The organism is Acinetobacter sp. (assembly GCF_041919735.1).
In the GTDB taxonomy this organism is placed as follows: domain Bacteria; phylum Pseudomonadota; class Gammaproteobacteria; order Pseudomonadales; family Moraxellaceae; genus Acinetobacter.
Genome location: NZ_JAYRTF010000024.1, coordinates 1 through 51816 on the forward strand (window position 1 = coordinate 1; position 51816 = coordinate 51816).

General features: G+C 47.5%; 59 protein-coding genes and 4 tRNA genes. 19 read left to right on the forward strand and 44 right to left on the reverse strand.

Annotated elements, in window-relative coordinates:
- Window positions 1-301: 301 nt before the first annotated feature.
- From ACE3T3_RS12995 to ACE3T3_RS13005, 3 genes are all read right to left on the reverse strand, one after another.
- Complete coding sequence (locus ACE3T3_RS12995) at window positions 302-1378, reverse strand: DUF6670 family protein (RefSeq protein WP_374667599.1); 1077 nt, start codon at window positions 1376-1378, stop codon at window positions 302-304.
- Between the two features lie 15 nt (window positions 1379-1393).
- Entirely contained in the window at window positions 1394-2224 is an 831-nt protein-coding gene (pssA, locus tag ACE3T3_RS13000; RefSeq protein WP_374667601.1) for a CDP-diacylglycerol--serine O-phosphatidyltransferase, read from the reverse strand.
- Window positions 2225-2301: 77 nt separating this feature from the next.
- Window positions 2302-3159: a 23S rRNA (adenine(2030)-N(6))-methyltransferase RlmJ gene (locus tag ACE3T3_RS13005; protein WP_374667603.1), complete on the reverse strand. Its 858-nt coding sequence runs from the start codon at window positions 3157-3159 to the stop codon at window positions 2302-2304.
- 114 nt (window positions 3160-3273) lie between these two features.
- Between ACE3T3_RS13005 and ACE3T3_RS13010 the strand changes: the two genes are divergently transcribed.
- Together ACE3T3_RS13010 and ACE3T3_RS13015 are read left to right on the forward strand one after the other, a co-directional pair.
- Window positions 3274-3876 carry a 2OG-Fe(II) oxygenase gene (locus ACE3T3_RS13010; protein WP_374667605.1) on the forward strand — a complete coding sequence of 201 codons (603 nt, stop codon included), beginning with the start codon at window positions 3274-3276 and terminating at the stop codon, window positions 3874-3876.
- 58 nt (window positions 3877-3934) lie between these two features.
- Window positions 3935-4462 carry a hypothetical protein gene (locus ACE3T3_RS13015; RefSeq protein ID WP_374667607.1) on the forward strand — a complete coding sequence of 176 codons (528 nt, stop codon included), beginning with the start codon at window positions 3935-3937 and terminating at the stop codon, window positions 4460-4462.
- Between the two features lie 128 nt (window positions 4463-4590).
- Here ACE3T3_RS13015 and ACE3T3_RS13020 read toward each other — a convergent pair whose 3' ends face one another.
- The 5 genes from ACE3T3_RS13020 to ACE3T3_RS13040 form a co-directional block, all read right to left on the reverse strand.
- Complete coding sequence (locus tag ACE3T3_RS13020; protein WP_374667609.1) at window positions 4591-4848, reverse strand: DUF2789 family protein; 258 nt, start codon at window positions 4846-4848, stop codon at window positions 4591-4593.
- 106 nt (window positions 4849-4954) lie between these two features.
- Window positions 4955-5215, reverse strand: a complete 261-nt coding sequence (locus ACE3T3_RS13025; RefSeq protein WP_374667685.1) for a DUF2789 family protein — start codon at window positions 5213-5215, stop codon at window positions 4955-4957.
- 235 nt (window positions 5216-5450) lie between these two features.
- Window positions 5451-6437 (reverse strand): malate dehydrogenase, encoded by a 987-nt coding sequence (locus ACE3T3_RS13030; RefSeq protein ID WP_374667611.1) that lies wholly within the window; start codon window positions 6435-6437, stop codon window positions 5451-5453.
- A gap of 169 nt (window positions 6438-6606) precedes the next feature.
- The gene (locus tag ACE3T3_RS13035; RefSeq protein ID WP_374667613.1) at window positions 6607-7260 is read right to left on the reverse strand and encodes a ribonuclease I; all 654 of its coding nucleotides are present in this window, start codon (window positions 7258-7260) and stop codon (window positions 6607-6609) included.
- 59 nt (window positions 7261-7319) lie between these two features.
- Window positions 7320-9278 (reverse strand): transglycosylase SLT domain-containing protein, encoded by a 1959-nt coding sequence (locus ACE3T3_RS13040; protein ID WP_374667615.1) that lies wholly within the window; start codon window positions 9276-9278, stop codon window positions 7320-7322.
- Window positions 9279-9590: 312 nt separating this feature from the next.
- Between ACE3T3_RS13040 and miaB the strand changes: the two genes are divergently transcribed.
- The 5 genes from miaB (at window position 9591) to ACE3T3_RS13065 (ending at window position 13743) form a co-directional block, all read left to right on the forward strand.
- A complete protein-coding gene (miaB, locus tag ACE3T3_RS13045; RefSeq protein ID WP_374667617.1) occupies window positions 9591-11048 on the forward strand; it encodes a tRNA (N6-isopentenyl adenosine(37)-C2)-methylthiotransferase MiaB in 1458 nt (485 codons plus the stop codon).
- Window positions 11049-11085: 37 nt separating this feature from the next.
- Entirely contained in the window at window positions 11086-12171 is a 1086-nt protein-coding gene (locus ACE3T3_RS13050; RefSeq protein ID WP_374667619.1) for a PhoH family protein, read from the forward strand.
- A 9-nt stretch (window positions 12172-12180) separates the two neighbouring features.
- A complete protein-coding gene (ybeY, locus tag ACE3T3_RS13055) occupies window positions 12181-12666 on the forward strand; it encodes an rRNA maturation RNase YbeY (RefSeq protein WP_374667621.1) in 486 nt (161 codons plus the stop codon).
- Window positions 12667-12769: 103 nt separating this feature from the next.
- On the forward strand, window positions 12770-13072 hold the full coding sequence (locus ACE3T3_RS13060) for an antibiotic biosynthesis monooxygenase (protein ID WP_374667623.1): 303 nt from the start codon (window positions 12770-12772) through the stop codon (window positions 13070-13072).
- 254 nt (window positions 13073-13326) lie between these two features.
- Complete coding sequence (locus ACE3T3_RS13065; protein ID WP_374667687.1) at window positions 13327-13743, forward strand: hypothetical protein; 417 nt, start codon at window positions 13327-13329, stop codon at window positions 13741-13743.
- A 41-nt stretch (window positions 13744-13784) separates the two neighbouring features.
- On the opposite strand, the gene ACE3T3_RS13070 is transcribed toward ACE3T3_RS13065, so the two are convergent.
- On the reverse strand, window positions 13785-14663 hold the full coding sequence (locus ACE3T3_RS13070) for an energy transducer TonB (RefSeq protein WP_374667689.1): 879 nt from the start codon (window positions 14661-14663) through the stop codon (window positions 13785-13787).
- A 239-nt stretch (window positions 14664-14902) separates the two neighbouring features.
- On the opposite strand from ACE3T3_RS13070, the gene ACE3T3_RS13075 reads away from it, so the two are divergent.
- The 4 genes from ACE3T3_RS13075 (at window position 14903) to ACE3T3_RS13090 (ending at window position 17823) form a co-directional block, all read left to right on the forward strand.
- A complete protein-coding gene (locus tag ACE3T3_RS13075) occupies window positions 14903-15586 on the forward strand; it encodes a hypothetical protein (RefSeq protein ID WP_374667625.1) in 684 nt (227 codons plus the stop codon).
- A 189-nt stretch (window positions 15587-15775) separates the two neighbouring features.
- Complete coding sequence (locus ACE3T3_RS13080) at window positions 15776-16489, forward strand: DUF3108 domain-containing protein (protein WP_374667627.1); 714 nt, start codon at window positions 15776-15778, stop codon at window positions 16487-16489.
- A gap of 89 nt (window positions 16490-16578) precedes the next feature.
- Entirely contained in the window at window positions 16579-17154 is a 576-nt protein-coding gene (locus ACE3T3_RS13085) for a xanthine phosphoribosyltransferase (RefSeq protein ID WP_374667629.1), read from the forward strand.
- A 249-nt stretch (window positions 17155-17403) separates the two neighbouring features.
- Window positions 17404-17823 carry a hypothetical protein gene (locus tag ACE3T3_RS13090; RefSeq protein WP_374667631.1) on the forward strand — a complete coding sequence of 140 codons (420 nt, stop codon included), beginning with the start codon at window positions 17404-17406 and terminating at the stop codon, window positions 17821-17823.
- Window positions 17824-17896: 73 nt separating this feature from the next.
- Here the strand turns inward: ACE3T3_RS13090 and ACE3T3_RS13095 are convergent, their stop codons facing one another.
- Entirely contained in the window at window positions 17897-18037 is a 141-nt protein-coding gene (locus ACE3T3_RS13095; protein ID WP_374667633.1) for a hypothetical protein, read from the reverse strand.
- A 72-nt stretch (window positions 18038-18109) separates the two neighbouring features.
- Entirely contained in the window at window positions 18110-18700 is a 591-nt protein-coding gene (gene wrbA / locus ACE3T3_RS13100) for an NAD(P)H:quinone oxidoreductase (RefSeq protein ID WP_374667635.1), read from the reverse strand.
- A 114-nt stretch (window positions 18701-18814) separates the two neighbouring features.
- Here wrbA and ACE3T3_RS13105 point away from each other — a divergent pair, with 114 nt between their 5' ends.
- Complete coding sequence (locus ACE3T3_RS13105; RefSeq protein WP_374667637.1) at window positions 18815-20065, forward strand: YihY family inner membrane protein; 1251 nt, start codon at window positions 18815-18817, stop codon at window positions 20063-20065.
- Between the two features lie 91 nt (window positions 20066-20156).
- On the opposite strand, the gene ACE3T3_RS13110 is transcribed toward ACE3T3_RS13105, so the two are convergent.
- Window positions 20157-21044, reverse strand: coding sequence for a DMT family transporter (locus ACE3T3_RS13110; protein ID WP_374667639.1), 888 nt, complete (start codon window positions 21042-21044; stop codon window positions 20157-20159).
- A 124-nt stretch (window positions 21045-21168) separates the two neighbouring features.
- Window positions 21169-22116 (reverse strand): DMT family transporter, encoded by a 948-nt coding sequence (locus ACE3T3_RS13115; RefSeq protein ID WP_374667641.1) that lies wholly within the window; start codon window positions 22114-22116, stop codon window positions 21169-21171.
- A gap of 80 nt (window positions 22117-22196) precedes the next feature.
- Between ACE3T3_RS13115 and ACE3T3_RS13120 the strand changes: the two genes are divergently transcribed.
- Entirely contained in the window at window positions 22197-23012 is an 816-nt protein-coding gene (locus ACE3T3_RS13120; protein WP_374667643.1) for a helix-turn-helix domain-containing protein, read from the forward strand.
- Between the two features lie 139 nt (window positions 23013-23151).
- Here ACE3T3_RS13120 and ACE3T3_RS13125 read toward each other — a convergent pair whose 3' ends face one another.
- From ACE3T3_RS13125 to ACE3T3_RS13135, 3 genes are all read right to left on the reverse strand, one after another.
- Complete coding sequence (locus ACE3T3_RS13125) at window positions 23152-24513, reverse strand: NAD(P)-binding domain-containing protein (RefSeq protein ID WP_374667645.1); 1362 nt, start codon at window positions 24511-24513, stop codon at window positions 23152-23154.
- 439 nt (window positions 24514-24952) lie between these two features.
- Window positions 24953-25591 carry a fumarylacetoacetate hydrolase family protein gene (locus tag ACE3T3_RS13130; protein ID WP_374667647.1) on the reverse strand — a complete coding sequence of 213 codons (639 nt, stop codon included), beginning with the start codon at window positions 25589-25591 and terminating at the stop codon, window positions 24953-24955.
- 66 nt (window positions 25592-25657) lie between these two features.
- Window positions 25658-26158 carry a hypothetical protein gene (locus ACE3T3_RS13135; protein ID WP_374667649.1) on the reverse strand — a complete coding sequence of 167 codons (501 nt, stop codon included), beginning with the start codon at window positions 26156-26158 and terminating at the stop codon, window positions 25658-25660.
- Between the two features lie 163 nt (window positions 26159-26321).
- Here ACE3T3_RS13135 and ACE3T3_RS13140 point away from each other — a divergent pair, with 163 nt between their 5' ends.
- Entirely contained in the window at window positions 26322-26480 is a 159-nt protein-coding gene (locus tag ACE3T3_RS13140) for a hypothetical protein (RefSeq protein ID WP_374667650.1), read from the forward strand.
- A 156-nt stretch (window positions 26481-26636) separates the two neighbouring features.
- Here the strand turns inward: ACE3T3_RS13140 and ACE3T3_RS13145 are convergent.
- The 4 genes from ACE3T3_RS13145 to ACE3T3_RS13160 all read right to left on the reverse strand — a co-directional run bounded on the left by ACE3T3_RS13145 (window position 26637) and on the right by ACE3T3_RS13160 (window position 27486).
- Window positions 26637-26713: transfer RNA gene (locus ACE3T3_RS13145), tRNA-Arg, on the reverse strand.
- 464 nt (window positions 26714-27177) lie between these two features.
- Window positions 27178-27254: transfer RNA gene (locus ACE3T3_RS13150), tRNA-Arg, on the reverse strand.
- 49 nt (window positions 27255-27303) lie between these two features.
- Window positions 27304-27380: transfer RNA gene (locus ACE3T3_RS13155), tRNA-Arg, on the reverse strand.
- A 15-nt stretch (window positions 27381-27395) separates the two neighbouring features.
- A tRNA-Ser gene (locus ACE3T3_RS13160) sits at window positions 27396-27486 on the reverse strand.
- A gap of 265 nt (window positions 27487-27751) precedes the next feature.
- Here ACE3T3_RS13160 and rnr point away from each other — a divergent pair.
- The 4 genes from rnr (at window position 27752) to ACE3T3_RS13180 (ending at window position 33308) form a co-directional block, all read left to right on the forward strand.
- Entirely contained in the window at window positions 27752-30184 is a 2433-nt protein-coding gene (rnr, locus tag ACE3T3_RS13165; RefSeq protein ID WP_374667691.1) for a ribonuclease R, read from the forward strand.
- A gap of 393 nt (window positions 30185-30577) precedes the next feature.
- Window positions 30578-32608 (forward strand): M3 family metallopeptidase, encoded by a 2031-nt coding sequence (locus tag ACE3T3_RS13170; protein WP_374667652.1) that lies wholly within the window; start codon window positions 30578-30580, stop codon window positions 32606-32608.
- 49 nt (window positions 32609-32657) lie between these two features.
- Window positions 32658-32867, forward strand: a complete 210-nt coding sequence (locus tag ACE3T3_RS13175; RefSeq protein ID WP_374667693.1) for a YheV family putative zinc ribbon protein — start codon at window positions 32658-32660, stop codon at window positions 32865-32867.
- Window positions 32868-32882: 15 nt separating this feature from the next.
- The gene (locus ACE3T3_RS13180; protein WP_374667654.1) at window positions 32883-33308 is read left to right on the forward strand and encodes a hypothetical protein; all 426 of its coding nucleotides are present in this window, start codon (window positions 32883-32885) and stop codon (window positions 33306-33308) included.
- Window positions 33309-33918: 610 nt separating this feature from the next.
- Here ACE3T3_RS13180 and ACE3T3_RS13185 read toward each other — a convergent pair.
- The 5 genes from ACE3T3_RS13185 to ACE3T3_RS13205 form a co-directional block, all read right to left on the reverse strand.
- A complete protein-coding gene (locus tag ACE3T3_RS13185) occupies window positions 33919-36117 on the reverse strand; it encodes a TRAP transporter large permease subunit (RefSeq protein ID WP_374667656.1) in 2199 nt (732 codons plus the stop codon).
- Between the two features lie 236 nt (window positions 36118-36353).
- Entirely contained in the window at window positions 36354-36926 is a 573-nt protein-coding gene (gene rrtA / locus ACE3T3_RS13190) for a rhombosortase (RefSeq protein ID WP_374667658.1), read from the reverse strand.
- A gap of 62 nt (window positions 36927-36988) precedes the next feature.
- A complete protein-coding gene (locus ACE3T3_RS13195; RefSeq protein WP_374667660.1) occupies window positions 36989-38029 on the reverse strand; it encodes a hypothetical protein in 1041 nt (346 codons plus the stop codon).
- Window positions 38030-38547: 518 nt separating this feature from the next.
- On the reverse strand, window positions 38548-38931 hold the full coding sequence (locus tag ACE3T3_RS13200; protein WP_374667662.1) for a hypothetical protein: 384 nt from the start codon (window positions 38929-38931) through the stop codon (window positions 38548-38550).
- Window positions 38924-39181 (reverse strand): succinate dehydrogenase assembly factor 2, encoded by a 258-nt coding sequence (locus tag ACE3T3_RS13205; protein WP_374667664.1) that lies wholly within the window; start codon window positions 39179-39181, stop codon window positions 38924-38926. The genes ACE3T3_RS13200 and ACE3T3_RS13205 overlap by 8 nt, the downstream gene beginning before the upstream one ends.
- Window positions 39182-39366: 185 nt before the next feature.
- On the opposite strand from ACE3T3_RS13205, the gene ACE3T3_RS13210 reads away from it, so the two are divergent.
- The gene (locus tag ACE3T3_RS13210) at window positions 39367-40539 is read left to right on the forward strand and encodes an acyl-CoA dehydrogenase family protein (protein WP_374667667.1); all 1173 of its coding nucleotides are present in this window, start codon (window positions 39367-39369) and stop codon (window positions 40537-40539) included.
- Window positions 40540-40621: 82 nt separating this feature from the next.
- On the opposite strand, the gene ACE3T3_RS13215 is transcribed toward ACE3T3_RS13210, so the two are convergent.
- The 19 genes from ACE3T3_RS13215 to rplN form a co-directional block, all read right to left on the reverse strand.
- Window positions 40622-41416 (reverse strand): alpha/beta fold hydrolase, encoded by a 795-nt coding sequence (locus ACE3T3_RS13215; protein WP_374667669.1) that lies wholly within the window; start codon window positions 41414-41416, stop codon window positions 40622-40624.
- Window positions 41417-41550: 134 nt separating this feature from the next.
- Window positions 41551-43041 (reverse strand): flavin-containing monooxygenase, encoded by a 1491-nt coding sequence (locus ACE3T3_RS13220; RefSeq protein ID WP_374667671.1) that lies wholly within the window; start codon window positions 43039-43041, stop codon window positions 41551-41553.
- 199 nt (window positions 43042-43240) lie between these two features.
- Window positions 43241-43606: a 50S ribosomal protein L17 gene (gene rplQ / locus ACE3T3_RS13225; RefSeq protein WP_004281488.1), complete on the reverse strand. Its 366-nt coding sequence runs from the start codon at window positions 43604-43606 to the stop codon at window positions 43241-43243.
- 18 nt (window positions 43607-43624) lie between these two features.
- Entirely contained in the window at window positions 43625-44632 is a 1008-nt protein-coding gene (locus ACE3T3_RS13230; RefSeq protein ID WP_086213045.1) for a DNA-directed RNA polymerase subunit alpha, read from the reverse strand.
- A gap of 17 nt (window positions 44633-44649) precedes the next feature.
- On the reverse strand, window positions 44650-45276 hold the full coding sequence (rpsD, locus tag ACE3T3_RS13235) for a 30S ribosomal protein S4 (RefSeq protein ID WP_374667675.1): 627 nt from the start codon (window positions 45274-45276) through the stop codon (window positions 44650-44652).
- A 12-nt stretch (window positions 45277-45288) separates the two neighbouring features.
- A complete protein-coding gene (rpsK, locus tag ACE3T3_RS13240) occupies window positions 45289-45675 on the reverse strand; it encodes a 30S ribosomal protein S11 (RefSeq protein ID WP_001040166.1) in 387 nt (128 codons plus the stop codon).
- A gap of 19 nt (window positions 45676-45694) precedes the next feature.
- Complete coding sequence (gene rpsM, locus ACE3T3_RS13245; RefSeq protein WP_004691296.1) at window positions 45695-46051, reverse strand: 30S ribosomal protein S13; 357 nt, start codon at window positions 46049-46051, stop codon at window positions 45695-45697.
- Window positions 46052-46158: 107 nt separating this feature from the next.
- A complete protein-coding gene (gene rpmJ / locus ACE3T3_RS13250) occupies window positions 46159-46275 on the reverse strand; it encodes a 50S ribosomal protein L36 (RefSeq protein WP_000867907.1) in 117 nt (38 codons plus the stop codon).
- A 20-nt stretch (window positions 46276-46295) separates the two neighbouring features.
- Window positions 46296-47615 (reverse strand): preprotein translocase subunit SecY, encoded by a 1320-nt coding sequence (gene secY, locus ACE3T3_RS13255; RefSeq protein ID WP_374667695.1) that lies wholly within the window; start codon window positions 47613-47615, stop codon window positions 46296-46298.
- Window positions 47616-47660: 45 nt separating this feature from the next.
- Window positions 47661-48101 carry a 50S ribosomal protein L15 gene (gene rplO / locus ACE3T3_RS13260; protein ID WP_081406805.1) on the reverse strand — a complete coding sequence of 147 codons (441 nt, stop codon included), beginning with the start codon at window positions 48099-48101 and terminating at the stop codon, window positions 47661-47663.
- Between the two features lie 3 nt (window positions 48102-48104).
- Window positions 48105-48281, reverse strand: coding sequence for a 50S ribosomal protein L30 (gene rpmD / locus ACE3T3_RS13265; protein ID WP_004786899.1), 177 nt, complete (start codon window positions 48279-48281; stop codon window positions 48105-48107).
- Window positions 48282-48287: 6 nt separating this feature from the next.
- Window positions 48288-48785 carry a 30S ribosomal protein S5 gene (gene rpsE, locus ACE3T3_RS13270; protein ID WP_005012962.1) on the reverse strand — a complete coding sequence of 166 codons (498 nt, stop codon included), beginning with the start codon at window positions 48783-48785 and terminating at the stop codon, window positions 48288-48290.
- A gap of 2 nt (window positions 48786-48787) precedes the next feature.
- Window positions 48788-49138: a 50S ribosomal protein L18 gene (gene rplR, locus ACE3T3_RS13275; RefSeq protein WP_005012963.1), complete on the reverse strand. Its 351-nt coding sequence runs from the start codon at window positions 49136-49138 to the stop codon at window positions 48788-48790.
- 14 nt (window positions 49139-49152) lie between these two features.
- On the reverse strand, window positions 49153-49686 hold the full coding sequence (rplF, locus tag ACE3T3_RS13280) for a 50S ribosomal protein L6 (RefSeq protein ID WP_374667680.1): 534 nt from the start codon (window positions 49684-49686) through the stop codon (window positions 49153-49155).
- Between the two features lie 13 nt (window positions 49687-49699).
- On the reverse strand, window positions 49700-50095 hold the full coding sequence (gene rpsH / locus ACE3T3_RS13285; RefSeq protein ID WP_005012969.1) for a 30S ribosomal protein S8: 396 nt from the start codon (window positions 50093-50095) through the stop codon (window positions 49700-49702).
- A gap of 12 nt (window positions 50096-50107) precedes the next feature.
- Entirely contained in the window at window positions 50108-50413 is a 306-nt protein-coding gene (gene rpsN, locus ACE3T3_RS13290; protein ID WP_016654889.1) for a 30S ribosomal protein S14, read from the reverse strand.
- Window positions 50414-50422: 9 nt separating this feature from the next.
- Window positions 50423-50959, reverse strand: a complete 537-nt coding sequence (gene rplE, locus ACE3T3_RS13295) for a 50S ribosomal protein L5 (RefSeq protein ID WP_004691311.1) — start codon at window positions 50957-50959, stop codon at window positions 50423-50425.
- Window positions 50960-50974: 15 nt separating this feature from the next.
- Window positions 50975-51292: a 50S ribosomal protein L24 gene (rplX, locus tag ACE3T3_RS13300; RefSeq protein ID WP_374667683.1), complete on the reverse strand. Its 318-nt coding sequence runs from the start codon at window positions 51290-51292 to the stop codon at window positions 50975-50977.
- Between the two features lie 9 nt (window positions 51293-51301).
- Entirely contained in the window at window positions 51302-51670 is a 369-nt protein-coding gene (gene rplN, locus ACE3T3_RS13305; protein WP_004657680.1) for a 50S ribosomal protein L14, read from the reverse strand.
- Window positions 51671-51816 lie beyond the last annotated feature (146 nt).

Sequence of the window (51816 nt, forward strand, 5' to 3'; positions counted from 1 at the left end):
GTTGTTCTTCATAATCTCTTAATGATCTTCTTGCTGACTCGTCATCAGCAAGCTAGGTCGGCTATATTACGCTTTCTTTTCAGAAAGTCAACCAGTAATTTTAGATTATTTTTAAATTTTCTTTCTAAAACCAAACTCAATCAATCCAATCAAGTCTTTGTTTTATCAGAAGTTTTAATCTTCATCACCGCCGATGGATGTGCATTCTACAGCATTTCTCTTGCGTTGCAACACCCTTTTTCAGGTTTTTTCAAAATAATGCATTGTTTGTTTATTTATTCTGCAAAATCACTCTTTTTTTCTATTTTTTTAAGAAAATCGGCACCGAATCACGCAATTCATCTAGAAGTTTTTCTGTTTTATTTTTTTCCTGCCAGTTTAACGGCCGGCAATCAATGTATTCGCAATAGCCGCCCTCGCCTTCTTCTTGAATTCCATTAATGCTGATTTGATAGCTGAAACTGCCGGCATAACCCGCGCCCAAGCCAAATTTAAAATCCCCCCGGCTTTGCGCCTGAAGATGAATAGTGAAATGCCCACTCCGAATCGACCATTCAAATTCCCGCGGCAAGTACATCTTTCTTAAATTCGGCGCTGTAACCGCAGGGTAAAGCCGGTGTATTTGAAAATGCACGCCCTCATCGAACATTAAAACCTGATGCGCTTGCAAATCTTTCAAATAGGCGCGTGACTGCAAAATTCGATTGAGCCGGTCTCTGGTTTGCATAACTATAAGCTGGCGCTGCCCGCTTAAATTCACAATTTGCGCTGTATAAAATGCGATTGGAATAAAAGGAAAATTCATGATCCGGGCAAATTCCAGCGATCCTAATTGCTGGACGGCATAATCCTGCCCTTTGTAATTCAGCGTCCCTGAGCACTCAAACAGCTGCGACCAATATTCAGCCAGGCCCATACGCAGTTTGCTGTAATAGCAAAGACCGCCCGCGCTTTTGATATTCAGGTTAAAACTCAGCTCGCTGTCTATGCGCTGCAGCTGAAACGCGGGAAACTGCCCGCTGAAGCTTTCACGATCCAAAAACTGAAACGTCTGATTATGGAAACGGCAATCGCTATCGACCGCATAACGGCTGACTTGTCCAGCCATATGCATGCTGCTGCTGCACATCACTGTGGCTGTGTTTCGATTGAATCTGGTTTGATAATGCTTCTGATCAAAGATCGCCGCATTGGGGCAGCCGATGACACTGATAAAATTTAGATAGTGCAACGGCGCAGGCAGGTTGGGGATTTTCAATCCCAAGAGGATGCTTTTATATTGCGCTGTTTGCGCATGCAGAGGCAAACGGCGCGGAAGTTTTGCTGGAGTTTGATTCAGCTGTTTAGATTGATCAAGAAAACCTTTAAACAACTGCATAGCAAACTCCTTATATCATGAGGCTGCCGAATGTTTACGCGCAAGGAAAGTGGTTACAAAACCGGATAAAGCATAAATAAGCGAAATCACTAAAATGCCGACTGGAATGTTGTAGGTAACCGCCGCCAAAACAAAGACAATAATCGGTAAAACCGCAAAAGGAACGCGTCTGCGGTCCACAGTTTTAAAGGAATAATATTTAATATTGGAAATCATCAATAAGCCGACAGCAACAATCACCACCGCATTGACAATTTGGATGCCTGTTTCACGCAGATCAAAAACTTCTGGGAAATCCCGGGCAACCAGCACCAATGAAATAATAATCACGGCAGCCAGAGGACTGGCGACACCAATAAAGTAGCGCTTATCCACCACGCCAATCTGCACGTTGAAACGCGCTAAGCGGAAAGCGGCGCAAGCCGTATAGACAAAGCAGGCCGCCAATCCGATCCGGCCTAAATCATGCAGGCTCCAGCTATACATCAGGATAGCTGGCGCTACACCAAATGCCAGCAAATCTGACAGTGAATCAAACTGCTCACCGAATGGGCTTTGCGCGCCAATTGCGCGCGCAACGCGGCCATCCAAGCCATCAAACAGCGCTGCGATAAAGATCGCATACACCGCTTGCCCATATTCGCCATTCATACTGGCAATAATGGAATAAAAGCCGGACAGCAGCGCCAGCGTGGTGATCAGATTCGGCCACAGATAGATGCCGCGACGTTTGACCTTTTGCCCTTCGTGGGTATGCTCTTCTTCTTCCACTTCAAAAGTGATGCCGTCAAAAGCACTTTCTTCTTTGGACGAAATTTCCCGTTCAGGTTTATTTATATTTGTCATTCTTCGATCCTAACTGTCTTCGATCTCTATTGTGACCTTAAATCTTAATTCTCTTAAACTGGATGCTGGAATCCGGCTTATTCGCCGACCAGCCAGCGAACGGCAGCATGTCCGCCATTTTCCTGCATGCGCAGATGCGGGAACAGCCATTGCAGCGCTTCATCCGCATCTTCAGAAAACTTCCAAGGCGGATTAATCACCAATAAGCCGCAGCCATTCAAACCGACTGGCGTATCATCCGGCCAAACGCAGATTTCGCAAATCAGCTGACGGCGAATGCCGGTTTTAAACATTTTCTTCTCAAAACGTTCGATCATCGCGCGGTCTTTGATTGGATACCAAACTGCAAAAATGCCTGTCGGCCATTTTTTGTAAGCGGCAACCAACAATTCTACCAACTGCGGGAAATCTTTGCGTTCCAATTCGTAAGGCGGATCAATCATCACCAAGCCGCGCTTTTCTTTTGGCGGAATCACCCCGAGAAGGCCTTCATAAGCATCACGCTCATGCAGTCCCGCGCGCTTATCAAAAATATTGTGGCGCAGCTGCTGAAAAACGTCGCGCTGCATTTCAAAAATAGTGGCTTTATCGATTTCGCGCATGCCTTCCAAGGCAAACCACGGCGAACCGGGATAAGCGCCCTTGCCGAAATTCTCACGCATTTTTTCAACAATTTTCAGATATTGCTGAACGCCTTCCGGCGCATTGCGCTTGATAGAGTCATCCAATTTAACCAAACGATGAATACCGTGCAAAAACTCACCTGACTTTTGCGCTTCTGCAGTTGATAAATCATATTTGCCTGCACCGCCATGCGTATCTACATAGCGATATGGTTTATCTTTTGCATTGAGGCGAGCCAATAACTGAAGCAGCAGCACATGCTTCATGACGTCGGCAAAGTTGCCTGCATGGAAATGGTGACGGTAATTCATGTTTCTTTAATTCCTGATATCAACCGCTATTTTAGCATGAAAAATAGTTTCATTCCGATGCTTATCTTGCTCTAGAATAGCTGACCCTTTTTCTGTTCTTTTTACGGTTTGCTTATGGACGGTGTTCTACTCCCAAAGTCTTGGAATGTTGATCAAATCTTAGATGATTTAGATCAACACGGTTTCGCCATGATTGACGATGCCTATACGCCAGAATATGTGCAGGCGCTTTCGGAAGAATGCGTCTCGCATTTAAATCAATTCCGCAATGCCGCCATCCAAAATGGCGTGGTCAGCGACATCCGTAGCGACCGCATTCTTTGGCTCAATGAAGAGCTGGACATTGCTCAGCAGCATATTCAATATTTAAACGCCCTTTCAGCATATCTGAATCAGGCGTTTTTTTTGGGCATTCAAGAAGCTGAAGCGCATTTTGCCTGCTATAACGCAGGGGAATTTTATGCGCTGCACCGGGACAATCCGCAAGGCAAAAATGGCCGGATGATTTCCACGGTCTATTACCTGCACGAAAAATGGCAGAGTGATTGGGGCGGCCAGCTCAGGCTGCAGGATAAAAATAGCGAATGGCATATTATTGAACCGCAACCCAACCGCATTGCCATATTCCAAAGCGATCTGATGCATGAGGTACTCTTGGCCAAGCATCAGCGCTTATCCATTACCGCATGGCTGCGTAGCGGAAATTCAATGTGGTAAGCTTTAAATTTCCGTATTGATCCTCATATAAATGTCATTGCAAACGAGGAAGCCATCTATGTCTGACCATATCAAATCCATCATCCAGCGTATTGGTGAGACAGATCAATTGTATTTGCAAGGCAATCTGCCTGAGCTAGCGCTCGAACGCGCGGATCTGCGGCTGCAGCTGGTGATGCAAAGCCAATTGCGCCAAGAACAGATTTACTTCCTGCAAGAAGCCGTGGTGCTGCTGGAGCAAGGGCGCATTGAGTTTGAGGAAATGCCGCTGCGCCTCTATGCGGATTTATCGCTGCATTTAGCCAAAGCCTATATGATTTATTTTGAGATTACCCGTGAAGCGCGTTTTGCCACCATCACGCAGCAAATTTTAAAGCCCATAACGCATCATGATTTCGGTGATATTTATTTCTTCCTGGCCTATGCTTCAGCGGTGAAAAATGAACCGTCACTGACCCGCCATTGGCTGAAAAAATACAGCGCCACCCAAGCCTTTGACTTGGGGCTGCTGCGTGAACATTCTGCTTTTAAAGAATTCCATACGGCGCCTTGGTTCAGCCAGATGCTTCAAAGCAAACTGCACTAAAAGCATTGGCGCGGCAAATTAAATTCCATTTGCAAATAAGCACATAAAAAAATGCCTCCATGGAGGCATTTTTTTATGTTCAAAATTCAATTTATGCTGCGCTTCATCAGCAATAACAAACTGCGCTGTCAGGCTGTTTGCAATTTATAGGCATCCATATGCAGCTGTTGGTTCAGTTCATCAATCCAGATGGCCCAGTCATCATCCTGCACCAAATGGCTGATTAAAAAGTCACGCTGCGCTTTATTCCAAAACGGCGCATCGTGCAGGTTTTGCTGTGCAGAAAGCTGATGTGTACGCACATACAGTTCAATCGCTGCCGGACTGCTGGCCAACCCCAATTGGGAAAACAATAAAGCTAAGGATGGTGTGTTTTGATTGAGCATCTCGCCCTCCTTATCAACTAATTTGTCATTTATTATTCGATTAACTTATATGATATGGATAAAAAAACCTAGCGTTATTTGCTAGGTTTGTTGTTTCAATTTGTGTTTACAAATTGCATGACCCCAACAGCTTGTATTCCTTATGCAATTGCTCATTTAAAATATCCACCACCATGGCCCAGTCATCATCTTTTTTCCAGTGGCTGATAATGAAGTCATGCTGCGATCTGCTCCAAAACTCAGCTTCATGCAAGGGAATATCCATCGTCAGCTGATGAGTCTCAATAAACTGATCAATCGCCTCTGGGCTTGAGTCCAATCCCAGCTGATCAAAAAAGAGTTCTAAAGTCGGTTGCTGGTCAAACATAGCCTTTCTCCTCAAGCCGGTCATCGCCGGATAGCATTTTTCAATGCTGTCAGTATTGTTGGTGCTTTCTGTATCATCATTGCCTGAGCGGATAGCATCTGTCAGTTGCATCTCTATCTCAGCATGTTACTTTTTGTTTGTTTTTTAATCATATTGCTTTTTTAATATAAATCATTCAGGCATAAAAAAGCACCCCGAATGGGGCGCTTTTTTTAACTTAATCTAAAAGATTAAATTATTTAACCATGTCAGCTACTGCTGCACGCTCTTCTTCCAGCTCGTTTAGAGTGAAGTTGATGCGCTCACGGCTGAATTCGTCGATTTCAAGACCTTGAACGATTTTGTATTCGCCGTTTTCAGTAGTTACAGGGAAACCGAACATTACGCCTTCAGGGATACCGTAAGAACCGTCAGAAGGAATACCCATAGTTACCCATTTGCCGTTTGTGCCAAGAGCCCAATCGCGCATATGGTCGATTGCAGCGTTAGCAGCAGAAGCAGCAGAAGAAAGGCCGCGAGCTTCGATGATTGCAGCGCCGCGTTTACCAACTGTAGGAAGGAACACGTCTTTGTTCCAAGCTGCATCGTTGATTTTGTCTTTCAAGCTTTCGCCGTTTACAGTTGCAAAACGGTAGTCAGCATACATTGTTGGAGAGTGGTTGCCCCAAACAGTCATAGTTTCGATGTCAGAAACTGCAACGCCAGCTTTTTGAGCAAGCTGAGTCAACGCACGGTTGTGGTCAAGACGAAGCATTGCTGTGAAGTTTTTCGCTGGAAGATCTGGAGCAGATTTCATTGCGATGTAAGCGTTAGTGTTTGCAGGGTTGCCTACAACAAGAACTTTAACATTACGGCTAGCAACTTCGTTCAGCGCTTGGCCTTGGCCAATGAAGATTTCGCCGTTCACTTTAAGCAAGTCAGCACGTTCCATACCAGGACCGCGTGGACGTGAACCAACCAATAACGCATAGTCAGCATCTTTGAATGCAACTTTAGGATCATCAGTACCGATCATGCCTTCCAATAATGGGAATGCACAGTCGTCAAGTTCCATCATTACGCCTTTAAGCGCAGCTTGAGCTTTCTCAAAAGGAACTTCGAGCAATTGCAAAATAACCGGTTGGTCTTTACCTAGCATTTCACCGCTTGCGATGCGGAATAATAGGCTGTAACCAATTTGACCTGCGGCGCCAGTAACGGCAACACGAACTGCTTGCTTCATCTAATTATCTCCAATTGAGGATATTCAATGCGATTAAATAGTTAGTCCATTTAATCTAATAATCATAAACGCCAAAGATTGTACTCCAATCCTTAGGCACTTGCATGAAAAAGAAAATGCTTTTCAACAAAAGTATGATAGAAAATATAAATAAAATATCTTTAAAACGTCAGAAAGAACCTTTAATCGTGAAGGAAGGCGGACAGCTGCTCGACACGATTCCGGTACAGGATTTATATACTCCATTGCTTTTATAGCAAATTTTAATATCGGTCAGAATGCTGCCGGCATAAGACGGCTGACAGCTGAATTGCACGCCATTGGCCGGCAAGCTGCTGTTCAAGCGCATCATTTTATTGCGCAAAACCGCCGCCTGCATTTGGCGGGTTTCCTGGCTGGTCAGCTCTTCCGGGATTTTCAGCTTTTCCGCATAAGTAATAATGGTGCGGAAATACTGGCTGGCATTCATCGGCACACAGCCGCCAATGTCATGCCACAGCGCATTGCGCGCATTTTCATCCGGCATGACCCGCGCCACCACTTTGGCCTGAATCGGCGACAGCTTTACCGCACTGCTGCTGAAACAGTCCAGTGCATTGGTTTCAGGATACAGCCCGGTAATATTCAGGGAATAGCCTTCCATGCATTTGCGCTTTTTATTGCGCTGCGGATCGAGTGAACACACCGCCGGCACCAGCTGCACATTCATCATGTAGCCATGCACAACAGGCGCCGAAAAAACAGCAGATGACACCAAACTGCCGCCCGCCGCTAAAAGCGAAGCCTGCAATAGTGTTGTTGTTCTCCCGTTGATCAGCCGCATTCATCATCCCCCAATCATGCGCTTATTCTATTTTCGGATGCATCAATTGATCTGCATTTTTACTGCACGCCGCGCATTGGAATCACCTGCATGCGCTTGCGGATCGACTGCGCGCCCTGCCCCAGCAAAACGCCATAATGCGTTGCATTGGTCATGACATGTTTCACATAATCGCGTGTTTCAGTCAATGGAATTGTTTCCGCATATTGATCCGCTTCTATCCCCTGATTTTCCGGCTGCCAGCGGCGCGCGCGGTTTGGCCCCGCATTGTAGCCTGCGGTCGCCAGCACCGGGCTGTTGCTGAGCTGGCTTTGAATCATCGACAGGTAAAAGGTGCCGTAACGGATATTGGTATTCATATCGCTCAGCGCAGCGGGGTTATAGGTTTCACCCATTTGACGCGCCACCAGCTTCGCAGTATCCGGCATAATCTGCATCAGGCCACCAGCGCCGACATGCGAACGCGCGCTGGTCACAAAACGGCTTTCCTGACGCATCAATCCATACGCCCACGCAGGATCAATGCCCGCATTGCGGCTGTGGCTGACCACATAGGACTGATGCGGCATGGCATAGCGCAAGCTGTAATTATGCTGATTGACGGTGCGGTCTGCCGCGTAGATCGCGCGGTCATACCAGCCCATATTGGTTGCGCGCTTGGCCGCAGCCAGCAGCAGGCCGTCATCTTTTTTCAGATAGGCCTGACGCACCGCCCAGTTCCATTCACGGTTCACATAATTGTCGGGCGCATTGACATTGCGCAGCGCAAAGGCGCGGCGGAAATGAATGTCTTGGCTCAAGCGCTGCGCATCGGCACTGCTGGGCTGCACATTGCCCGGCACACTGCTGTAGCTCTGGCCAATATGGTCTTTGGCCAGCAAGTTATGGTAATCATCGCCCTGCGACAGCCGTTTAAAAATCTCTTGCGCCGTTCTTTTGGAAGCGGCATCGCCGCGCTGTTCCGAAGCACGCGCCAGCCAGTATTGCCAGCGGTCTTCCTGACGCTGCGTCACGCTCATGCTGTCAATGGCGCGGATCAGGCTTTCCCACGCGCTGAAGCGGATTGCCTGACGCGCATAAATTTCAGCTTCTTCCGGACTAAACGGCAAGCCATAGCTGGCATCCAAATAGCTCAGCACATCACGGCTGAAATTATTTTTCATCACCGTGGTGCCGCCAATATAGCCCACCGTGCGGTACAGCGCGCGCTGTACATCTTCCGGCACGCCTTCAGCCGCCCGTTTTACAGACGCCATCGCTGTATTTAAATCGCTGTCCGCCATACGGCCCAGCGCATAAATCAAGTAAGCCTGATCTTCTTTGGTATTTTTCGGCGCTGACCATAAATAGTTCATTGGATTGGCCTGAATACTGTTCAGCTGCGCCAAAGATAAATTCATATTGATGCTTTGCGCAGTGGCAATCGCTTGACCAGACTGTCCGGCGCGCAATTGGCCCCATAAGCGCTGCTGGCGGTCCTGCTCGGTCATCAGCGGACTGGACAGCATCATGCGGCCTAAGCCGGTGCAGGAATCCGGCTGTGAATTGGTGGTCAGCCAAACATCTTTAAATTCAGCATAAATCAGCGGATCGCCGGACTTAGCGCGCACTTGCGCCACGGCGCAGGTTTCCGCCTGATCCGGATTGCTGACATATTGCAGGATCGGCTGAGCGGAATTGAAATCCGCCATTTTGACTTTTTCTTCGACATAATCGGCTGCCAATTTTTCCGCCATAGCCGATTGCGGATAGCGCTGCGCAAAACCCGCGATTTGCGCGGCCGGCTGAGACGCTAAATTGCTGTTCAGCAGCCAATATTCAGGATAATAGCCCAGCGCATCATTTTGCATGGCATACTGGTATTGCTGCAGCATGGCGGTGTTGCCGGAATTGGCTGCGCGCAGCGCCTCGTTAAATTGCTCATCTGCCGCCTGCACGCTATAGGACATGCAGGCCGAAACCGCGCCCAAAGCAAGCAGCTGATAATATTTATTGAGTGTCCAGACTTTATTTAACATCCACTTGCCTTCTTTTATTCACTTTTAGCCTTAAATGCCGCACGCCAATCATTCTTCAGCTAGTTTAATAACTCTAAACCAGCCGTATTGTTGTGTTATGTAACCTTATGATTCAACAATATTAATTTTCAAACATTTTTACTTCACAAATCAATCTTTAATGCGTTTCATTTTAGGCTATAAGTTTATATCGAATTACTGCTAAAATACGCGCCTTTCGTAAATTATAGAGATGAATTGCCGCCAGCCGATGCTGCATTATGCTCAGCCAGCGCTGCAATCATATTTCCTGTTTATCCTTTAGGAGCCTACATGACGGTTCAAACCTTCATTCCGAATGGTGCCAAAGCTGCCTCAGAAAACACTGTTACCCAGCCACAGCACACCCCAGCCATCGACGGTTCAGTGAAAAAACTGTACATCGAAACGCAAGGGTGTCAGATGAATGAGTATGACAGTCACCGTATGGCAGACCTTTTAGGCGATTCCCACGGCTATGTGCTGACCACCGACCCGAAAGATGCCGATATTCTGCTGATGAACACCTGTTCTATCCGCGAAAAGGCGCAGGAAAAAGTCTTTTCTGAATTGGGCCGCTGGCGCAAGCTGAAAGAAAAAAATCCAGACCTGATTATTGGCGTCGGCGGCTGCGTGGCGTCACAGGAAGGCGACAACATTCAAAAACGCGCCAACTATGTGGATATGATTTTTGGCCCGCAAACCCTGCACCGCCTGCCGCAAATGCTGGATCAGCATTTTGAGCAAGTGGAAAAGCCGAAAAAAGAAAAAATCAAGCTGGTGGATATTTCCTTCCCGGATATCGAAAAATTTGACTATCTGCCGGAACCGCGTGTCGAAGGCTACAAAGCATTCGTATCGATTATGGAAGGCTGTTCTAAATACTGTTCATTCTGCGTGGTGCCCTATACCCGCGGTGAAGAAGTATCGCGTCCGCTGGATGATGTGCTGGCTGAAATCGCCACACTGGCGGAAAAAGGCGTGCGTGAAATTTCCCTGCTCGGCCAAAACGTCAATGGCTACCGCGGTGAAACCTTTGAAGGCGAAATCTGCACCTTTGCAGAGCTGCTGCGTTTGGTTGCAGAGATTCCGGGCATTGGCCGCTTGCGCTATACCACATCGCACCCGCTTGAATTCAATGATGATTTGATTCAATGCTACCGAGATCTGCCGCAAATGGTTTCGCATCTGCATCTGCCGGTGCAAAGCGGTTCCAACGATGTGCTGCAGGCGATGAAGCGCAACCACACCATTGATGTGTATATCGAGAAAATTGCCAAACTGCGCAAAGTGCGTCCAGACATGCATTTGTCTTCAGACTTCATCATCGGCTTCCCCGGCGAAACCGATGAACACTTCGAAGAAACCTATCAATTCATCAAAGATATGGACTTCGACCACTCTTACAGTTTTGTCTATTCAAAACGCCCAGGCACACCGGCTTCAGAGCTGGAAGACACCACACCTGAAGAGGTGAAAAAAGAGCGTTTGGCCAAAGTGCAAAAATGGATCAAGCAGTCCAGCATTGAAAAAACAGATGCGATGCTCGGCACCATTCAGCGCGTGCTGGTGGAAAATGTCTCTGAAAAAGATCCGAACCTCTTGGTCGGCACTGCAGACAACACCCGCTTAGTCACTTTTATCGGCGATGCAGACTGGGTTGGACGCTTTGCGGAAATTGAAATCACTGAAATAAAAACTTTGAATTTAGTTTACGGCGAGCTCTTGAATCTTGAACCTGACGTGGCGTAATGTAAGGGCTAAACTCAAGACAACTTAAGGAATTCTCTTGACTGCAGCGATTCGGCGTACAGTAACTTTTCCTGGCGTTTCCAATGACCGTTTGCAAAGCATGCTCGGTGCTTACAATGGTCATTTGAAACAAATCGAACAACGTTTAGATGTCAAAATTTCCCATCGGGGCGAAGCCTTTTTTATTGATGGCGAAATTGATGCTGTAGAGAGAGCGGAAGGTCTATTGCACCGCCTGCATGAAGAATCTGAAGTGTCCAGCCAAATTACGGCAGACACTCTTCATTTGATGATTCAAGGCAGCCAGACCGACCGTGAATTGCAGGAAAACTTTGAAGGCCAAGAACATACGGGGCTGGAAGATGTTTACCTGCAAACCCGCAAAGGCCGCATTAACCCGCGCGGCGCCAACCAAAAGCGCTATGTGCAGCGCATTTTGCAAAGTGATATTTCTTTCGGCATCGGCCCTGCCGGCACAGGTAAAACCTATCTGGCTGTGGCGGCGGCGGTCGATATGCTGGAACGCAATGAAATTCAGCGCATCCTGCTGGTCCGCCCTGCGGTAGAAGCCGGTGAAAAGCTGGGCTTCCTGCCGGGCGATTTAGCGCAAAAAATCGACCCTTACCTGCGTCCTTTATATGATGCGCTGTATGAAATGCTCGGTTTTGAAAAAGTCGCCAAACTGATTGAACGTCAAGTGATTGAAGTGGCGCCGCTCGCCTATATGCGCGGCCGTACGCTCAATCATTCTTTCGTGATTTTGGATGAAGCGCAGAACACCACGCCTGAACAGATGAAAATGTTCCTGACCCGTTTGGGCTTCGGCTCACGCGCCGTCATTACCGGCGACATTACGCAGGTCGATTTGCCGCGCGGCCAGCAATCCGGCTTGTCGCATGCCTTGCGCGTCATTGAGAAAATCAAAGAAATTCATATTACCCGTTTCCACTCCCGCGATGTGGTGCGTCACCAATTGGTACAAAAAATTGTTGAAGCCTACGAGGGATGGGACAGTGACCAGCAGCGTTTAAGCGCTGCAGCCCGTGCAGAACGCAAAGCGCTTCAAGAAGCATTAATTGCCGACAATGACGCCAAAGCCGATGCACAAGATGAACAGAATTAAGGATTCATTTTGAAACTTAGCCTCACCCTGCAGCAGGACTTTCAAGCGCCTGAGCTGGTATTGAAACGCGCCTATATCAAAAAAACGGTGGAAACCGCTTTACGCTATATCGGCACACAAAGCGACTGCGAAATCGGCATTGCCTGTGTCGGCAATGAAGACAGCCATAAATTGAATCTGGAATACCGCAAAAAAGACAAACCGACCAACGTACTGTCTTTTCCGAGCGATCTTCCGGACGAAATGGCGGCAATTTTAGAGGTGTTTCCTATTGGCGACTTGGTCATCTGCATCCCCGTGGTCTTGCAGGAAGCCATTGAACAGCAGAAAACCCCGATTGAGCATTTCACCCACATGCTGGTGCATGGCGCGCTGCATTTAATGGGCTATGACCATGAAACGTCTGAAGAAGATGCAGAAGAAATGGAAGCCCTAGAGATCGAGATTCTCAAGAAGCTCGGTTTCGACAATCCATACACGGTTAAAGAAGATTAAACAGCAAAAATTTAAAAGCGGGCTTCGGCCCGCTTTTTTATACTTTCAGGATCATTCAATATCCTTTTTCACCGCTCATAATAAGCATAAATGCAGGTTCACCATGAAATATGTGGTCATTTTCAAAGCTGAAATTAAAAATTTTGATAAACGATATGCAGAAACTGCGCAAAAATTGCGTGAAAAAGCACTGAATAAATTTCATTGCCAGCGCTTTGAGGCGATCTGCGAAGATGGCCAAGAAATTGCCCTCTCCTATTGGAATCAGCTGAGCGATATTCAAGCTTGGCATGCCGATGCAGAACATCTGGCGGCGCAGCAGCTGGGCAAAGCACAGTGGTATGCGCATTTCAGCGTAGAAGTTTGTGAAGTGCAGCGCCGCTACAGCAGTCCGCAGCCTGAATGATCCTCAGCGTTCAGCGGGACCTATCTGCAATAAAAACCTTATAGAACAGATATTCAGCTGAAAAGCTCCTGCCGGCTTGGTGCTGCCGGCGAAATACCTGAAAGATCCGCTTGCAATTTCATCGGGTGACGTCAGCCAAATCATCTTTCAGCGGCAGCGATCTATGCTAAAAATAAGCTGCACGGCCGAATATGCAAGGGAGGGTTTTCATGAATCAATTTTTATCGGCAAAATCATTGAGGCATCAAACAAACATGAAAGGCTTGCTGGCTCCGCTGCTGCTGAGCGCCATCAGTTTTTCCATGCCGCTGCAGGCGCAAACGGCCAAAGCATGTCCAGAAACGCCATTCCAGCAGGCGGATCAGGCTTGGGCCGGACATTATTATTTGCAAGGCGTGATGGAAGTCGGTTCGGAACTGCTGCTGGAGAAAAACGGCAAATTTAAATGGTATTTGGCGGTCGGCGCTTTAGACCAATATGCCGAAGGCACATGGTGGAAAAATGGCAGCTGCATCGGCTTAAACGCCGCGCCCAAGTTCCGCGCAAACTTGCAGATTTTTCCCGCCCAGCTGAACCTTTCAGAAAAAAATCTTGACGTGACGTGGATGGATGGCCGCCAGCAGGGACGCTATGTACTAGCCCAACGGGAAAACAGCACAAAGACAGAATAGCCACCACAGCCAGCACGAAGCATAACTGCAGTTAAGCCTTCTTAATGCACTTCAAATTCCGCTTCCGCCGGGTCAAAGCGCCAAGTCCGCACAATGCGCAGCTCAGAGATGTCTTTCATTTTTGCATCAAAGCTGCCAAAAGGCGCGGCTTTGCGGACAGAAGTCTTGGCCGCCTCATCCAGCATGGCATGTCCTGAGCTTTCAATTAAGCGGATTGCGCGGATGCCGCCGCTGCTGTTCAAGATCACCATCAAGCGCACTTCACCGGCTAAACGCTGCTGCTTGGCGGCATCTGGATAATAGCGGTTGCCGTAAAATTCGACCTTTTGACGGAATTTTTCCATATAGGCAGCGGTATCATCCTGTTTGGCCTGAATGCCGTCAACGGTTTTGATTTTCTGCTGGCGGCTGAAGTTTTGCTGGCGCTGCAAATACTGCGCTTCAATGCTGGCGATCATGGCGGCTTTGGCCTGGAACTGGCTCTGCATTTCATCCGCCGCTTTTTTACGCTGATTTTCTTCCGCCTGCTTTTGCCAGCTCAGCGTGGTCATCAGCACTTTTTCTTCAAAATTCAGCTCACGCTTCTGCTGCATTTTTTCCTGTGTTTCATGCTGCTGCTCACCGGTGCTCTGATCCACCATCGGCGCCGGCATATCGGCCGCCATGCGGTGCGCTTCGCGGAACTTGCCTGAGCCTTGCTGATCGGCCTGCGCTAAAAAGTCCGCATGCTCCACTTTGCTGTCGCTCGGACGCAGGGAAACGGCAATTTCTTTGGTCGAAACATCATTTTCCTGCGGCATGGCAAACTGCAGGGTCAAGACGGTTAAATGCAAAACCGCAGCCAAGCCTAACGCGCCGGTAAAAATCGGGTCTTTCCACCAGTCTTGAATTAAAGGCTTTAAGGTCATTTTTTTCAGCATCACATTTTTACGACAATTTGCCGAATTCCCCAAACACTCGAAATGAGTATAAAATACAACTTCGTTTTCATTTTTAAATAAAACTGCCCAATGCATCATTAAATGACTTGGACACATTTAAAATCCTAAAAATGCTGCAATTAATTTTGCTAAACTGCAAGCGCAGAACCTTGTATTTTTGCATAATTCGACAAGATACCTCAAAATTTTAAAAAAGCTCATTTGCTGGGATGCTATATATGCAAACGCTCATTTCCAATATTTCAAGACGAATCCGTCAAGCCTATCAAAAGGCGGAAGGATTTATTGAAGATGAACGTGAATTTCCACTGTCTCAAGTCTTTCTGAACGCGACCTTTCAGCGTTTTGTCACCGACAATGTGCGCATGCTGCAGGACCTGCACGCAGATCTGCATGAAGACTGGCTGCGCCTGTACGCCACGCTGAATTATAACGGCATGGACATTACTCTGTCTGTGGACTTGAAACTGGTGCAGATGGAGCTGAATAAAAATACCCAGCTGATTGTTTTTGAGCAGATCGGCGATACCCAAGTGATTGATGCCAAATACCCGAATATATTATATAAATGGGGCGTCAAGCTGGCGCTGTTTTTCTATCAGAAGATCCTGAATGATGATCCGCTGGGCATGATTTTAGAAAAGCTGAACGTGATTAAAGTCAAAGATGATCTGCTGCATTTGGACTTGAACCGCTGGCTCGGCAAAAAACGCTCCATCATTGATACCCTAAGCAAGGTGCATGTCAACCATGCCATCTTGCGTGAAGCTGAATTGGTGGTGATCGGCAACGTCAATTTAGCCGCGCTGTTCAGCAAAATGGCGCAGGAAAAATTAGATGCCTGGGATGACTCGGACTTGGCTGAAACCGAAGTCACGCCGATTAAGCAAAAAAGCAAATAAGTGCTGATAAGGCCCTGTTTTTAAAGCGCGCATATAAAAAAGCAGCAGTAAATATACATTTGCTGCCGCTTTTTCACTTCCATCTTCACAATCTGCGCGCATACTGAATACTCATCTCTGGATGAATGTGAAACGGCGGCCAGATCCGGCTGTTTCACAACACGACAACTTCATAGGAATAATTTACTTATGGCTAAGCTAGCTATTAAATCATTAGGTTTTGCTGCAGGGGTAAGCACTGCACTGCTGTTTACTGGATTCGCAAGCCAAGCGTTTGCCATGAGTCCATTCCAAGCCAGCTATCAGTTCAGCTACAATGGCAAAAATATGGGGTCGGCCACCCGTACCCTCAGCAAATCCGGCAATAACTGGTCTTATGTCTTTGCAGCCAAAGCCGGCGGCATCGCCTCTGCGACAGAAAGCAGCAGCTTCAGCTTCAATGGCTCCAGCATTACATCCGGCAGCTTCAAGCGCACCAGCAAAATTTTAGTGCATAACAACACCATGAGCATTAACTTCAATCCAGGCTCAAAAACCATCAGCACGCAAAAAGATGACAAAGCGCGTTCATTTGCATGGAAAGCCGGCGTACTGGATGAGCTGAATGCGGAATTGCAGATTCGTGAAGACCTGAAAGACGGCAGCTTAAAATCCAGCTACTGGATTGCCGATGCCAAAGAAGTTGAAGCGCGCAAATTCGTCAAACAAGGCGCAGAGAAAGTCAAAACCAGCTACGGCACCTTTGATACCGTCAAAGTGGTGATGAAACATGATAAGCCAGGCCGTGAAACAGTATTCTGGCTAGCGCCTAAATTAGACTATGCACCAGTCAAAGTTACACACCTTGACGGCAAAACATCTTACGGCTTGCTGTTAACGGGCTATAAAGGTGCAACAAATTAATTGATTTGATCAATTTCGCTTGCATTTTTCTCGGTGCTTTTTAAAATACGCCTTTGCTTTAAAAAGCACCTGCCCTTGAGGATTCTCCCGTGTACGCACTAGAACAGAAAATCTTAGCTGAAGGTATCGTTCTATCTGAAGAAGTTCTGAAAGTCGATTCTTTCTTAAACCACCAAATTGACCCCGTGATGATGCAGCAAATTGGTCAAGAATTTGCGCGCCTATTTAAAGATGCAGGCATCACTAAAATTATTACCATTGAAGCTTCAGGCATTGCGCCTGCAGTGATGGCTGGTTTAGAACTTGGCGTTCCGGTAATTTTTGCCCGCAAATATCAATCTTTAACCTTAAAAGATGATTTGTACCGTTCAAAAGTTTTCTCTTTCACTAAACAAGTGGAAAGCACGATTGCGATTTCTAAAAAGCACATCGATGCATCAGATAAAGTCTTGGTCATTGATGACTTCTTGGCCAACGGTCAAGCAGCGCTGGGCTTAGCTGACCTGATTCACCAAGCGGAAGCCAGCGTCATCGGCATTGGCATCGTGATTGAAAAATCATTCCAGCCGGGCCGCCAAATCCTGCTGGACAAAGGCTACCGTGTTGAGTCTTTGGCACGCGTGAAGTCTTTGGCAAACGCGACTGTTGAATTTGTCCGCGACTAAGGGCAAGGCTTCATCAAATTAAAGAGCGCCGATGCGCTCTTTTTTATTGCGTCATAGAACAGTAAAATCAGAGTGATCGCAAATGCCGCCAAAGATTACGGCGCTTTAAAAATCATTACAAAAATGCCATATTTCAGCACTTCTGCGTTTTGGGAAAAACGCTATGGTACAGATATTATTGGAAAACAAAGCTCTAGCTCTCTTAAAAGCAACAGCTTTATAAGATTAATCTCAAGGACAGCACCGTCTATGACTACAGAGACCACAGATTCATCAATTCCCCCTCACGCTATCGCCTGCCCTAAATGCGGATCGGCAGAGGTGGTAAAGCGCGATCATGAGCAAAGCCTGCAAAAAATTGGCGGCGTGCTGCTCAGCGGCGCCGGCACGGCGGCAGGCACAGTCGGCGGCGCGGCATCCGGCGCATCCATTGGCGCGATGATCGGTGCAGCCGCTGGCCCGCTGGGCGTCATTATGGGCGGCACGGTCGGCACTTTCGTCGGCGCAATCAGTGTCGGCATCACGGGCGGCTTCCTCGGCCACCGCTTCGGCAAAAAAGCCGGCGTGATTGTCGACCAAAATGTCTTTTTGGATTATCAATGCCAAAAATGCAAGCACCGTTTTAATGAACAGCATGGCGCTGAACGTAACGAAGAGCAGCAAAAATAAAGCTGTACATGGTCTGAGAATTATAAAAAAAAGAGCGCATATGCGCTCTTTTTTTATTTTAAGCCTCAGCAATTTACTGCGAAATATCTGCCAAATGCTTTGCTTGGCTTTTGACCGTCTCCTGCTGCACGGTAAAGTCCGGCTTTTCCTGCTCATTCCTTGCAAAGTTTTCAACGGCTGCCAGGCAATACAGTTTAAAAATTTTAATCGCCATCTGGGTTTATTTTCCGCTGGCCGCCGTTGCATTGATTTGTTAAACAACAAAACCCATGCAATCCGCGCCTGTTTAATGCAGCTTTTGCACCAGCTCCGCCAAGCGCTTGCCTTGCGCTTCACAGAGCGCTTTTTCATCCGGACTCAATGACCAATCATGGCGCGGGCCGCTGACATGGCTGGCGCCATACGGCGTACCGCCTGTTTTGGTATTCGACAAGGATGGATGCTGATTGCTCAGCCCCATCACCATCATGCCGTGATGGAACAGCGGCGGCAGCATGGTCAGCAGCGTGCTCTCCTGCCCGCCATGCATCGAGCCTGATGCTGTAAACACGCAGGCTGGCTTGCCATGCAAAGCGCCATTCAGCCAAAGGCTGGTGGTTTGATCTAAAAAGTATTTCATTTCAGAGGCCATGTTGCCGAAACGCGTTGGCGAGCCCAAAGCCAAGCCTGAACAGTTCGCCAGATCATCCAGCGTGCAGTAAATATCGCCGTCTTCTGGAATGCTGGGTGCCGCTTCAGTCACAACCGCGGCAATCTTCGGCACCGTTCTGATTTTCACAGCAGCGCCCGCCGCTTCCACGCCATTGGCAATCAAATGCGCCATTTCTTTGGTTGAACCATATTTGCTGTAATAAAGAACAAGGACGTAAGGCTGCATAATTTTGAATAAATAAGATGAAAAAAGAAAACTATACGGTATTTTTCTGTTTTTTTGGGTAAGCTACTTCATGAAAATTGAGAAAAGATGATTAAAAAATAGAGACTTGAAAGCATGATAGAAGCCTATTTAAGAAAACTTCCCTTTTATGACAAGAAATGGTTTCAGTTTATTTTATTTGTCATCCGCCGTTTTGAGGCCGACCGCTGCCGTGAACAGGCAGGATCTTTAACCTATACCACCCTGTTCGCAGTCGTGCCGATGCTGACGGTTTTCTTGGTTATCATCTCTTCGATTAAAGCGCTTGAACCCGCACGGCAGCAGCTGCAGCAGCTGATTTACAGCAATTTTTTACCCAAAACCACCATTGCCTTTGACAAGGCCCTGAATGCGTTTACCGATAAATCCAGCAATCTCACCATCATCGGCGTGCTGTTCTTATTCATCACCACGGTCATGATGCTGACCAGCATTGAAACCGTGTTTAACCGCATTTGGCGTGTACGCGACACCCGGGGCGGCATTCTGGGCTTTATGCGCTATTGGACCATTATTTCCTTAGGGCCAATTCTGCTGGGCAGCGCCTTTGTAATTTCCTCAACCGTCGCATCGATAAATGTGCTGAGCAATAATTTTGCCGGCTATGAACTTGATGGCGCGTTTATTTTATGGTGCATTTCTTTTTCACTCACCATCTTGGGATTTTTCATCCTGAACTGGACCATCCCGAACCGTGAAGTTCCAATCAAGGCAGCGTTGCTTGCCGGCATTTTCAGCGCGACGGTTTTTGAAATGCTAAAGCATCTGTTCAGCTTTGTCATGTCCAACTTCACCAGCTATGAAATTATATACGGCGCCTTTGCTGCGGTGCCAATTTTCCTGCTGTGGGTTTTTCTGTCCTGGAATATTGTCCTGATCGGTGTCGAAATCAGCTTTGCCCTGACCGCCTTTAATGCCGATACGCATATGCGCCGCAAGCGCCATCAAGTCATTATGCTGCTGGATGTGCTGGAACTGTTTTATAAAAAACAGCAGTACGGCCAAACCGTGACTGAGGCCGAGGCGCTGGATGTGCTGGGCCGGGAAGAAATTGGCCGCTGGCCGTCTTATGTGCAGATGCTGGAAAAGCAAAATCTGATCAAGCGTACCGATGACAATAATTTTGTGCTGCTGCGAAATTTGTCTCAGGTGGATTTCTGGAGCTTTTATGTGCAGCTGCCTTATCCGCTGCCGCGCCGTGAAGATATCAATCATGCCACTGAGGATAAATGGCTGGAGCGCATTGGCCCGGCGCTGATTGAGTCCGATAATTATCTAGCGGCGAAACTGGCCGTTCCGCTGTCCAGCATTTTTGAAGAAAAATGATGCGAAGCAGATGCCTTTCAATCCCTCATTTTTAAAAATCAGTTCAAGCTGATCCATAAAAAAGGCCATGCGATCATGGCCTTTTTAACTTTTATGCCCGTTCATCTTGGACGGCCGGCTTTTTCGCTAATCGTCCAGACAAACTGACAATCAGCACCCCAGCCATCACCATTACCGTGCCGGCCAAAAAATTGCGCTCCAGCGGCTCATTCAAAATCAGCACGCCAAAAAGAATGCCAAACAGCGGCGTTAAAAAAGAAAATACGCCTAAGCGCGACGCCAGATAGCGTTTCAGCAGCCAGAACCAAATCAGGTAACTGGCAAAAGAAATCAGCACGGCATGAAACAGCAGGCTGGCAAAAGTGACGGCCGTCCATTGAATATGGCCTTGTCCCAAAACAAACGCCATCGGAAAGAGCAGCGCAAAACCGCCCAGCAGCTGATAAAACAGTGTTTGCGTTGCCGGCGCCTCTGACAAGTTGCTCAGCCTGACGGCAACGGTGGTCGCCGCCCAGAGCACACCAGCCCCCAGCGCCAGCAGATCGCCCAGCAATATCGAGCTGAACTCCTGCATCGCCTGCCCACGGCCGGCAAAAGTCACCACAATGCCTAAAAAAGCGCTCAAAATGCCGCCCCACTGCTGCCATGTCAAACGCTCTGCCGGCAGTTTCCAATGCAGGCCCAATGCCACAAAAATCGGCGCGGTATACAGCAGCACCACCGTATGCGAGGCCGAAGTAAAACGCAGCGCTTCACCGATCAGACAGAACTCCGCGGCAAACAGCGCCGCGACGAGGCCGCCGGAAAACCAGTACTGACGGCTCCACAAGGATTGGCCTTGCGCCAGCTTGATCAGCGGAAAAACCAGCAAAGCCGACAGGCCCGAGCGCAATGCCATCTGCATGATCGGGGCAATATCCGCAGCAGCCCATTTGACCACAATCTGCTGCAACCCCCACAGGATGCAGAGGAAAAACATGATCGAAGATGCTTTGGCATCCAGCGCCTATCGAGCTTGCACAGGATTATCCTTAAATTTGTGTTGCCGTACATTAGCATTTGCCGCTGAAAACACCTAGCGTGCGCATGGTTTCCGCCCGAAGTTACACAGACGCTGCCCGATGCCAAGCGCGCTTGATCCAGGCATGCAGGCTGACAATCATCACCCCTGCCATCACCAGCGCCGTCCCTGCAATAAAGTTTGCTTCAATCTGTTCATGCAAGAACATTACGCCAAACACCATGCCGAAAATCGGCGTTAAAAATGAAAACACCCCTAAAGCATTGGCCAAGTATTTGCGCAGCAGCCAGAACCACAGCATCAGGCTGAAAAAAGACATCACCAGCACATGAAACACCATGCTGCCGATCGCCACCGCGCTCCAATGCACGTCAGCCTGCCCGCTCAGCAGCGCAACCGGCATTAAAAAAATAAAGCCGCCCGCCAGCTGATAAAACAGCGTTTGGGTCGGCGGGGCATCCGCCAGCTGGGTCAAACGCAGCGAGATGGTGGTTAAAGCCCACATCACGCCAGCCATCAACGCTAAAAAATCGCCCCATAAGGCCTGCGTGATCACCGCTCCGCCAGTATCCCGCCCCATAAAGGACAGCACAATCCCGCCAAAAGCCACGCAAATTCCTGCCCATTGAATGCCGTTGAGCTTTTCTGCCGGCAATTTCCAATGCAGGCCCAAAGCCACAAAAATTGGCGCGGTGTACAGCAGCACCACCGTATGCGAGGCTGTGGTATAGCGCAGCGCCTCCGCCACCAGCAAAAATTCGGCAGAGAACAGCGCCGCCAGCCAAATGCCGGGCAATAAATAAGCCTTCGAGTACAGATGCGTATTTTTCGGCAGCCGGATCAGCGGCCAGACCAGCAGCGCCGACAATCCAGAACGGATGGCGATCTGCATGACAGGCGCAATGTCCGGCGCAGCCAATTTCAGCACCACCTGCTGGATGCCCCAAATCATGCACAAAATGATCATCAAGCCAGATGCCTGAACATCCAGCGCCTTACGCAGTTCCACAATACTTACCCGGCCGCTCATCAAGCGCACACTATAAAACTGTCGTAAATAAAAGATATAATTCAAAACAGACAAGCCATCTTTTAATTCAGGCAAACGCTATGCCGCATAAGCTCCAGCATGATTCCAGCGCTTTCAAGCAGCTGCCGACCAATGATGAAATCGCGCGCCCGCTCTGGCTGAGCTTCCGCGATGATCCGGCTTTATCGGTATATCCTGCGCACGGCCATGCCTGGGGGGAATTCATTTATGCCTTTCATGGCGTAATGGAAGTGAACATTAACCAAGTGGATTACATTACCCCGCCGCCTTACGGCATCTGGCTGCCGCCCAATGCGCAGCACAGCGGCCTGAACCGCACAGCCGTTTCACATGGAACACTGTATGTGCATGAGCAGCTGTGCGGCAGCATGCCCAAACAAGCCGGCATTCTGCTCAGCTCCAGCTTAGTCTCGGCCATTTTTGAGCATTTAAAGCAAAATGCGCAGCAGCAGACCTTGCCTGAAGATTCTCCTGAATATCAGCGCCTGCTGCAGGTCATGCTGGATCAGCTGCAGCAGGCGCAATTGGTCAGCAGCTACCTGCCCCACACGCGCCACCCTGCACTGAAGCAAATTTTAGATTATCTGCATCAGCATCCATCGGACAACAGCGCTTTGCATATGCTGGCGCAGCGCGCCAATATGACCGAACGCACACTGGCGCGCTGCTGCCTGAAAGAATTGGGCATGTCGCTGAATGAATGGCGTCAGCGCTTAAAAGTCATCAAAGCCATGAGCATGCTGACCGAAGGGAAAAAAGTGGAAAGCATTGCCTTGGATTTAGGCTATGCTAATGCTTCAGCCTTTATCAATATGTTCAAGCGCTGGATGAATTTGACGCCAGACCAGTTCAGAAAATTGCAGCGCACCGCTTAAAGGTTTTAAAAATTTAGGCATACAAAAGCACCGATCACACTCAAACATACTGATCCGCTGAAAAGAAACAAATAAAAAAGACCTGCAATAACAGGTCTTTTTTATTTCTCTTTAAATGCTGAATGAACAGGACACGGGATTAAATCGCGCGCTGTTCACGGTTTTCACTGTCCAGATAAGCCTCTAAAGAGTCATCCAAAGCATACAGCCACGGCGTATGATGCTGCTTCGACATTTTTCCGGTCATCACCGAACGGTAGGTTTTATCTCTAAAACTCATAATTCCGGCTTTTTTATGCATTTTCCACTGCATAAAAATATCATTCACAGCATCAATATCAAAACTTGGATAATCCGTTTCGGCAATCAGCTGCTTGATGTATTCGCCTTGGAATTTCACCATCTGTTCCGAGCTTTGGATTTTGCTTTCCCGTGCAATCCAAGCCTGTGAATGCGCTTGCATCTCGGCCTGTTCCGGCAAATCAATGCGGCCGAAAATGATGTCACGCACATACCAGGCTTGCGCATCAAACATATTGAAGGTGTACCACTGATCCTGCATCCCTAAATAGAACAGTTTAGGGTTATTTTCCCACACCACACCTTGATATAAAGATGCAGGATAGAGACAGTTATTGGTTTTTAACTTCAAATCTTCAGCCATAAATGGGAAATGGTGCAAATAGCCTGTACATAGAATAATCGCATCCACTTTGGCTGAACTGCCATCCGCAAAATAAGCAGTATCTTCATCTACACGTAAAAGCTGCTGTTTTTCAGACCAGTTCTTCGGCCATTTATAACCCATCGGCTGGCTACGGTAACAGCTATAGATTTGTTTAGCGCCATATTTATAACATTGTGAGCCGACATCTTCAGCAGAATAGCTACTGCCCACAATCAGCACTGTTTTGCCTTTAAATTCCACTGCATCACGGAAATCATGTGCATGTAAAATTCGTCCATTAAAGATATTAAAACCTTCATATTCAGGGACTTTAGGCGTAGAGAAATGCCCAGAAGCAACAATTACATAATCAAACTGTTCTGAATAGACCTGATTTTCACGATGATCACAGACTTGTAGCGTAAACTGCTGCGTGTCTGCATTAAACTCAACATGATGCACTGCGGTGTTAAATCGGACTTGATCTTTCACGCCTGCTTTTTCGACACGTCCTTTGATATAGTCCCAAAGTACCGCGCGTGGTGGGTATGAAGCAATCGGCTTTTTAAAATGTTCATCAAAGCTATAATCTGCGAACTCCAATGCCTCTTTGGGTCCATTTGACCATAAATAACGATACATACTTCCATGTACCGCTTCACCATGTTCATCTACACCGGTACGCCAAGTGTAGTTCCATAGTCCGCCCCAATCGTTTTGTTTTTCGAAACATACAATGTCTGGAACTTGTAGACCTTTGGCCTTTGCTGATTGAAATGCTCTTAATTGAGCCATGCCACTAGGGCCTGCTCCGATAATTGCAATTCGGGTCATTGCTATCTCCATTAGTTTTGAGTTCTTGGAAAGCTCCTAATCAGATGAATAGATGAGAAATAAAAAAATCCTGAACTGGATTATTTTCATGATAAAAAATAAGAAAAATAGAATCTTAATTTTCAGACAAATATCATCTTTCCAATTAGGATGCTAATAAAAAGAAATGAGTTCCTAGAAAAAAGCCGGCTGCCATAAACAGCGCAAATTCTCTAAAAAGAATAAAACTCATACAAAGAATGGACACCATATCACAAAAACAGATTTTAACCGGCAATAATCATCAATTTAAGTAATAATAATTTGTTACAATAGTTTCTAATTATTTCAATAAGTTATTTTTATCAAGCGCAAAAAAAGCAGACTGCTAATTTTACAATCTGCTTTTCATATCAATTGAATATTAAACATGAGGCATTTTTAAAATTTAAAAATCACCTTATTTGACAAAAGTCATCCAGACATAATCCTGTGTTTTGCCTTTCAGCGTCATTTTCAGCTGTTCGCCAGACTGCAATGCCGCCACACCCGCCGGTGTTCCGGTCATCACCACATCGCCAGCTTCCAAAGTAAACACTTGGCTGATGTCCGCCAGCAAATAGCCGATGTCAAAAATCAAATGCGAAGTATCGCCTTTTTGACGTAATTCTTCATTGATCTGCAACGTATAATGCACATCATTCCAATCACTTACGGCATCTTGCACATCAACCCAATCCGCCAGTATGCACGAACCATCAAAGGCTTTGGCACGCTCCCACGGCTGGCCTTTTTTCTTCAAGTCATCCTGCTGATCACGCAAGGTCAAATCCAGTCCCAAGGTTACTGCGCCCACGGCTTGCAGCGCTTTCAGCGGGTCAGTTTCCGCTTTTAACGGGCGGTCAATGCGCAGGCTCAGCTCGCATTCATAATGACAGCTGCCGAGCGCGGCATTCCATGCAATCCCATCGTCTAAAGCGGTGAGCGCGCTGGGCGGCTTGATAAATAAAACAGGACGATCCGGTATCGCATTACCCAGTTCTCTCGCATGATCCGCATAGCTGCGGCCTACACAAACAATTTTAGATGGACGTGTCATCGGTTTCTTCCTGTTTTTCATTCATCAGCGCTTGGGATGATGATGGCTGAATTAAGTTTGGCTGAATTACTTCTTTTTAAAAGTATTTTCAAATACCGTTTGATCCGCCGCATTGGCAAAAGCGCGTTTAGGCACGATCACAACGGTGCGGTTGGTCAATTCCAGCATATAAGTCAGTTTGCCCGATGCAAAATTGGCAACCTCGGCATAATTGAACGCATTTTTACGGCCATTGGCATGCAGATCAGCATGATCCTGATATAGATCAATCCCCTGCTCACTTTTACCAAATTGGTATTTGACAAATTGACGCTTGAACATCATCGGCAAAAACCAATAGCGCATTAAAATCTGCATCACCAAGAAAAATGCGCCCAAGCCCACATAGTAGCGCCCAACACCATTAAAGCCTAAATAAAGGCCCCAAATGATAATCGCGATGCTAATGACCGGGGTAATAAAGCGGGTGAACTGTTTTTTGCCGAAAGTCGCCAGCGCAAAGCCATCCTGCGATTCTTCCAAATTCAAAAAATAACGCAGCGATAATGCAGGTTGAGTGTCAGACATACGCGTATTCACACATTATTCATATAAATTGAGCTGAATCTTACACTAAATTCCGCCATTTCCTTATTCTTTTTCCATTGCCGTTCAGCGCATTCAGACTGTCTATGGTGCCCCAAAACCGCTAAAAATACAGCAAACAATACAGGCATAAGCAGGAGGCGATATGCGCCGCACGGCTCTCAGAACTATTTTACTGCAGTCATTTTACAGCGCGGCGGTTCAAGTCGAGCCCATTTCAACACAGCCCGCAGCGCTGGGCGAACTTTGCCGGCAGCAGCATTTCGATTTACGTGCATCCCGCACAACAGATCAGCCTGCCTGACCATAAAATGCTGCCGGCCGTAGGCGGCAACACCCTATTGGCTTTAAAAATACGGTAAAAGGCTGAATAGTTTATATTTATTTTCGATTGCGCCTGGACCAAAATTCAGACGCAAAAAAACCGCAGCATGTGCGGTTTTTTCTAACTTGATCAAGTTGGTGCGCTCAGAGAGATTCGAACTCCCGACCCCTTAGTTCGTAGCCAAGTGCTCTATCCAGCTGAGCTATGAGCGCGACGTCTTGATGAGGTGCATTATACGTGAGTTTTGATTTTTGTTAAGCGTTTATTTGTATAAATCAGATCGAGTGTCTAGTATTTAGGCACATCTTGCCGGTTTGCCCAATTGTTCGGCAGATTAAGGCTTTTTATTGCCACTGCAAGCCCAAAAAGTATACTGCAACAGAGCAATCAACAGCCATTCCCTTCGTATTTAGCGTGATGTAAAACTTCTGCCGTGCACGCCTTCCCAAAAAGCCTATTGAATGCAGCCATTATTGCAGGGCTTGTCTTCAGCGAGATGCTTTGATGATTTACGGAGCAAAATCCATCTCCTCTTTTACAAAGCGCAAGGCAGCCGAGTTAAGGCCAGCGGATAGATAGAATAGCCGCATGTCAAACAGGCCATCATTTGAACAGCGCATAAATTACAGGCACAAAAAAACCGCAGCATGTGCGGTTTTTTCTAACTTGATCAAGTTGGTGCGCTCAGAGAGATTCGAACTCCCGACCCCTTAGTTCGTAGCCAAGTGCTCTATCCAGCTGAGCTATGAGCGCTAAACTTGTGTGCCTTTAACGGCTTACGTTACTTTTCGTGTTTACTTATTGGTGCGCTCAGAGAGATTCGAACTCCCGACCCCTTAGTTCGTAGCCAAGTGCTCTATCCAGCTGAGCTATGAGCGCGACATAAGTAAAGCGTGGCGGTGAGAGAGGGATTCGAACCCTCGATACCCGTAATGGATATGCGTCCTTAGCAGGGACGTGGTTTCAGCCACTCACCCATCTCACCGTAACGTGCGGCCATAATACAAACTTAACTGCAGCGGTGCAAGCAATGCCAACTGTTTTTTTGCATTTTTTTGTTCAATTAAATACTTTTTAAGCAATTTCCAGAATCTTTGCGCATAAAAATAGAAAAAACACATATTTGCCGTCCATTTCTCTAGCAATCGTCGTAAAATTCCGGCTTAAAACACATTATTGCAATCATTTACGTGCAGTCTGTGACTGCATGTCTTATGCTAATCCTAATCTTCTGACTTGAAGCCAAAGACATTATGAAAAATTGGGTCGATCCTGAAGCAAAAGCTGAAGCCGAACGTTACGAAAATCCAATTCCCAGCCGCAAGCTGATTTTGGAAACCATTGAACAGCGTGAAACTGCGCTGTCGCATGCAGATCTTGTCGAGCATTTTGAAATTGCCGATCAAAAAAGCATTGATGCCCTGAGCCATCGCTTAATCGCCATGGTGCGTGACGGACAGCTGATGAAAGACGGCTTTAAATTTCAGTTGGCTGAAGAACAGCCGACCCATGAAGCAACGGTTTACATTAACAGTAAAGGTTTAGGCACGGCCAATATTTCAGGTCAAGATGATCTTCTGCTGCCTGAACGCGAGTTGCGTCAAGTCTTTAATGGCGACCGCGCCAAAGTCCGCCAAACCTCTGTCGACCGCAAAGGCAAAGCATGGGGCTTTATTACTGAAGTTGTGCAGCACCGTGTCAAAGAAATTATCGGCAAGGTCTCAGAATATGAAGGCGAATATTTCATTCAGCCGTCAAATCCGAATGCGCATCAGCCGATTACCTTAGAAAAAGAGCTGATTGAGCATGCCAAGGTAAAGTTGGGCGATTCCATCCGCGTAGCGATTGACACCTACCCGACCAAAGAAGAATTTGCGGCAGGCCATATTGTGCAGTCGATGGCGGACAAAGCCGATACCGAAATTATCATTCCGCAAACCATTTTAGAATTTGGCTTGCCGTATGAATTTCCAGAAGAAGTCATCCAAGAAGCCGAAAGCTTTAAAGAACCGTCGGAAAAAGACCGTGAAGGCCGCATTGATCTGCGTGACCTGTCCTTAGTCACAATTGATGGTGAAGATGCCCGCGACTTTGATGACGCGGTGTATGCAGAAAAACGTCCGGGCGGCGGTTACCGCGTGGTGGTGGCGATTGCCGATGTCAGCCATTATGTCCGTACCGGTAAACCGTTGGATGACGAAGCGCAGGAACGCGGCACATCCGTGTACTTCCCGCATTTTGTATTGCCGATGCTGCCGGAAGCGCTCTCGAATGGCTTATGTTCTCTCAATCCAGATGTCGACCGTTTATGTATGGTCTGTGATTTGAATTTGTCCCGTGCGGGCCGTGTAACGAAATTTGAATTCTATCCGGGTGTGATGCACTCCAAAGCACGTTTGACTTATACCCAAGTGGCGCAGTATTTTGACGGCGACAGCCAAGCGGTGCCTGAAGACCGCAACGTCCGCAAGTCACTGAATACCCTGTTCCAGCTGTATCAAGTGCTGAAAGGCTTGCGTGCAGAACGCCATGCCATGGAATTTGAAACCGTCGAAACCTACATGACCTTTGATGAGCTGGGCGGCATCGATGAAATTCTGCCGCGTTCACGCAACGAAGCGCACAAACTGATTGAAGAGTGCATGCTGCTGGCCAACGTCGCTGCAGCGGAATATGCATTGAAAAATGAAATTCCGATGCTGTACCGCGTGCATGAGCCGCCGGAGTTTTCACGCATTCAAAAAGTCCGTGATTTTGTCAAGCTGCTGGGCATGAACTTCCCTGAACAGCCGACTCAGGCCGATTATCAAGCAGTCATTGAAGCGACCAAAGACCGCATTGATGCGCCAAGCATTCATGCCGTGCTATTGCGTTCAATGATGCAGGCCTATTACGGCGCCAATAACGCAGGCCACTTTGGCCTCGCCTATGAAGCCTATACGCACTTCACCTCGCCAATCCGCCGTTATCCAGATTTGCTGCTGCACCGCGCCATTAAAGCGCAGCTGCAGAAAAAGCCGTATCCGCTGTCTGGCGCTTCGCTGGATGATGCCGGTGAGCACTTCTCAGCAACGGAACGCCGCGCAGATGAAGCTTCACGCTCTGTCACTGGCTGGCTGAAATGCCATTATATGCAGCAGCATTTGGGCGAAGAATTTGTCGGCACCATTTCTGCAGTAGCGGAATTCGGCTTATTCGTGACTTTAAAAGATTTGTATGTCGATGGCATGGTGCATGTCAGCCAATTGGGCGATGACTTCTTTGTCTTTGATCAGCCAAGCCAAAGCCTTGTCGGCCAAGGCCACGGGCAAACCTTCAGCCTCGGCGACGAAGTGAAGATTAAAGTTGCCGGCGTGAATCTGGAAGAGCGCAAGATTGACTTTGAACTGCTGCAGCAATTGACCCATGCAGGCCGTGCCGTGCGCAGCCGCGCGCCGCGTGTGGCAAAACCGGTTCAGCGTGACGCCAAAGAAGAAGTTTTTGCTGAGCGTGAAAAGCCCAGTGCCAATGACGACGGAGACCGTCCCATTCGCAAGAAAAAAGCCAAAGCCAAGCCCAGTTCTTACGGCGCAAAACCTGCTAAAAAACCTGCAGCAAAATCTGAAGCAAAGGCTAAAGATAAAGTGAAGAAAAAATCCAAACCGAAAAAGAAAAAATCCAATGCAAAATCAGCTGCGGATTAAGGTTGAAAGAAAAGAGCGCTTCGGCGCTCTTTTTAATAATAACCTTTTGATAAAAGAAAATTTATCCAGCAATAAGCAATAAACGGGCATCTTCATCACCCTCAATACGAACACCGCTATGCCTTTTCTGGACTTTATCCTGCTGAGTTTAAGCACGTTCACCACGCTCAAATGACTGAACTTCAGCCCTGCTTTTTATCTCCCATATTGGCGCGCACGCCAAACGGAGTGCTGGCCACGACAGCACCTAGATTCATAATATTCAAAAAATAAAAACTCTCCCCTCCGCAGAATCATCTTCTTCCTCAGAATAAATCGCAATTCAGCCTTGATTTCACTGCGATGAAGCCTTACATCTACAGATAACTGAAAAATTTATACGGCATTAAAATCATGACATTAGAAAAGGCAACGCTGCCCGTCCCGCAATTTGATCAAATCACTTTAGATCAGCTGAAAGTCCAGATTCAGCAGGCCATTGAACATGGCCAAAGCTTTTTAAATCAGCTGACTGCCGTACCGGACAGCATTCAAGCCCAGCTGCAGGTCTTGGATGACGTCGACAGCTTAGAAAACAGCATGAGCGAGTCCTGGGGCGTGCTGTCGCATCTGAATGCCGTGATGAACAATGCCGAAACCCGTGAAGTCTTTCAGTCCTTATTGCCGGCGCTGAGCGAATACTACACGCTGCTGGGCCAGCACACCGCGCTGTATCAAACCTATCAGCACATTCATGACAGCAGCATTTTCAGCACCTTGCCGCCAGCGCAACAAAGCGCGGTCAAATTAGCGCTGCGCGACTTCAAACTGTCTGGTGTGGCCTTAGAAGGTGAAGCGAAAAAACGCTATGCGGAGATCTCTTCACGCTTATCACAGCTGTCTTCAGACTTTTCCAACCACGTGCTGGATGCCACTCAAGCTTATGTAAAGCCGCTCAGCGAAGCGCAGCTGCAAGGCTTGCCGCAAAGCAGCATTGACCTTTTGAATCAGTACGGCCAGCAGCACGAATTGCAGCAGCCAGCAGCCACTTTAGATATTCCGTCTTATATGGCGGTCATGACCTATGCTGCGGACCGTGCATTGCGTGAAGAGCTGTATCAAGCCTATACCACCAAAGCTTCAGAATTGGGCGGCCATCCTGAATTTGACAATACCGCTGTGATGGAAGAAATTTTGAGCCTGCGTCAGGAAATGGCGCAGCTGCTCGGTTTCAACAACTATGCGGAATTGTCACTGGCCAGCAAAATGGCGCCGGATGTCGCAACTGTCAGTGAATTCCTCATTGATTTGGCGCAGCATGCGCGCGCGCCTGCAGAGCATGAAATTGCGGAACTGAAAGCCATTGCCGCGGCAGACGGCATCACCGAACTGCAGCCATGGGACACTGGCTATTACAGCGAAAAGCTGAAAATGCAGCAGTTCAATTTATCTCAAGAAGCGCTGAAGCCGTATTTCCCTGCACCGAAAATCCTGCAAGGCCTGTTCAGCATTGTGAACCGTTTATACGGCATCCATGTGGTTGAACGCGAAGCGCCGGTGTGGCATCCCGATGCGCGCTATTTTGAATTGGAAGATCAAGGCGCAGTGCTGGGCGGCTTCTACTTCGACTTATACGCGCGCAGCGGCAAACGCGGCGGCGCATGGATGAGCGGTTTCCGTTCGCGCATGCAGACGGCGGACGGCCTGCAAAAACCGATTTGCTACATGGTCTGCAACTTCACTCCGCCGGTCGGTGATCAGCCGGCGCTGCTGACCCACGATGAAGTCAATACCCTGTTCCATGAATTCGGCCATGGCCTGCACCACATGCTGACCGAAGTCGACAATATTGCCGTTGCGGGCACGCATGGCGTGGCCTGGGATGCCGTTGAACTGCCGAGCCAGTTCATGGAATTCTGGACTTGGGATAAAGAAAGCTTGGACCTGCTGAGCGAACATATCGAAAGCAAGCGGCCTCTGCCGGATGACCTGCTGAAAGCGCTGCTGGATGCGCGCCATTTCCAATCGGGCATGCAAACGCTGCGCCAGATTGAATTTGCCCTGTTTGACTTGAATATTCACAAGGCTGCCCCGGCTTTAAATGCGGCGCAGATTCAAGCCGAACTGGATGACATCCGGAAAAAATACGCCGTTGCACCCAACGTCAGTTCTAACCGCTTCCAGCATGGCTTCAGCCATATTTTCGCAGGCGGCTATGCAGCCGGCTACTATTCTTACAAATGGGCGGAAGTTTTGGCCAGCGATGCCTTCGACCGTTTCGAAAAAGAAGGCATCTTCAATACCGAGACCGGAAAAGAGTTTCGGCAGTTTATTCTAGCAGTTGGCGGAAAAGATACGGCGCTTGACGCATTTATCAATTTCCGCGGACGCGAGCCAAAAATAGATGCTTTACTTCGTCATCAAGGTTGGACGAACGCATCATAAAGCGCTTAAACTAGTGGCCTTAGTTTGAGCAAGGGTAAGTATGATGACCATTAAACGCCGTTTTATTGCGGGTGCAAAATGTCCAAAATGCCAGGCGTTGGATCGGGTTGTCATGCTTACTTCAGGCGACGATGAATGGATTGAATGCATTGACTGCGGTTACAGCGAAAACCGCCCGACCCATGTGGAAGAGCCGGAAACTCCGGCTGCGCCAGACGAGGTCGGCGTCATTCATTTCAAGCCTCGCCAGCCAAAATAACAACAAGGCTTTTATATGATTGAAGATCAAAGACACAGCCCGAAACTTTTAATCGGGATTGCTGGGGGACTCGCGGCTGTTATTGTGCTTTTTTTAGCATATCAATGGATTATGTCATCAAATACTGAAAATTTGCCGCCGCATCAAGCTGACCTAGCGCCTGTTCAAGCCGCGCCTGCAGCTGCCACTGCGCCTCCCGCTGCCGCGTCAGAAGCTTCAATCAATACGCCAAAACTCATTGAAGATGATGTGCTGCAAGCGCCTGTGCCTGAAAATGCATCTCTCGCCAAAGAAGAACTGGCGAAGCTGGAAGATCTCCAGTCACAGCTGTCTGAACAGGAACAGACGCTCAAAGCGCAGCATGCAGATGCAGATCAGCTGATCAAGCTTAAAGAAGAACAGCTGAAACTGCTGGAAGCGCAGCTGGCGCAAAAGCAATAAAATTATCCCATTCGAAATAGGCTGAAATATCACCATATTTCCAGCCTATTTTTTATGCGTCATGCATAGGCAAAGCGCACTGCAGTTAAAGCGATTAGCCAATTAAAGTGAGCCAGCGAGCCGTTTTTTAAAGATCGGAAAGCGCTGAATGTCTCCATTCGCATCCGCCGAACTGTCAGCATGAATCATGCTGTAGGTCTGCTTATACAGCACTGAGGTCAATGATTCTCATCTTTTAGCTCTAGCGCCGCTGCGCAAGAACAGAATTGAACGGCTGATTGGCGCCGGCATCGTGGCCCAAGTCTGCCCGCTGATCATGATCCATACCTATAAACGAGTGCCTGCAGGGCAAATCCTCGTGAATAACACTGCTATTCTTTTTTTGCATCGGAGCTGTTCTCTTACGCTATCAAGCGCCGGATACCATCCGCATAATTGTTTTTATTTTGCTGCCATTGAGCTGTGCAGCCCGCTGCGGCAAAGCTGCTTGCATATCCTGCTTAATCAATCCGCTGACGCAAACTCTAATCCCAAAGCACGGGCCATAAAAAAGCGCCCTCAGGCGCTTTTTTATGCTTCTTCAATTTTCTGATTCTTCAGAAACTGCCGCTTAGTGATACCAGCCGAACAGTTTGAAAATATACGGCGCATAGGTCACCACCAGCAGCGATGGGAACAGCACTATAATCGGCAGAATCCAGCGCTCATAGCGGTAATAGAAACTGGTATACATTTCCTTCGCTTCAGCATCCGCCGCCCGCACCTCTTCATCGCCGACCGATAATCGGGTCAGCAGATGGTTCAGCGCCACAGGCGGTGAGACATAACCAAGTTCAAAGGCCACCAGAACAATCATCCAGAAATGAATTGGGTGAATGCCATTTTCATACGCTACAGGCGCAATCGTCGCCGCCACTAAAATCACCGCGCCAAAAGGATCGGTAGTCATGCCGACGATCGCCAGCAGCAAGGCAATAAAGGCCAAGGAAATATAAATATTGCCCAAATGCGTTGGCAGCATTTCAACCACTTCAGTCCGCTCAATTAAACCGCCGACACTGGCCGACAGCGCCATCAAAATAATCAGCGCGCCGATATGGCCCACCGTTTCAGATGAAGCGAACCAGATGGAGTTGCCAAAACCGCGGCGGTTGCGGCCATGTCCGCCATGCTCGCGCATGAATTCTGAATTTTGCTCATGCTGCAGCGCCACAGAGGCATGCATATCCATTGGCTCTTTGCTGAAACGGTCGGCAAACCAGCGGTCAAACATAATATAGACAATCAGCAGAATCGGCAGAATCACCGGTGCCGTAAATTCGTCCATTTTGGTGTCTAGGCCATACTTATAGAATGCAATCACAATGAATGTCAGCACAATATAAGGAATCACTGGAATGAACGCTTTCAGCATGCCTGGCACAGCAATTTTCGGTGAATTGACACGGAAACGGGTTTCCGCCAGAAACAGTGAAATGCCCAAGAAAATAAAGGCGGTCAGCCAGAATACATAGATGCCGTGATCAAACAGTTCATCTGAAGTCACATGGCGGCTGTCCAGCATGGAAATCAGGATGATCAGCAGGCATGGTCGGATCACCACGCCCAAAGAGCCAGACATCGCAGAGACCGCCAAAGCAAACTGGCGGCGTGAGCCGGAGTTCCAGACTTCCTTATAGATAATGGCGCCTGCGGCAACAACGAAGATCCCCGATGCGCCGGTATACGCTGTTGGAATAGCTGCGGCAATCAGGATCAGCCACGTCAGGGTTTCTGGCGCTAAATTCCACGGGCGCAAAATACCCAGGAATAAATCCATAATCCGGGTTTGCGTCAGCAGCATACCCGCCCAGATAAACAGCGCCAAGTTTAAGAAAATGCCCGAAAACTCGACCAGCTGCCCCAGATAGATGCCTTGCCCCATTGGATAATCCATGAAGAAGGTAAACGCTATCCCAGTAATGATCGCCATATAGGCATACAGCGGCACACTCAGCAGCGCCAGCCCAATATTGCCAGGGCCGTCCTGTTTCGCCGCAGGCGTTTTAAAGAACTGGAAAATGCTGATCAGCATGACCGCGCCGAACAGCGCCAGCCACAGCCAATACACCGCCAGCGTTTCACCTGTCGATTTAACCCCTGAATTTAAAACAGAATTAAATTGGCTGTATACCGAGAATGTCAGCAGGCCGTTGCCGATCGCCATGAATAAGGCATACACCTTATAGTCCAGCTTGCTGGTTGGCGCGCGCAGGCCTATATGATGGAACTTGACCGATGCCGTAATCGCCGACACCAAGACCATCACCAGCAAAATCAATACCCGGTTTTCTGAACCGAATTTAAAAATCCCGAAGAAAGTGGTTTCAATGGTGCGGTAAGTGCGGATGCTTGGATGATCATCCAGATATTTTTTCGCTTTATCATAAAACTGGAATTTTTCTTCGCATTGCTGCACGCCCGCCATCACCGAAGCGCGGACATCAGATTCAGAGGTGGTCCCGAAAATATCCGCAAATTCATCATTGGCATTCTGCTTCATTTGCGCCTGCACCAGCGCATCGACATTCGGATGGCGGTCACATTCAGGCTTTACAGGCTCTGCGCGCAGGAAGGAATACTGCATGCCAATCGCTTCATTGCCGTACAGGCGCTCACCGGTACGCAGCAGCTGGCCATGGATCATTTCGCCCGTGCCAATAATGAGGGTCAGCAGCAATAAAATTAAAACTACGAAGGTTGAAATCCACTCGTTCCATATGTAACTTAACAGACCTTGCCCCGATCTGCTGTGTTCATTATTTTGCATGAGTTGTCCTATTTTTATTTTCGGCGGCGCATCAATCACGCATGGCTGCCTTGTCCTGTCGGCCGGAAAAGTTCCTTTCTCCTAGCCCATTGCTTTCTTATCTTCAGCAATTTGCATTACTTTTCAGTCTTTGAAAATGACAATATGCATTTTCTTTTATGTTTTAAATGTCAACTTAGTCACTGCACATCTTCAATCATCTTTAAACTCATTGATTCTCAATATAATTCTTGCATCTAATCTTCTGCAAAATGTTCAATCAGCAGATACGCCGCCGCTGCGCCGATCCCCCAAATCACTCCCAGCAAATGCGCTTCAACCAATACCGGGCTGCCAATCAGCTGGGCTGTGCCCGTGCTGCCGATGGTATTTTCCCAAATCAGCTTGGATAAAATCAGCAGCAGCACCAGCGCGGCAAACTTGCGCTCCCGCCGGTAAATTAAATGCACGCAGGCCACAGCCGCATAAGCGCCGTGCAGCACCCCGGAAAGCCCTGCATAAGCTTCAATATCCGGCAAGAAATAGTAAAAGCTCAGGCTGATTAACGGCGGAAGCACCAGCAGCAGCGCTGTAAAATGCCAAACCGATGCCCGGGGAAAAATGAACGGCAAGCAGATAAAGGCCAGCATATTTAAAAAATAGTGCACCCAGCCCACATGCACCCAATGCCCTGTCCAGATGCGCCATGGTTCTGCAAACAAGAGCTGATGCAGATAAAAAAAAGATTCTTTAAAGACTTGCAGGCAGGCACAGATCGAAAGAACCGCCGCCAAAAAAACAATTTTACGAACCAGATAGTGATCTGTCATACGCACTCCCTGTGTGCGGCCTGAATGGGCATGCTTGGTTCAAGCATGCCCTGAATTCAGCTTTATTCACTCTTTGCGTCAAACAGCTCATCCAGCTCCGAGGAATCGCCGGAGTCATCCCAGAACTGTTCCATGCCGTCATCGGCTGTACGCACACCGGTATGTTCGGTCCAGTAACGGTCTGAAATGCCTTTGACCATTGAAGCCGCCATGCTGTCAATCAGCTTGAACTGCGGATTGACCGGTTTCTCATCGCTGCGCGCCTGCGCAAAAGTTCTTAACGCATCACGGATTTTGGCATCATCGCCGCTGGCTTGCGCAGCCACGGCATACATCGCATGCGATAAGCGCACGCCTTTTTGTTCGCCAATTTTGGTCGACTGCTTTAAGGTCTGATACGGATCCGGCTTGCCCTCTCCTGCACCTGGCAACAGTGTCCAAATCACGGCGCGGGTCGCTTCAGGCGCGCCCCAGAATTTTTCATTGTTTAAACAGCTCATGCCGCGTTCCACCACAGCCGCAATATCTTTCGGCACATTGACAGCGCCGCCGGAATTAATGTCGTTGGTCATGGACTGCAGGCCGCTCAGCATGCCCAGCAAATACACAGTCTGCTCAATATCGCTGTTCATTTTTGGACAGCTTTCACCTAAGCTTTTCTTATATTTTTTTTCAAAACGGTTTTGAAACAGCTGATAGCCGGTATATTGGCGCTGTGCCGCCAGCGCCGCCCAGCGCTTTTGCTCAATCCGGGCATCCTGCGCTTCAGTGACCTGATTGGCTTTGGAGGCGCGCAAGTAGCGCAATTCCGCATCCAGCGCTTTTTGCTCCGCGCAAATGCCTGCAGCAGAATACATCAGCACAGCCACGCGGGTCGGGTCTGCGCCCATATCTTTGGTGGCCATAATGGCCGGCGTTAAAGAAGTGCCGGAATTGCAGACCATTTCAGCATCATCCATTGCTAAAATAGGCGGCACAAGATGGTTTTCAGTAAATCCTAAAGCAACGTTGGCGCCAGTTTTGACAACTTGCGAACAGCCACTTAATAATGTTGTTATTGCTATTGCAGCCGCACCTTGGCATATTTTTTGGACGCTCGACATTTTCCTGTCCTCTATAATTGTGTTTATGTCCATATCGACAAACATATCAGAAGCAATTTCTGAATTAAAGAGCAATTACTCTAAGTTGATCCTGCACTATGCCATGTATTTAAAAATGTGAAATTGACTGTATTTTGAAAAATGCCAAATTTTAGGCAAAAAAAAGCAGCATTGCGACGGTTCAGCACATGCTGCTTATTAACTGTGAAAGTGTAAAAACACTTAATCTTGTTGTGCAAATCGTTCCTTCAGCACTGTTCCCAGCCGTCCTGCAACAATCGCTAAAATAATTGCCGCTGCCAGAAACATCCAAGTTGGATAATCCATCTCGATCTCCGCTTGCTGTTGGTCTGGATAATGTACATAAAAGCAATCACGCGCTGCAGCATTATTGTCTGACAATCGTCAGTTTATGCCAATTATTTGAATTTATGTCGGACAATGAGTCATTATCAATTATTTAAGTTATTCTTTCTAATATGTTTTTTATTTTTATAAAATTTCAAAGTGTCAGACAATCAGATCATTTTTGCCAACACTTTGAATGATTTCCACTGCTGAAAAGGCATTTGATCGCACCAGACAATAATCGGCTTGCTTCTGGCATGCTGAAAATACACCACGATATAGGCTTGATGATCAATAATATGGCTGATCTGCACCCGGTGTTTTGCTCCCAGGGCGGACAGCGTCCATTCCTTGCCATCAAGATAATCCAGTCCGGTAATTTTCGGGGTTTTGCGGTAAAACAGCAGATAGGCCGCACCGCCCAGCAAGAGCAGGCTGCACCACAGCACCCATGGCAGCAGCAGATACAGCAGCGTCATCAATACCGCAAATACAGCAAGATGAAACATCAGCGCTAAATAGCTGTGCTTCAGCTGAAAACTGCATTTATCCATGAACGTAATGCTTTAATTTTTGAATAAAAGCTTTTAATTCTGGACGCGGCGGCTCACTGACTTCCATAAACCAATCCAGCAGGTCCGGGTCTTCCTGAGCAACAAGTTCTGCAAACATTTCTTTTTCAGGCGCTTCCGCCTGCAGATAATAATTTTTGACATACGGGTCAAAATAAACATCAATTTCTTTTAAGCCGCGGCGCGCGCGGTAAATTACTTTGCGTTCTTCTAAAGTGATGTCATCACTCATTGCATACCCCCAATGATTTTAAGTCTTGCACATTTTACCTGATCCTGACGGCTTTGTTAGCATCAATTCTGCAAATTGGCGAAATCCTTCAGCAATTCCCGCAGTTTTGAACATTCAGCTCATTGTTGGGATTCTGCGGATCTTATAGTTTGATGGCATATCTATAAAAACTCAGGAAGATCATCATGCAGTCAGGTGCAATCCGCCCGATTCCCAATATGCTGCCGCGCAAGCTGTTCACTGAAGAACATGAAGCATTCCGCGATACCGTCCGCAAATTTTATGAAAAAGAAGTCGTGCCGAATATTGCCAAATATGAAGAACAGCAGCATGTCGACCGCCATCTGTGGAATAAAGCCGGCGAGCTGGGCCTGCTGTGCACCACCATGCCGGAAGCCTATGGCGGATCAGGCGTTGACCGGCTGTACAGCATGATCCTCATTGAAGAACAGGCCTATGCCATGGACTCCTCTACGGGCTTCTCGCTGCACTCGGATATTGTCGCCAATTACATCAATAACTTCGGCAATGAACAGCAGAAACTGCATTGGCTGCCGAAAATGGCCTCAGGCGAAGCCGTCACCGCGATTGCCATGACCGAGCCCGGCACCGGTTCAGATCTGCAGGCGGTGCGCACGACAGCGGTGTTAGACGGCGATGACTATGTGATTAACGGCTCGAAGATTTTCATTACCAATGGCTATCTCTGCGATATGGCGATCGTCGTGTGCAAAACCGGCAATACTGAAAAAGGCTCAGCCAATTTATCCTTGATAATCGTTGAAGCCGACCGCGCAGGTTTCAGCAAAGGCAAGCCGCTGAATAAAATCGGCATGAAAGGCCAAGACACCTGCGAACTGTTCTTTGATAATGTGCGTGTGCCCAAATCGAATTTGCTCGGCATGGAAGGCATGGGCTTTATGATGCTGATGAAAGAATTAGCCTGGGAGCGGATGCTGGTGGCGATTATCTGCCAAGCCGGCGCAGAAGCGGCTTTTGCCCATACGGTGCAATACACCAAAGAGCGCAAAGCATTTGGCAAAAGCGTCTCCAGCTTCCAAAATACCCGCTTTAATCTGGCCGAACTGCGCACAGAAATCGACTTTTGCCGCAGCTATCTCGACCGCTGCATGGAACTGCAGCTGACCGAAAGTTTAGCTATCGATGCCGCCGCCGCCGCCAAATATAAAATCTCAGAAATGTTCTCGAAAGTGGTGGATGAATGCCTGCAGCTGCATGGCGGCTATGGCTATATGCTGGAATACCCGATTGCCCGCGCCTATATTGATAACCGCGCCAACCGCATCTATGCCGGCACCAATGAAATTATGAAAGAACTGATTTCACGTACCTTATAAATTCAATCAATCAAATCTAGCGCTGCGCCCATCATTGGATGGGCGCATTTTTTTCTGATTTTTTTTGCCTATTCTTTTTTGCTTAATTCAGTTCTTGCGCAAAATCAGCAATCAGCGCAGTCACCAGTTCAGGCTGCTCCTTATGCGGCATGTGGTGCAAACCCTCTAAAATCTGCAGTTCTGCCTGCCCCGCGACCCCTTGGAAAATCTGCTGGGGCTGTGCTGTGGTGCCATATTCATCCAGCTCGCCATGAATGACCAGCGCGGGACAATGCACGCCGCTGAGCTGGGCGGCCAAATTCCAATCACGGAAAACGGGGGATAGCCAGGTTTCCGTCCATGCATTCAGCACCCACTGCGCTTTATCCCCATGATAGCGCGCCAAGCGCTCAAGCTGCCCCGGCTGCGTAAAACCTGACTTCGCTTCCCGAATTCCGGCCAAAGTCAGCTCTTCTACTTCATATTGCGCGGCGATGGTGATTAAACCGGCGCATCGCTCTGGATAGGCTGCCGCAATCACCACCGACATGCCGCCGCCCACACTATGGCCCATAATCACAAAGCGATGAAGATGAAAATGATCCATCACCGCTTTAAAAGCCTGCTGCGCTTCGGTCAATACAAAGTCCGTTTTTAACTGATCGGGATGCGCGCTCGATTGGCCAAAGCCCAAACGGTCATAGGCATAGACGCTTCGCCCTGTGGCAGCCGCCAATTGCGCGGGAAAGTCACGCCATAAATCGACACTGCCCAGTGAATCATGCATCAAGATGATGGGCGCTAAATTCTGACCGCCATCTACAGGCTGCCACGTTTTGACATGAATTTCTTGATTGCCTATTTCAATAAATGCGCTGCTTTCCTGAATCTTATCCACGGTATTCCGTCACTTTAAATGATTATCAAGCAGCATCATCCAACAGTTTTGCGATGAAATAAAGTACAGCGCACTAGACGCACAGTTCACAAAAAAAGGGAGCAAACTGCTCCCTTTGGATATTCATGAAAAAACTAAGAGACCAATCGCGGCTTAGCGGCTTGCTGATCAGACTTTTTTGCAAATTTTAAAACATTGTCTTCAAAACTGGCGTGTTTGAGCACTTTACGGTCTGCCAAATAATTATTGCTGACATGCCATGGGCCGGATTTGCCCTGCTTCGGCATCACATCAGCGGCGCGTGCAATATAGCCTGAACTTAAGCTGCCCATCACCGTATCCTGTTCCAGCTGCGTCGCATCGCCTTCGGCAATCACTTGGTCGTAATGATGGGCATCCATGTAATTCAATAGACGGCAGATATATTCCGAAGCAATATCCACCTTTAAAGTCCAAGAGGCATTGATATAGCCGATAATCATCGCCATATTCGGCACATCGCTGACCATAATGCCTTGATACAGCATATGCTGCGAGGTATTCAGCGGCTTGCCGTCAATTGTCGCTTGAATGCCGCCCAGAATTTGAATATTCAAGCCCGTCGCAGACACAATAATATCGGCTTCTAAATGCTTGCCCGATTTCAGCTGAATGCCATTTTCTGTAAAGCGCTCAATTTGATCGGTTTCCACACTGGCCTGGCCTTCACGCAGAATTTTAAACAGATCCCCATCCGGCACCACGCAAAGGCGCTGATCCCATGGGTTATAGCTTGGCGTGAAGTGCTTCATATCGACTTTGCCCTTCAGCTGCAGCTCTATCGATTTCAGCAGGAATTTACGCAGCAGTTTCGGCTGTTTCTGCGCAACGGCATAAACTGCGCGCTGTACGCCGATATTGCGCGCACGGGTCAGTTTATACGCCACATCCTCCGGCAGCACTTTGCGCATCTTGTCGTAAATCATATCGACAGATGGTATCGATGCAATATAGGTCGGTGAGCGCTGCAGCATGGTGACATGCCCCGCACCGCCCTTCGCCATCGCCGGCACCAATGTAATGGCCGTTGCGCCGCTGCCGATAATCACCACTTTCTTGCCGCGGTAATCTAAATTCTCCGGCCAATGCTGCGGGTGAATAAATTGGCCCTTGAATTGTTCCTGCTGTGGAAAATCCGGCTGAAAGCCTTGATCATAGTTATAGTAGCCGGTGCAGCCCAAAACAAAATTGGCTACCCAGGTTTCCTGCTCTTGCTTGCTGTTCTCGATCACCACCTGCCATTTCCGGCTGTCGGAATCATAATTGGCAGACAGCACACGGTGCTGAAAATGGATTTTCTTTTGCAGCTGAAATTCATCCACGACTTCAGCCAAATAGCCTTTAATGGAAGCGCCATCCGCCAATACGCTGGCTTTTTTCCAGGGCTTGAAATTAAAGCCGAACGTAGACATGTCTGAATCCGAACGGATGCCTGGATATTTAAATAAGTCCCATGTGCCGCCGAAGCTTTCGCGGCGTTCAATAATTTCATATGAGCGTTGCGGGCAAGTTTTTGCCAAATGCGCAGCGATGCCTATCCCAGAGATGCCTGCGCCTACAATCAGAATATCGACGTTCTTTTCCATGTTGTTCTTTTAACCTATTTCAAGTTCATGAAATTATTAAATCACAATTTTGACAATACACAATGTCAAGTTTTCATTAATCAGATCAAAATTCTTGTCATCTGAGGACAATCTCTTAAATTGTCTGACAAACAGGCATTAAAAAAGGCTGGTTTTTCAACCAGCCTTTTGGAACAGCAAACGCTATTCTTCAGCGAAATTAGTTAACTTCGCGATCTACTAGCTCAACGTAAGCCATCGGTGCAGCATCACCTGCACGGAAGCCCGCTTTAAGAACACGTAGATAACCGCCGTTACGTTCTTTGTAACGAGGGCCAAGAACGGTAAATAATTTACCAACAGTTGCTGCTGAACGAGTACGAGCAAATGCCAAACGGCGGTTCGCTACAGTATCGTTTTTAGCTAAAGTGATTAAAGGCTCAGCTACACGACGCAACTCTTTTGCTTTAGGCACAGTTGTTTTGATCAACTCGTGCTCGAACAAAGAATTCGCCATGTTTTGGAACATCGCTTTACGATGACTGCTTGTACGGCCTAATTTCACACCACTATTACGATGACGCATGGTGATAGTCCTACTTAATTAACGGCTGCGGTAGGCAAAGCGGTCGTCCATGCGGAGGCTAGCCGGTGGCCAGTTCTCTAAACGCATGCCGAGCTGCAAGCCCTTCGAAGCTAGAACATCTTTAATCTCAGTCAACGATTTTTTACCTAAGTTAGGAGTTTTTAACAACTCAACTTCAGTACGCTGAACAAGATCGCCAATGTAGTAAATATTTTCTGCTTTCAAACAGTTAGCAGAACGAACAGTAAGCTCTAGATCATCTACTGGACGAAGCAAGATTGGATCAACTTCTTCACGAGGCTCTTGAGCAACCGGCGCTTGATCTTTCTGAAGGTCAACGAAGATCGCAATTTGCTGCTGCAAAATAGTCGCAGCTTTGCGGATCGCTTCTTCAGGATCTACAGTACCGTTTGTTTCAAGATCAATGACCAATTTGTCAAGGTCCGTACGCTGTTCAACACGAGCATTTTCAACTGTGTAAGAAACGCGTTTGATCGGGCTGTAAGACGCATCCAACTGCAGGCGGCCCACTGGGCGGGTTTCGCCCTCTGGGAAGCGTGAGTCAGAAGTCTCATAGCCGCGGCCTTGAGCAACTTTCAGGCGCATCTTAAGATTGCCTGAAGCACTTAACGTGCCGATCACATGTTCAGGGTTAACCACTTCAACATTATGCGGTAAACGAAGGTCAGCGGCAGTTACGTCGCCAGGACCTTGTTTTTCCAATGTCAAATAAGCTTCATTTTGATCGAACAGCTTAATAGACAATCCTTTCAGGTTCAGCAAGAGCTCGACGATGTCCTGCTGCAAGCCTTCCAAAGTACTGTACTCGTGCTCGACACCTTCAATTTCAACTTCAACCACGGCAGCGCCAGGCAAAGAAGAAAGTAGGATGCGACGTAAAGCATTACCTAGAGTATGGCCAAAACCACGCTCTAAAGGTTCTAGAATAACTTTTGCCGAGGTCCCGCTTGCCGCTTCGACTTTAATCGCTTGCGGTGTTAGAAACTCATTTGCAGTACGCGTCATTATTGCTACCTCAAGGATTATTTAGAATACAATTCTACAATCAAGCTTTCGTTGATTTCAGCAGGTAAATCAGAACGATCTGGCGCAGCTTTAAATGTACCTTCCAATTTAGAATGGTCAATTTCCATCCAAGAAGGAATACCACGTTGAGCAGCTAATTCAATAGCGTTTTTGATACGCAATTGTTGTTTAGCGCCTTCGTGAACTGCAATCACGTCACCCGCTTTAACTTGGATAGACGCGATGTTAACGCGGCGGCCATTTAAAGTGATTGAACGGTGAGATACAAGCTGACGAGCTTCTGCACGTGTAGAACCAAAACCCATGCGATAAACAACGTTATCCAGGCGGCTTTCAAGCAATTTCAACAGGTTTTCACCAGTTGCGCCTTTAACACGAGCAGCTTCTTTATAGTAATTACTAAATTGACGCTCTAAAACACCGTACATACGACGTACTTTTTGTTTTTCACGTAATTGTAGTGAATACTCAGATTGTTTTCCAGCACGAGCGCCGCCATGTTGGCCAGGCGCTTTAGCAGCTTTTTTAGTTTTGACGTCAAACGGTTTAACGCCAGATTTTAATTGCAGGTCTGTCCCTTCGCGGCGAGAGAGTTTGCATTTTGGACCAATATAACGAGCCATGAATGTTTCTCCTTACACGCGACGTTTTTTAGGTGGACGGCAACCGTTGTGCGGGATTGGCGTCACATCGGTAATGCTGTTAATTTTATAACCCACTGCACCTAAAGCACGAACCGCAGATTCACGACCAGGACCAGGACCTTTTACAAGGACGTCCAAGTTTTTCAAACCGTAGTCTAAAGCAGCTTTACCAGCAACTTCAGCAGCTACCTGAGCAGCAAACGGAGTTGATTTACGTGATCCACGGAAGCCTTGTCCACCAGAGGTAGCCCAAGCCAGTGCATTACCTTGACGATCGGTAATAGTCACAATGGTGTTATTAAAAGAAGCGTGAATGTGTGCAACACCTTCAGAGACGGTACGAGTGACCTTCTTGCGTGTGCGAGTATCTTTAGCCATCTTTTAGCTTCCAGAAATCTTATTTCTTAATAGGTTTGCGCGGACCTTTACGGGTACGTGCGTTAGTTTTGGTGCGTTGTCCACGGACAGGCAAGCTGCGACGATGACGAAGACCGCGGTAGCAGCCTAAATCCATTAAACGTTTAATGTTCATGGAAATTTCGCGACGTAAATCACCTTCGGTCGGAACCTTAGCAACTTCTGCACGAATCGCATCAAGCTGAGCGTCATCTAATTCACGGATCTTTGTAGTCGGCGCGATACCAACAGCAGCCAAGATATTCTTAGCAGTGTGGCGACCTACACCAAAGATGTACGTTAGAGAGATAACAGCATGCTTGTTATCCGGAATGTTTACACCGGCAATACGAGCCATTCAATTTTCTCCAAAAAGGCAGTTAAGACAATCAACCGCCCCACAAAAATCTTGAGGGGCGGATAATAACCTAATTAGCCTACTGAAATCAACAGGTCTTGATCAGATTAACCTTGACGCTGCTTATGACGAGGTTCTGCGCTGCAAATTACGCGAATAACCCCATTACGACGGATAACTTTACAGCTACCACAAATTTTCTTTACAGAAGCTTGTACTTTCATGATGAAACCTCTAAGTGCGCTTATCCCTTAGGATGAGCAGTCGTTTTTCTCATTAACGATTGATTGTCATATTGATGCGATGTCAGATGGGCTTGCAGCTGAGCCATAAAGTCCATCACGACAACCACTACGATCAGTAAAGACGTACCGCCTAAGCTGAATGGAATACCAAACGAGCTTTGCAGAATCATCGGCATTAAACAGATGACTGTGATGTAAATCGCGCCGATAAACGTCAAACGGTTGAGAATATGATCTAAGTAACGAGCAGTTTGCTCACCTGGGCGGATACCCGGCACATACGCTCCGCTGCGTTTCAGGTTCTCTGAGACTTCTTTCGGGCTGAAAACCAGCGCCGTATAGAAATAGCAGAAGAAGATAATCAACGCACCGAAAAGCACCAAGTATAACGGCTGTCCAGGCGACAATACGAGCGCCAAATCTTGCAGGCTGCGCTTAATCAATCCAGCATTTGGATCAGCACTTCCTACCCACTGGCCTAAGCTCGCAGGGAACAGAAGCAATGAGCTGGCAAAAATTGCTGGAATCACACCCGCCATATTGATTTTCAATGGCAAATGCGTTTGCTGTGCTGAAAACACGCGGCGGCCTTGCTGTTTCTGCGCATAGTTTACTGGAATGCGGCGCTGAGCCTTTTCAATAAACACAATCGCAGCTAAAACAGCCAGTGACAATAAGCCAAAAATCGCCAAGCCGATTAAGCTGGTCTGGCCATTGTCTGTGGATGATAAGGATTGCAGAACCAAGTTCGGCAAACCGGCAACAATACCGGCGAAGATGATCATGGAAATACCATTGCCCACCCCGCGCTCAGTAATTTGCTCACCCAGCCACATCAGGAACATCGTGCCTGCAACCAGTGAAGTTACAGCCGGAACGTAAAAAGCCAAACCAGAACTCAAGGTAATCCCTTGACTGATCAGGCCTGCACACATCCCTACTGCCTGCACCAATGCAAGAAGCAGCGTACCTTGACGCGTATACTGATTAATTTTACGCTTGCCTTGCTCACCCTCTTTTTTCAAAGCTTCGAGTGATGGGACTACGGTAGACATCAGCTGAACGATAATGGACGCTGAGATATACGGCATAATGCCCAAAGCAAGAATTGACATGCGCTCTAATGCACCGCCCGAAAACATGTTGAACAAGCCAAGGATCGTTCCCTGGTTTGCATTAAACAGATTTTCAAGCGCGGCATTATTAATGCCCGGCACTGGAATATGCGCTCCTAGCCGAAAGACCAGCAAAGCGCCAATGAGGAACATCATTCGGCGAATAATTTCACGGTATTTCACGTGAAATGGCTGACCTTTCATCATATTTACATGACCTGCAGAACTAGGAGTCATAGACACTGGGGATTACTCCTCGACTTTGCCGCCAGCAGCTTCAACAGCAGCTTTAGCGCCTTTAGTCAATGCAACACCTTGTACAGTGAAAGCGCGAGTAATTTCACCAGAAAGTACGATACGTGCACGAAGCATATCTTTACGCACAACGTTAGCAGCTTTCAAAGTTTCAAGTGAAACGATATCACCTTCAACTTTAGCAAGTTCTGATAAACGTACTTCAGCAGTTTTCAAAGCCAACTGGCTAGTGAAACCGAATTTAGGCAAACGGCGATATAACGCAGTTTGACCGCCTTCGAAACCAGGACGTGTACCACCGCTCTTACGTGAATTTTGACCTTTGACACCACGGCCGCCAGTCTTACCAACACCAGAACCGATACCACGGCCTAAGCGAAGGTTATCACGCTTAGCGCCTTCTGCAGGCGCAATTGTATTTAAACGCAGAGTCATGGCTTATTCCTCTACACTAACCATATAGTAGACTTGGTTGATCATACCGCGGTTAGAAGGCGTATCTTGCACTTCTACAGTATGACCAATACGACGCAGACCTAAACCTTTAAGGCTAAGCTTGTGATTTTTCAAGCGGTGCGATGCAGATTTAGTCTGGGTAACTTTAATCGTTTTCATGATTGATTACCCTTGAATTTGTTCTACAGAAAGACCGCGTTTAGCAGCAACTTTCTCTGGAGAAGTCATATCGCGCAGACCGTTAAAAGTCGCGTTTACAACGTTCGCAGCATTTGTAGAACCATAGCATTTTGTCAATACGTTACGCACGCCAACAGCTTCTAAAACTGCACGCATTGCGCCGCCAGCGATTACACCAGTACCTTCAGAAGCAGGCTGCATGTAAACACGGCTAGCGCCGTGACGGGCATTGATAGGGTGCTGAACAGTACCGTCAACAAGGTCAACAGTAATCATGTTGCGGCGCGCAGCTTCAAGTGCTTTAGAAATAGCAGCTGGAACTTCGCGCGCTTTACCGCGACCAAAACCTACGCGACCATTACCGTCACCTACCACAGTCAATGCTGTGAAAGAGAAGATACGGCCACCCTTAACAACTTTGGCTACACGATCAACGGCAACCAGCTTTTCAACAAGACCTTCGTTTTGTTCAACTTTAGCCATGATTAGAACTCCAAGCCGTTTTCACGAGCAGCATCAGCCAAGGCTTTGATACGACCATGATATTTAAAACCAGAACGGTCAAATGCAACTTTAGTAACGCCAGCTGCTTTCGCACGTTCTGCGATTAAAGCACCTACTTTTTGAGCTGCTTCAACATTACCAGTTGTACCAGCACGTAGAGTAGCGTCTAAAGTAGAAGCTTGCGCCAATACTTTGCCACCATCTGCTGAAATAACTTGAGCATAGATGTGACGCGGAGTGCGGTTTACACACAAACGAGTCGCACCCAATGCACGGATGTGCAAGCGTGTGCTTTTCGCACGACGCAAACGGGTTTGTTTCTTTTCGTTCATAAGAACCTCGCGCCTTATTTCTTCTTAGCTTCTTTACGAAGTACAACTTCGTCAGAATAACGAACACCTTTACCTTTATAAGGTTCTGGCGGACGGTAACCACGGATCTCAGCTGCAACTTGACCAAGCAATTGCTTGTTAGCTGACTTAAGTACAACTTCAGTCGCAGTCGGAGTTTCAGCAGTTACACCTTCAGGAAGGTTATAGTCGACTGGGTGAGAGAAACCAAGGTTAAGGTTAACAACGTTACCTTTAACCGCAGCTTTATAACCAACACCAATCAGCTGCAACTTACGTTCGAAGCCTTCGTTCACACCTTTTACAAGATTATTAAGAACAGCGCGAGCAGTACCAGCTTGCATCCAAGAATCTTTAGATTCTTTAACAGGAGCAATTTGAAGTTTACCTTCTTCCTGTTTCAGCTCGACCAGCGCATGCAGGTTGAAAGACAACGTACCTTTGCTGCCTTTCACTTCGACCTGCCGGCCGTTCTGAGTAACTGTTACACCGTTAGGTACAGTTACTGGGGCTTTAGCCACACGAGACATGAGGAATCACCTATTAAGATACAAAAGCAATAACTTCACCACCGATACCTGCAGCACGTGCAGCGCGATCAGTCATGATGCCTTTGCTTGTAGAAACAATTGCAATACCCAAACCTTGCTTAACGCTAGGAAGTGCATCTTTACCACGGTATTGGCGAAGGCCTGGACGGCTCACGCGCTTAACTGTGTCGATGACTGGCTTGCCTTCGAAATATTTTAAAGTAATAGTCAAAGTAGCTTTGCCTTCATTGTCGGCAACTTCTACGTTTGAGATATAACCTTCTTGTTGAAGTACGTTAGCAATCGCAACTTTCAACTTTGAGTTTGGCATAGAAACAGTTTGTTTCTTTGCCATTTGTGCGTTACGAACACGTGTTAGCATGTCGGCAACGGTATCTTGCATACTCATTTATAGTGCTCCTTACCAGCTTGCCTTAACAACGCCCGGCACATCACCTTGCATTACTGTGTCACGTAATTTGTTACGGCTTAGACCGAACTTACGGAAGTAACCATGTGGACGGCCAGTTAGACCGCAACGGTTACGCAGACGTACTGGAGATGCATTACGCGGTAATGCTTGAAATTTCATCATCGCTTCGAAACGTTCTTCGTCTGATGCGTTTACGTTTGCAATGATTGCTTTTAATTCAGCACGTTTTGCAGCGTATTTAGCAACAGTTTTTTCGCGTTTCAATTCGCGATTAATCATACCTTTCTTAGCCATATCGACCTCTTATTTGAACGGGAAGCCGAATGCACGCATAAGCGCACGGCCTTCGTCATCGGTGCGAGCAGTCGTAGTGATGGTAATATCCATACCACGAATACGATCAATCTTATCAAAATCGATTTCAGGGAACATGATTTGTTCCTTAAGACCCATTGAGTAGTTGCCGCGACCGTCAAATGATTTCGCAGAGAAACCACGGAAGTCACGGATACGAGGGATCGCAATCGAGATTAGACGGTCTAAGAATTCGTACATACGTTCGCCGCGTAAAGTAACTTTACAACCAATCGGCCAACCATCACGGATTTTGAAACCAGCGATTGATTTGCGAGCTAACGTAAGAACTGGTTTTTGACCAGCGATAGCTTGCATATCAGCAAGAGCACCATCAAGGAGTTTTTTGTCAGCAGCAGCTGCGCCAACACCCATGTTGATCGTGATTTTAGTAATGCGAGGAATATCCATCACATTTTTAACGGCTAAAGTCTCTTGTAATTGAGCCTTAAGTTCGTCGTTGTAACGCGTTTTAAGTCTGGCCATTGCCTTTTCAACCTATTACTTCGCTACCGCCACTGATTCACCATTTGACTTGTAAACGCGAGTTTTCGCGCCTTCAGTCACCTGGTAACCAACACGGTCAGCCTTTTGGGTTGTAGCATTAAAAATTGCCACGTTAGAGATATGAAGCGAAGCTTCTTGTGTAACTACAGCGCCTTCAGCACCTGTTGCACGGTTCGGCTTTTGATGCTTCTTAACCAAGTTAAGGCCTTCAACCATAACACGGTCATTTGAAACAGACAGAACAGTACCCTGTTTGCCTTTTTCTTTACCTGCGATCACAATAACTTGATCGCCTTTTTTAATCTTAGCCATGATTGCCTCTTATAGAACTTCAGGAGCCAGTGAAATAATTTTCATGAACTGTTCAGTACGAAGTTCACGAGTCACTGGTCCGAAAATACGAGTTGCAATCGGCGCTTTGTTGTTGTTCAAAATAACAGCTGCGTTATCGTCGAAACGGATAACAGAGCCATCTGGACGGCGGATGCCGAATTTTGTACGTACAACAACAGCATTCATCACGTCACCTTTTTTAACACGTGCGCGTGGAATAGCTTCTTTTACAGTAACTTTAATAATGTCGCCAACAGAAGCATAACGACGATGTGAACCACCAAGTACTTTAATACATTGTACGCGGCGAGCACCACTGTTGTCTGCTACGTCGAGCATACTTTCGGTTTGAATCATTGCCCTACTCCAAAACCGAGCATCACCGGTCGCAATTTCGAAAGGCTCAAAGAGTACTCGAAATTGACCGATGATGCAAGAACGTTTAATTACTCAGCAGCAGCTTCAACAACTTCAACTAAAGTCCAAGACTTAGTTTTAGAAAT

Excerpts from the sequence above, each read along its gene's own strand:
- ACE3T3_RS12995 (WP_374667599.1), bottom strand. The coding sequence starts at position 1,378 with ATGCAGTTGTTTAAAGGTTTTCTTGATCAATCTAAACAGCTGAATCAA.
- pssA (WP_374667601.1), bottom strand. The coding sequence starts at position 2,224 with ATGACAAATATAAATAAACCTGAACGGGAAATTTCGTCCAAAGAAGAA.
- ACE3T3_RS13005 (WP_374667603.1), bottom strand. The coding sequence starts at position 3,159 with ATGAATTACCGTCACCATTTCCATGCAGGCAACTTTGCCGACGTCATG.
- ACE3T3_RS13010 (WP_374667605.1), top strand. The coding sequence starts at position 3,274 with ATGGACGGTGTTCTACTCCCAAAGTCTTGGAATGTTGATCAAATCTTA.
- ACE3T3_RS13015 (WP_374667607.1), top strand. The coding sequence starts at position 3,935 with ATGTCTGACCATATCAAATCCATCATCCAGCGTATTGGTGAGACAGAT.
- ACE3T3_RS13020 (WP_374667609.1), bottom strand. The coding sequence starts at position 4,848 with ATGCTCAATCAAAACACACCATCCTTAGCTTTATTGTTTTCCCAATTG.
- ACE3T3_RS13025 (WP_374667685.1), bottom strand. The coding sequence starts at position 5,215 with ATGTTTGACCAGCAACCGACTTTAGAACTCTTTTTTGATCAGCTGGGA.
- ACE3T3_RS13030 (WP_374667611.1), bottom strand. The coding sequence starts at position 6,437 with ATGAAGCAAGCAGTTCGTGTTGCCGTTACTGGCGCCGCAGGTCAAATT.
- ACE3T3_RS13035 (WP_374667613.1), bottom strand. The coding sequence starts at position 7,260 with ATGCGGCTGATCAACGGGAGAACAACAACACTATTGCAGGCTTCGCTT.
- ACE3T3_RS13040 (WP_374667615.1), bottom strand. The coding sequence starts at position 9,278 with ATGTTAAATAAAGTCTGGACACTCAATAAATATTATCAGCTGCTTGCT.
- miaB (WP_374667617.1), top strand. The coding sequence starts at position 9,591 with ATGACGGTTCAAACCTTCATTCCGAATGGTGCCAAAGCTGCCTCAGAA.
- ACE3T3_RS13060 (WP_374667623.1), top strand. The coding sequence starts at position 12,770 with ATGAAATATGTGGTCATTTTCAAAGCTGAAATTAAAAATTTTGATAAA.
- ACE3T3_RS13065 (WP_374667687.1), top strand. The coding sequence starts at position 13,327 with ATGAAAGGCTTGCTGGCTCCGCTGCTGCTGAGCGCCATCAGTTTTTCC.
- ACE3T3_RS13070 (WP_374667689.1), bottom strand. The coding sequence starts at position 14,663 with ATGCTGAAAAAAATGACCTTAAAGCCTTTAATTCAAGACTGGTGGAAA.
- ACE3T3_RS13075 (WP_374667625.1), top strand. The coding sequence starts at position 14,903 with ATGCAAACGCTCATTTCCAATATTTCAAGACGAATCCGTCAAGCCTAT.
- ACE3T3_RS13080 (WP_374667627.1), top strand. The coding sequence starts at position 15,776 with ATGGCTAAGCTAGCTATTAAATCATTAGGTTTTGCTGCAGGGGTAAGC.
- ACE3T3_RS13090 (WP_374667631.1), top strand. The coding sequence starts at position 17,404 with ATGACTACAGAGACCACAGATTCATCAATTCCCCCTCACGCTATCGCC.
- ACE3T3_RS13095 (WP_374667633.1), bottom strand. The coding sequence starts at position 18,037 with ATGGCGATTAAAATTTTTAAACTGTATTGCCTGGCAGCCGTTGAAAAC.
- wrbA (WP_374667635.1), bottom strand. The coding sequence starts at position 18,700 with ATGCAGCCTTACGTCCTTGTTCTTTATTACAGCAAATATGGTTCAACC.
- ACE3T3_RS13105 (WP_374667637.1), top strand. The coding sequence starts at position 18,815 with ATGATAGAAGCCTATTTAAGAAAACTTCCCTTTTATGACAAGAAATGG.
- ACE3T3_RS13110 (WP_374667639.1), bottom strand. The coding sequence starts at position 21,044 with ATGTTTTTCCTCTGCATCCTGTGGGGGTTGCAGCAGATTGTGGTCAAA.
- ACE3T3_RS13115 (WP_374667641.1), bottom strand. The coding sequence starts at position 22,116 with ATGAGCGGCCGGGTAAGTATTGTGGAACTGCGTAAGGCGCTGGATGTT.
- ACE3T3_RS13120 (WP_374667643.1), top strand. The coding sequence starts at position 22,197 with ATGCCGCATAAGCTCCAGCATGATTCCAGCGCTTTCAAGCAGCTGCCG.
- ACE3T3_RS13125 (WP_374667645.1), bottom strand. The coding sequence starts at position 24,513 with ATGACCCGAATTGCAATTATCGGAGCAGGCCCTAGTGGCATGGCTCAA.
- ACE3T3_RS13130 (WP_374667647.1), bottom strand. The coding sequence starts at position 25,591 with ATGACACGTCCATCTAAAATTGTTTGTGTAGGCCGCAGCTATGCGGAT.
- ACE3T3_RS13135 (WP_374667649.1), bottom strand. The coding sequence starts at position 26,158 with ATGTCTGACACTCAACCTGCATTATCGCTGCGTTATTTTTTGAATTTG.
- ACE3T3_RS13140 (WP_374667650.1), top strand. The coding sequence starts at position 26,322 with ATGCGCCGCACGGCTCTCAGAACTATTTTACTGCAGTCATTTTACAGC.
- ACE3T3_RS13170 (WP_374667652.1), top strand. The coding sequence starts at position 30,578 with ATGACATTAGAAAAGGCAACGCTGCCCGTCCCGCAATTTGATCAAATC.
- ACE3T3_RS13180 (WP_374667654.1), top strand. The coding sequence starts at position 32,883 with ATGATTGAAGATCAAAGACACAGCCCGAAACTTTTAATCGGGATTGCT.
- ACE3T3_RS13185 (WP_374667656.1), bottom strand. The coding sequence starts at position 36,117 with ATGCAAAATAATGAACACAGCAGATCGGGGCAAGGTCTGTTAAGTTAC.
- rrtA (WP_374667658.1), bottom strand. The coding sequence starts at position 36,926 with ATGACAGATCACTATCTGGTTCGTAAAATTGTTTTTTTGGCGGCGGTT.
- ACE3T3_RS13195 (WP_374667660.1), bottom strand. The coding sequence starts at position 38,029 with ATGTCGAGCGTCCAAAAAATATGCCAAGGTGCGGCTGCAATAGCAATA.
- ACE3T3_RS13200 (WP_374667662.1), bottom strand. The coding sequence starts at position 38,931 with ATGGATAAATGCAGTTTTCAGCTGAAGCACAGCTATTTAGCGCTGATG.
- ACE3T3_RS13205 (WP_374667664.1), bottom strand. The coding sequence starts at position 39,181 with ATGAGTGATGACATCACTTTAGAAGAACGCAAAGTAATTTACCGCGCG.
- ACE3T3_RS13210 (WP_374667667.1), top strand. The coding sequence starts at position 39,367 with ATGCAGTCAGGTGCAATCCGCCCGATTCCCAATATGCTGCCGCGCAAG.
- ACE3T3_RS13220 (WP_374667671.1), bottom strand. The coding sequence starts at position 43,041 with ATGGAAAAGAACGTCGATATTCTGATTGTAGGCGCAGGCATCTCTGGG.
- rplQ (WP_004281488.1), bottom strand. The coding sequence starts at position 43,606 with ATGCGTCATCGTAATAGTGGTGTGAAATTAGGCCGTACAAGCAGTCAT.
- ACE3T3_RS13230 (WP_086213045.1), bottom strand. The coding sequence starts at position 44,632 with ATGACGCGTACTGCAAATGAGTTTCTAACACCGCAAGCGATTAAAGTC.
- rpsD (WP_374667675.1), bottom strand. The coding sequence starts at position 45,276 with ATGGCTCGTTATATTGGTCCAAAATGCAAACTCTCTCGCCGCGAAGGG.
- rpsK (WP_001040166.1), bottom strand. The coding sequence starts at position 45,675 with ATGGCTAAAGATACTCGCACACGCAAGAAGGTCACTCGTACCGTCTCT.
- rpsM (WP_004691296.1), bottom strand. The coding sequence starts at position 46,051 with ATGGCTCGTATTGCCGGTGTAAACATTCCGGATAACAAGCATGCTGTT.
- rpmJ (WP_000867907.1), bottom strand. The coding sequence starts at position 46,275 with ATGAAAGTACAAGCTTCTGTAAAGAAAATTTGTGGTAGCTGTAAAGTT.
- secY (WP_374667695.1), bottom strand. The coding sequence starts at position 47,615 with ATGAAAGGTCAGCCATTTCACGTGAAATACCGTGAAATTATTCGCCGA.
- rplO (WP_081406805.1), bottom strand. The coding sequence starts at position 48,101 with ATGACTCTGCGTTTAAATACAATTGCGCCTGCAGAAGGCGCTAAGCGT.
- rpmD (WP_004786899.1), bottom strand. The coding sequence starts at position 48,281 with ATGAAAACGATTAAAGTTACCCAGACTAAATCTGCATCGCACCGCTTG.
- rpsE (WP_005012962.1), bottom strand. The coding sequence starts at position 48,785 with ATGGCTAAAGTTGAACAAAACGAAGGTCTTGTTGAAAAGCTGGTTGCC.
- rplR (WP_005012963.1), bottom strand. The coding sequence starts at position 49,138 with ATGAACGAAAAGAAACAAACCCGTTTGCGTCGTGCGAAAAGCACACGC.
- rplF (WP_374667680.1), bottom strand. The coding sequence starts at position 49,686 with ATGTCTCGTGTGGCTAAAGCCCCAGTAACTGTACCTAACGGTGTAACA.
- rpsH (WP_005012969.1), bottom strand. The coding sequence starts at position 50,095 with ATGAGTATGCAAGATACCGTTGCCGACATGCTAACACGTGTTCGTAAC.
- rpsN (WP_016654889.1), bottom strand. The coding sequence starts at position 50,413 with ATGGCTAAGAAAGGTATGATTAATCGCGAATTGAAACGCGAAAAAACT.
- rplE (WP_004691311.1), bottom strand. The coding sequence starts at position 50,959 with ATGGCCAGACTTAAAACGCGTTACAACGACGAACTTAAGGCTCAATTA.
- rplX (WP_374667683.1), bottom strand. The coding sequence starts at position 51,292 with ATGGCTAAGATTAAAAAAGGCGATCAAGTTATTGTGATCGCAGGTAAA.
- rplN (WP_004657680.1), bottom strand. The coding sequence starts at position 51,670 with ATGATTCAAACCGAAAGTATGCTCGACGTAGCAGACAACAGTGGTGCT.